General features: G+C 66.6%; 54 protein-coding genes (2 of these 54 only partly in view). 31 read left to right on the forward strand and 23 right to left on the reverse strand.

Annotated features, from left to right (window positions below; translation table 11 throughout):
• The 3 genes from AAYO93_RS04240 to glpK form a co-directional block, all read left to right on the forward strand.
• Window positions 1-168, forward strand: the end of a protein-coding gene (locus AAYO93_RS04240) for a glycerol-3-phosphate dehydrogenase/oxidase (protein ID WP_345764810.1). 1542 nt of this gene lie to the left of the window's left edge; only the last 168 of its 1710 coding nucleotides appear in the window; its start codon lies off the left edge, out of view; the stop codon is at window positions 166-168.
• Between the two features lie 178 nt (window positions 169-346).
• Complete coding sequence (locus AAYO93_RS04245) at window positions 347-1072, forward strand: MIP/aquaporin family protein (protein WP_345764811.1); 726 nt, start codon at window positions 347-349, stop codon at window positions 1070-1072.
• Window positions 1073-1153: 81 nt separating this feature from the next.
• Window positions 1154-2668: a glycerol kinase GlpK gene (gene glpK / locus AAYO93_RS04250; protein WP_345763767.1), complete on the forward strand. Its 1515-nt coding sequence runs from the start codon at window positions 1154-1156 to the stop codon at window positions 2666-2668.
• Window positions 2669-2786: 118 nt separating this feature from the next.
• On the opposite strand, the gene AAYO93_RS04255 is transcribed toward glpK, so the two are convergent.
• From AAYO93_RS04255 to AAYO93_RS04275, 5 genes are all read right to left on the reverse strand, one after another.
• Window positions 2787-3560, reverse strand: a complete 774-nt coding sequence (locus AAYO93_RS04255) for an HAD family hydrolase (RefSeq protein ID WP_345763768.1) — start codon at window positions 3558-3560, stop codon at window positions 2787-2789.
• A complete protein-coding gene (locus AAYO93_RS04260) occupies window positions 3557-4141 on the reverse strand; it encodes a GNAT family N-acetyltransferase (protein WP_345763769.1) in 585 nt (194 codons plus the stop codon). Before AAYO93_RS04260 ends, AAYO93_RS04255 begins: the two co-directional genes overlap by 4 nt.
• 1 nt (window position 4142) lies before the next feature.
• Window positions 4143-5153 (reverse strand): tryptophan--tRNA ligase, encoded by a 1011-nt coding sequence (trpS, locus tag AAYO93_RS04265; RefSeq protein ID WP_345763770.1) that lies wholly within the window; start codon window positions 5151-5153, stop codon window positions 4143-4145.
• A gap of 73 nt (window positions 5154-5226) precedes the next feature.
• On the reverse strand, window positions 5227-6075 hold the full coding sequence (locus tag AAYO93_RS04270) for an exodeoxyribonuclease III (RefSeq protein WP_345763771.1): 849 nt from the start codon (window positions 6073-6075) through the stop codon (window positions 5227-5229).
• 9 nt (window positions 6076-6084) lie between these two features.
• A complete protein-coding gene (locus tag AAYO93_RS04275) occupies window positions 6085-7323 on the reverse strand; it encodes a YihY/virulence factor BrkB family protein (RefSeq protein WP_345763772.1) in 1239 nt (412 codons plus the stop codon).
• A gap of 101 nt (window positions 7324-7424) precedes the next feature.
• Here AAYO93_RS04275 and ptsP point away from each other — a divergent pair, with 101 nt between their 5' ends.
• The gene (ptsP, locus tag AAYO93_RS04280) at window positions 7425-9089 is read left to right on the forward strand and encodes a phosphoenolpyruvate--protein phosphotransferase (protein ID WP_345763773.1); all 1665 of its coding nucleotides are present in this window, start codon (window positions 7425-7427) and stop codon (window positions 9087-9089) included.
• A 103-nt stretch (window positions 9090-9192) separates the two neighbouring features.
• On the opposite strand, the gene AAYO93_RS04285 is transcribed toward ptsP, so the two are convergent.
• From AAYO93_RS04285 to AAYO93_RS04310, 6 genes are all read right to left on the reverse strand, one after another.
• Window positions 9193-9954, reverse strand: coding sequence for a succinate dehydrogenase iron-sulfur subunit (locus AAYO93_RS04285; protein ID WP_345763774.1), 762 nt, complete (start codon window positions 9952-9954; stop codon window positions 9193-9195).
• Complete coding sequence (gene sdhA / locus AAYO93_RS04290) at window positions 9954-11756, reverse strand: succinate dehydrogenase flavoprotein subunit (protein WP_345763775.1); 1803 nt, start codon at window positions 11754-11756, stop codon at window positions 9954-9956. Before sdhA ends, AAYO93_RS04285 begins: the two co-directional genes overlap by 1 nt.
• Window positions 11757-11807: 51 nt before the next feature.
• Window positions 11808-12254 carry a succinate dehydrogenase hydrophobic membrane anchor subunit gene (locus tag AAYO93_RS04295; protein ID WP_345763776.1) on the reverse strand — a complete coding sequence of 149 codons (447 nt, stop codon included), beginning with the start codon at window positions 12252-12254 and terminating at the stop codon, window positions 11808-11810.
• Window positions 12255-12256: 2 nt separating this feature from the next.
• Window positions 12257-12598 (reverse strand): succinate dehydrogenase, cytochrome b556 subunit, encoded by a 342-nt coding sequence (gene sdhC / locus AAYO93_RS04300; protein ID WP_345764812.1) that lies wholly within the window; start codon window positions 12596-12598, stop codon window positions 12257-12259.
• 234 nt (window positions 12599-12832) lie between these two features.
• Window positions 12833-13939, reverse strand: a complete 1107-nt coding sequence (locus tag AAYO93_RS04305; RefSeq protein WP_434056668.1) for a magnesium and cobalt transport protein CorA — start codon at window positions 13937-13939, stop codon at window positions 12833-12835.
• Window positions 13940-14002: 63 nt separating this feature from the next.
• A complete protein-coding gene (locus tag AAYO93_RS04310) occupies window positions 14003-15157 on the reverse strand; it encodes a glycosyltransferase family 4 protein (protein ID WP_345763778.1) in 1155 nt (384 codons plus the stop codon).
• A 114-nt stretch (window positions 15158-15271) separates the two neighbouring features.
• Here AAYO93_RS04310 and AAYO93_RS04315 point away from each other — a divergent pair, with 114 nt between their 5' ends.
• The 7 genes from AAYO93_RS04315 (at window position 15272) to AAYO93_RS04345 (ending at window position 23632) form a co-directional block, all read left to right on the forward strand.
• On the forward strand, window positions 15272-16396 hold the full coding sequence (locus tag AAYO93_RS04315; protein WP_345763779.1) for a mannose-1-phosphate guanylyltransferase: 1125 nt from the start codon (window positions 15272-15274) through the stop codon (window positions 16394-16396).
• 172 nt (window positions 16397-16568) lie between these two features.
• On the forward strand, window positions 16569-17654 hold the full coding sequence (locus AAYO93_RS04320; RefSeq protein WP_345763780.1) for a BMP family lipoprotein: 1086 nt from the start codon (window positions 16569-16571) through the stop codon (window positions 17652-17654).
• Window positions 17655-17830: 176 nt separating this feature from the next.
• Window positions 17831-19351, forward strand: a complete 1521-nt coding sequence (locus AAYO93_RS04325; protein ID WP_345763781.1) for an ABC transporter ATP-binding protein — start codon at window positions 17831-17833, stop codon at window positions 19349-19351.
• A complete protein-coding gene (locus AAYO93_RS04330; RefSeq protein ID WP_345763782.1) occupies window positions 19348-20610 on the forward strand; it encodes an ABC transporter permease in 1263 nt (420 codons plus the stop codon). Before AAYO93_RS04325 ends, AAYO93_RS04330 begins: the two co-directional genes overlap by 4 nt.
• On the forward strand, window positions 20607-21893 hold the full coding sequence (locus tag AAYO93_RS04335; RefSeq protein ID WP_345763783.1) for an ABC transporter permease: 1287 nt from the start codon (window positions 20607-20609) through the stop codon (window positions 21891-21893). The genes AAYO93_RS04330 and AAYO93_RS04335 overlap by 4 nt, the downstream gene beginning before the upstream one ends.
• Before the next feature lie 8 nt (window positions 21894-21901).
• Entirely contained in the window at window positions 21902-22315 is a 414-nt protein-coding gene (locus AAYO93_RS04340; protein ID WP_345763784.1) for a cytidine deaminase, read from the forward strand.
• Window positions 22316-23632, forward strand: coding sequence for a thymidine phosphorylase (locus tag AAYO93_RS04345; protein ID WP_345763785.1), 1317 nt, complete (start codon window positions 22316-22318; stop codon window positions 23630-23632).
• A 216-nt stretch (window positions 23633-23848) separates the two neighbouring features.
• On the opposite strand, the gene AAYO93_RS04350 is transcribed toward AAYO93_RS04345, so the two are convergent.
• Window positions 23849-24178 (reverse strand): hypothetical protein, encoded by a 330-nt coding sequence (locus tag AAYO93_RS04350; protein ID WP_345763786.1) that lies wholly within the window; start codon window positions 24176-24178, stop codon window positions 23849-23851.
• Window positions 24179-24887: 709 nt separating this feature from the next.
• Between AAYO93_RS04350 and AAYO93_RS04355 the strand changes: the two genes are divergently transcribed.
• The 5 genes from AAYO93_RS04355 to AAYO93_RS04375 are packed head-to-tail and all read left to right on the forward strand — an operon-like array spanning window position 24888 to window position 28742.
• On the forward strand, window positions 24888-26075 hold the full coding sequence (locus tag AAYO93_RS04355) for an adenosylhomocysteinase (RefSeq protein WP_345763787.1): 1188 nt from the start codon (window positions 24888-24890) through the stop codon (window positions 26073-26075).
• Window positions 26075-26872: an IclR family transcriptional regulator gene (locus AAYO93_RS04360; protein WP_345763788.1), complete on the forward strand. Its 798-nt coding sequence runs from the start codon at window positions 26075-26077 to the stop codon at window positions 26870-26872. The genes AAYO93_RS04355 and AAYO93_RS04360 overlap by 1 nt, the downstream gene beginning before the upstream one ends.
• Window positions 26869-27987 (forward strand): adenosine deaminase, encoded by a 1119-nt coding sequence (locus AAYO93_RS04365; protein WP_345763789.1) that lies wholly within the window; start codon window positions 26869-26871, stop codon window positions 27985-27987. The genes AAYO93_RS04360 and AAYO93_RS04365 overlap by 4 nt, the downstream gene beginning before the upstream one ends.
• Before the next feature lie 24 nt (window positions 27988-28011).
• Complete coding sequence (locus AAYO93_RS04370; RefSeq protein WP_345763790.1) at window positions 28012-28473, forward strand: PTS sugar transporter subunit IIA; 462 nt, start codon at window positions 28012-28014, stop codon at window positions 28471-28473.
• Window positions 28470-28742 (forward strand): PTS sugar transporter subunit IIB, encoded by a 273-nt coding sequence (locus AAYO93_RS04375; RefSeq protein WP_345763791.1) that lies wholly within the window; start codon window positions 28470-28472, stop codon window positions 28740-28742. Before AAYO93_RS04370 ends, AAYO93_RS04375 begins: the two co-directional genes overlap by 4 nt.
• Window positions 28743-28773: 31 nt before the next feature.
• Here AAYO93_RS04375 and AAYO93_RS04380 read toward each other — a convergent pair whose 3' ends face one another.
• Both AAYO93_RS04380 and AAYO93_RS04385 read right to left on the reverse strand, forming a co-directional pair.
• On the reverse strand, window positions 28774-30471 hold the full coding sequence (locus AAYO93_RS04380; RefSeq protein WP_345763792.1) for a phospho-sugar mutase: 1698 nt from the start codon (window positions 30469-30471) through the stop codon (window positions 28774-28776).
• On the reverse strand, window positions 30468-31301 hold the full coding sequence (locus AAYO93_RS04385) for a purine-nucleoside phosphorylase (RefSeq protein ID WP_345763793.1): 834 nt from the start codon (window positions 31299-31301) through the stop codon (window positions 30468-30470). The genes AAYO93_RS04380 and AAYO93_RS04385 overlap by 4 nt, the downstream gene beginning before the upstream one ends.
• Before the next feature lie 99 nt (window positions 31302-31400).
• On the opposite strand from AAYO93_RS04385, the gene AAYO93_RS04390 reads away from it, so the two are divergent.
• Together AAYO93_RS04390 and AAYO93_RS04395 are read left to right on the forward strand one after the other, a co-directional pair.
• Window positions 31401-32837 carry an NAD(P)H-quinone dehydrogenase gene (locus tag AAYO93_RS04390; RefSeq protein WP_345763794.1) on the forward strand — a complete coding sequence of 479 codons (1437 nt, stop codon included), beginning with the start codon at window positions 31401-31403 and terminating at the stop codon, window positions 32835-32837.
• Window positions 32838-33210: 373 nt separating this feature from the next.
• On the forward strand, window positions 33211-33987 hold the full coding sequence (locus tag AAYO93_RS04395; protein WP_345763795.1) for a DUF559 domain-containing protein: 777 nt from the start codon (window positions 33211-33213) through the stop codon (window positions 33985-33987).
• 132 nt (window positions 33988-34119) lie between these two features.
• On the opposite strand, the gene AAYO93_RS04400 is transcribed toward AAYO93_RS04395, so the two are convergent.
• Both AAYO93_RS04400 and AAYO93_RS04405 read right to left on the reverse strand, forming a co-directional pair.
• Window positions 34120-35889 carry an acetyl/propionyl/methylcrotonyl-CoA carboxylase subunit alpha gene (locus tag AAYO93_RS04400; protein WP_345763796.1) on the reverse strand — a complete coding sequence of 590 codons (1770 nt, stop codon included), beginning with the start codon at window positions 35887-35889 and terminating at the stop codon, window positions 34120-34122.
• Window positions 35890-35968: 79 nt separating this feature from the next.
• Entirely contained in the window at window positions 35969-36613 is a 645-nt protein-coding gene (locus AAYO93_RS04405) for a Maf family protein (protein ID WP_345763797.1), read from the reverse strand.
• Between the two features lie 45 nt (window positions 36614-36658).
• Between AAYO93_RS04405 and AAYO93_RS04410 the strand changes: the two genes are divergently transcribed.
• Genes AAYO93_RS04410 through AAYO93_RS04425 form a run of 4 tightly spaced genes read left to right on the forward strand, consistent with a single transcriptional unit; the run spans window position 36659 to window position 40965 of the window.
• The gene (locus tag AAYO93_RS04410) at window positions 36659-37963 is read left to right on the forward strand and encodes a class I SAM-dependent RNA methyltransferase (protein WP_345763798.1); all 1305 of its coding nucleotides are present in this window, start codon (window positions 36659-36661) and stop codon (window positions 37961-37963) included.
• Between the two features lie 47 nt (window positions 37964-38010).
• A complete protein-coding gene (locus AAYO93_RS04415; RefSeq protein ID WP_345763799.1) occupies window positions 38011-38670 on the forward strand; it encodes a response regulator transcription factor in 660 nt (219 codons plus the stop codon).
• Window positions 38657-39943, forward strand: a complete 1287-nt coding sequence (locus AAYO93_RS04420) for an ATP-binding protein (RefSeq protein WP_345763800.1) — start codon at window positions 38657-38659, stop codon at window positions 39941-39943. Before AAYO93_RS04415 ends, AAYO93_RS04420 begins: the two co-directional genes overlap by 14 nt.
• The gene (locus AAYO93_RS04425; protein ID WP_345763801.1) at window positions 39940-40965 is read left to right on the forward strand and encodes a hypothetical protein; all 1026 of its coding nucleotides are present in this window, start codon (window positions 39940-39942) and stop codon (window positions 40963-40965) included. The genes AAYO93_RS04420 and AAYO93_RS04425 overlap by 4 nt, the downstream gene beginning before the upstream one ends.
• Before the next feature lie 385 nt (window positions 40966-41350).
• Here AAYO93_RS04425 and AAYO93_RS04430 read toward each other — a convergent pair whose 3' ends face one another.
• Both AAYO93_RS04430 and AAYO93_RS04435 read right to left on the reverse strand, forming a co-directional pair.
• Complete coding sequence (locus tag AAYO93_RS04430; RefSeq protein WP_345763802.1) at window positions 41351-41602, reverse strand: acyl-CoA carboxylase epsilon subunit; 252 nt, start codon at window positions 41600-41602, stop codon at window positions 41351-41353.
• Window positions 41602-43209, reverse strand: a complete 1608-nt coding sequence (locus AAYO93_RS04435) for an acyl-CoA carboxylase subunit beta (protein ID WP_345763803.1) — start codon at window positions 43207-43209, stop codon at window positions 41602-41604. Before AAYO93_RS04435 ends, AAYO93_RS04430 begins: the two co-directional genes overlap by 1 nt.
• Window positions 43210-43296: 87 nt before the next feature.
• Between AAYO93_RS04435 and AAYO93_RS04440 the strand changes: the two genes are divergently transcribed.
• Window positions 43297-44088 (forward strand): biotin--[acetyl-CoA-carboxylase] ligase, encoded by a 792-nt coding sequence (locus AAYO93_RS04440; protein WP_345763804.1) that lies wholly within the window; start codon window positions 43297-43299, stop codon window positions 44086-44088.
• Between the two features lie 6 nt (window positions 44089-44094).
• Window positions 44095-44646 carry a PH domain-containing protein gene (locus AAYO93_RS04445; protein ID WP_345763805.1) on the forward strand — a complete coding sequence of 184 codons (552 nt, stop codon included), beginning with the start codon at window positions 44095-44097 and terminating at the stop codon, window positions 44644-44646.
• Here the strand turns inward: AAYO93_RS04445 and AAYO93_RS04450 are convergent.
• The gene (locus AAYO93_RS04450; protein ID WP_345763806.1) at window positions 44605-45153 is read right to left on the reverse strand and encodes a GtrA family protein; all 549 of its coding nucleotides are present in this window, start codon (window positions 45151-45153) and stop codon (window positions 44605-44607) included. The genes AAYO93_RS04445 and AAYO93_RS04450 overlap by 42 nt on opposite strands.
• A gap of 156 nt (window positions 45154-45309) precedes the next feature.
• Here AAYO93_RS04450 and AAYO93_RS04455 point away from each other — a divergent pair, with 156 nt between their 5' ends.
• The 4 genes from AAYO93_RS04455 (at window position 45310) to AAYO93_RS04470 (ending at window position 49781) form a co-directional block, all read left to right on the forward strand.
• Window positions 45310-46449: a 5-(carboxyamino)imidazole ribonucleotide synthase gene (locus AAYO93_RS04455; protein WP_345763807.1), complete on the forward strand. Its 1140-nt coding sequence runs from the start codon at window positions 45310-45312 to the stop codon at window positions 46447-46449.
• Window positions 46450-46553: 104 nt separating this feature from the next.
• A complete protein-coding gene (gene purE, locus AAYO93_RS04460) occupies window positions 46554-47063 on the forward strand; it encodes a 5-(carboxyamino)imidazole ribonucleotide mutase (RefSeq protein ID WP_345763808.1) in 510 nt (169 codons plus the stop codon).
• Window positions 47060-48415 (forward strand): LCP family protein, encoded by a 1356-nt coding sequence (locus AAYO93_RS04465; RefSeq protein WP_345763809.1) that lies wholly within the window; start codon window positions 47060-47062, stop codon window positions 48413-48415. The genes purE and AAYO93_RS04465 overlap by 4 nt, the downstream gene beginning before the upstream one ends.
• A gap of 88 nt (window positions 48416-48503) precedes the next feature.
• On the forward strand, window positions 48504-49781 hold the full coding sequence (locus AAYO93_RS04470; protein ID WP_345763810.1) for an acyltransferase family protein: 1278 nt from the start codon (window positions 48504-48506) through the stop codon (window positions 49779-49781).
• On the opposite strand, the gene AAYO93_RS04475 is transcribed toward AAYO93_RS04470, so the two are convergent.
• The 3 genes from AAYO93_RS04475 to rfbB are packed head-to-tail and all read right to left on the reverse strand — an operon-like array spanning window position 49729 to window position 52723.
• Window positions 49729-50865 carry a glycosyltransferase family 4 protein gene (locus AAYO93_RS04475; protein WP_345763811.1) on the reverse strand — a complete coding sequence of 379 codons (1137 nt, stop codon included), beginning with the start codon at window positions 50863-50865 and terminating at the stop codon, window positions 49729-49731. The genes AAYO93_RS04470 and AAYO93_RS04475 overlap by 53 nt on opposite strands.
• Window positions 50840-51721 (reverse strand): dTDP-4-dehydrorhamnose reductase, encoded by an 882-nt coding sequence (rfbD, locus tag AAYO93_RS04480; RefSeq protein WP_345764813.1) that lies wholly within the window; start codon window positions 51719-51721, stop codon window positions 50840-50842. The genes AAYO93_RS04475 and rfbD overlap by 26 nt, the downstream gene beginning before the upstream one ends.
• 12 nt (window positions 51722-51733) lie before the next feature.
• Window positions 51734-52723 (reverse strand): dTDP-glucose 4,6-dehydratase, encoded by a 990-nt coding sequence (gene rfbB, locus AAYO93_RS04485; RefSeq protein ID WP_345763812.1) that lies wholly within the window; start codon window positions 52721-52723, stop codon window positions 51734-51736.
• A gap of 116 nt (window positions 52724-52839) precedes the next feature.
• On the opposite strand from rfbB, the gene AAYO93_RS04490 reads away from it, so the two are divergent.
• Genes AAYO93_RS04490 through rfbA form a run of 3 tightly spaced genes read left to right on the forward strand, consistent with a single transcriptional unit; the run spans window position 52840 to window position 56225 of the window.
• Window positions 52840-54693 carry a cell wall-binding repeat-containing protein gene (locus AAYO93_RS04490; protein WP_345763813.1) on the forward strand — a complete coding sequence of 618 codons (1854 nt, stop codon included), beginning with the start codon at window positions 52840-52842 and terminating at the stop codon, window positions 54691-54693.
• A gap of 51 nt (window positions 54694-54744) precedes the next feature.
• A complete protein-coding gene (locus AAYO93_RS04495; protein WP_345763814.1) occupies window positions 54745-55356 on the forward strand; it encodes a dTDP-4-dehydrorhamnose 3,5-epimerase family protein in 612 nt (203 codons plus the stop codon).
• 5 nt (window positions 55357-55361) lie between these two features.
• Window positions 55362-56225, forward strand: coding sequence for a glucose-1-phosphate thymidylyltransferase RfbA (rfbA, locus tag AAYO93_RS04500; protein WP_345763815.1), 864 nt, complete (start codon window positions 55362-55364; stop codon window positions 56223-56225).
• Here rfbA and AAYO93_RS04505 read toward each other — a convergent pair.
• A protein-coding gene (locus AAYO93_RS04505; RefSeq protein ID WP_345763816.1) for a glycosyltransferase family 2 protein crosses the window boundary here: on the reverse strand, window positions 56198-56465 show its final stretch. 647 nt of this gene lie beyond the right edge of the window; only the last 268 of its 915 coding nucleotides appear in the window; the start codon falls outside the window, past its right edge; it ends in the stop codon at window positions 56198-56200. The genes rfbA and AAYO93_RS04505 overlap by 28 nt on opposite strands.

Genomic DNA, 56465 nt, shown 5'->3' on the forward strand with positions numbered 1-56465 from the left:
GTGACACGCCCGGTCGTAGCGGAAATCGGCGAAATTGCATCAAGAGAGCTCGGATGGTCGCAATCTAGGCGGGTTGAGGAGGAAGATGCGTTTATAGGTGAACTCTCAGCCGCACACGGGGTACACCTCGTGACCGGAAACGGAAGCGAGGCTCCTGCCCTCCGATAATGCACGAACGTGCATGGCCCGGTCCTTGTCGAGGAGCGGCGGACGCGAATAGCGTTCAGTTGCCACACTCGACAAGCGCCACAGATAGCGCACCGAGGGTGCGATTCAACTGAAAAACTGGAAGGTCAATGTGGACAGTCTCTTGGTAGATTTCTTGTCGGAGATCGCGGGCACAGCGATGCTCGTCCTCCTCGGCACCTCGGTGGTCGCCAACGTAGCCCTCGTCAAGACCAAGGGGTACAACGGCGGCTTCCTGATGGTGACCATCGGCTGGGGCCTCGCGGTGTTCGCTGGTGTGGTCGTCGCGTTCAACTCGGGCGCACACCTGAATCCCGCCGTCACCCTGGGTCTGGTCGCCAACGGCGCCAAGACGTTCGGATCAGCTGCGCTGCATACGGTGGTCCCCGTCAACATCGGAACGATCCTCACGTTCATCGCAGGCGAGTTCATCGGTGCGATCATCGGGGCGGTCATCACCTGGCTCGCGTACAAGCAGCACTTCGACGAGGAGCCCGAGCCCGCCAACAAGCTCGGCGTCTTCTCGACGGGTCCTGCGATCCGCAGCTACGGATGGAACCTGGTCACCGAGATCATCGGCACCTTCGTGCTCGTGTACGTCATCATCGCATTCGGCCACCAGGCACCTCCCGGAATGGTCGCGATGGGCGCACTTCCTGTCGCACTGCTGGTTATCGCGATCGGTGCCTCCCTCGGTGGCCCGACCGGATACGCCATCAACCCAGCCCGTGACCTCGGTCCGCGCATCGCTCACTTCTTCCTTCCCATCAAGGGCAAGGGGTCGAGCGACTGGGCTTACTCGTGGGTGCCGGTGGTCGGTCCGATCATCGGTGGTGTCCTCGCAGGCTGGCTCGCGCTGGTCCTCCCGCCACTCGTCAAAATGTAAGTCACCTAGTAGAGCGGCGCTCCGGTTCCGCGGTGCGGAGCCGGAGCCTGCCCGCCCCATCTCACCACAAAGGAGTTACACATGAGCGACTACGTTGTCGCCATCGACCAGGGGACGACCAGTTCCCGGGCGATCATCTTCGACAAGTCGGGTTCGATCGTTTCGACCGGCCAACTCGAGCATGAGCAGATCTTCCCGCAGGCCGGCTGGGTCGAACACAACCCCGTCGAGATCTGGAACAACGTTCGCGAGGTCATCGGTCAGGCGCTCGCCAAAGCCGATCTCACCCGCCACGACATCGCCGCGGTGGGCATCACCAACCAGCGCGAGACCGCCGTCGTCTGGGACAAGAACACCGGCGAACCCGTCTACAACGCGATCGTCTGGCAGGACACCCGCACGCAGCCCATCGTCGATCGCCTGGCGGCCGACGGCGGCGTCGAGCGTTTCAAGCAGATCGTCGGTCTGCCGCTCGCGACCTACTTCTCGGGCACGAAGATCGTCTGGATCCTCGAGAACGTCGAGGGCGCGCGGGAACGCGCAGAAGCCGGCGACCTGCTCTTCGGCAACACTGACGCCTGGGTTCTGTGGAACCTGACGGGCGGAGTGGACGGCGGCGTGCACGCGACCGATGTGACCAACGCATCGCGCACGATGTTCATGGACCTCGAAACGCTGACCTGGCGTGACGACATCCTCGACATCTTCGGCGTGCCGAAGTCGATGATGCCCGAGATCAAGGCCTCGTCCGAGGTCTACGGAACCGTCGAGCCGTCGAGCCTTCTGCGCGAAGTGCCCGTCGCGGGCATCCTCGGCGACCAGCAGGCCGCGACGTTCGGCCAGGCCGCGTTCGATGCTGGCGAGTCGAAGAACACTTACGGCACCGGCAACTTCCTCATCTTCAACACGGGGGAGGAGATCGTCCACTCGAAGAACGGCCTGCTCACGACGCTCGGCTACAAGCTGGGGGACGCCAAGCCGCACTACGCCCTCGAGGGCTCGATCGCTGTGACGGGCTCGCTCGTCCAGTGGATGCGCGACAACCTGGGCATCATCTCGAGCGCCCCGGAGATCGAAGAGCTCGCCAAGACGGTCGAGGACAACGGTGGGGCCTACTTCGTCCCGGCGTTCTCCGGCCTGTTCGCGCCGTACTGGCGGTCGGATGCGCGTGGTGCGCTGGTCGGCCTCACCAGGTACGTCAACAAGGGACACATCGCTCGCGCCGCCCTGGAGGCCACGGCCTTTCAGACGCGCGAAGTGCTCGACGCGGTCAATGCCGATTCCGGCGTCGACCTGACCGAGCTGAAGGTGGACGGCGGCATGATCGCCAACAACACCCTGATGCAGTTCCAGGCGGACATCCTCGGGGTTCCCGTCGTACGCCCGGTGGTCGCCGAGACGACCGCGCTCGGCGCCGCCTATGCCGCCGGCCTTGCGGTGGGCTTCTGGGAGAACCTGGATGACCTGCGCAAGAACTGGCAGGAGGACAGCCGCTGGACCCCGAAGATGGACGACGCAGAACGCGACCGCCAGCTTCGGCTGTGGAAGAAGGCCGTCACCAAGACCTTCGACTGGGTCGACGGCGACGTCCGCTGACGCGGCCGACGCCGCCGCCCTGGCGCTGTGCTCGTTTGTGCGCCGCCGCTGCTGCGGCGCACAGGCGACGTGAAGTAATCTGCCGCGCGAGCATCGCCGTTCGCGCCGAGATGACCCGTTACTCGGGTGACTCTCGGTGCGGGCGGCGATTCTCGTTGGCCAGTAGGTCGGGCAGTTCGGCGAGTGAGTGGACCTCGAACACTCCGGCTTCGCGGGCGTCCGCCGCGTCGGCCGGCTCGGGCACGAGACCGGTGCGGTTCAGCCAGACCCCGGTGAGACCTGCCCGGGCGGCGCCGACAGCATCGGTGCGCAGCCGGTCGCCCACGTAGGCCGCGTCGGACGGGGCGACACCGAAGGCGGAGCAGGCGTGCTCGAAGATGGCGGCGTCGGGTTTGACGATGCCGAGCGCACCGGATGCGATGATCCGGTCGATGCGCGCGTCCAGACCGACTGTGGTCACCTTGCGGGTCTGGAAGGCGAGGTCGCCGTTGGTGATGAGCCCGAATCCCACGCCAGGGATGCGGGCGGCGAGCTCGTCGAGGCAGGGAATCGCGTCGTCGTGGAGCGCCCAGTTCTCCACGTACCGCTCGAAGTAGGTGGCGAACCAGACGCTGGCCGCTTCGTCATCGAGGGCGACACCGTGCCTTGCTGCGAAATCCCTGGCCCGCGCCCGCCGCTGGCCCTCGAAGTCAAGCTGCCCGGCGAGGTACGAATGGTAGTGGGATTCTTCGAGTTCGTGCCAGAGCGAGACTGTCGTCGCCGCATCCAGTTCGAGATATGGCGCGCCCAGCCGGGCGACATGCGCCTGAATGCCGTTGGCGACGGCCGCGCGGTGGGCGAAGAGCGTGTCGTCGAGGTCGAACAATACAACCTTCACAGGGCGGGTGGTCACGCGAGTGTCTCCATCGGCCAGCCCGGCACAGGCAGGCGCGGGTCCTCGCGCAGGAGCGAGGCAGACCAGTCGTCGAGTCTGTGGCCGCGCTGCACCGCGCCGAGGCGTCGCATGCCCTCGAAAGTGAAGCCTGCCCGCTGCGCGACCGTCGCCGAAGGGATGTTGCCGGCGAATGCGTGCCACGTGATTCGCTGGAGTCCCAGTCCGTCATCGCCGGCAGCGAAGCCATAATCGCAGACCAGCTGCACGGCTTCGGTCATGATTCCCCCGCCCCGTGCCTCGGGTGCGAGCCAGTAGCCGATCTCTGCGGACCTGCCGGCGATGTCGTGGAGTCCGATCATCCCGATCAGGTCGCCGCCGTGCCCCAGTCGGATCGCCCAGGTGAGAGTCGTGCCCGTCGTCCAGCCCGCAGGAACGACCTCGAGGATGAAGTGTACGGCGTCGTCGCGCCTATAAGGGCTGGGCACAGTGGTCCAGCGCTGGACAGCGGGGTCTTGGCAGAGCTCGCTTACGCGATCGATATCGGCCTCGTGCGGAGGTGTCAGAGTGACGCGAGTGCCGGAGAGGGTGTCTCGCGCCATGTCAGCGGGCCGGGCGAAGCAATCCGACGCGGTCGTACGCTTTTGCGAGTGTCACCTCGGCCACAGCGCTCGCGCGATCCGCGTTCGCCGCCAGGATGCGGTCGAGCTCAACCGGATCGTCGAGGAGTTCGAGCGTGCGTTCGCGAATCGGACCGAAGGTCGAGACGAGCACCTCGGCGAGCCCCTTCTTGAAGTCGCCGTACCCGCGACCCGCGTACTCGTCCTCCAGGGATTCGATGGTGCGGCCGGCCAGGACCGAGTAGATGGTGAGCAGGTTGGAGATGCCCGGCTTGTTCTCGCGATCGAACGCCACGTGCCCCTCGGTATCCGTCACAGCGCGCATGACCTTTTTGGCGTTCACGGAAGGCTCGTCGAGCATCCAGATCACGCCGGCGTGCGACTCCGCGGACTTCGACATCTTCGCCGTCGGGTTCTGGAGGTCGAAGATGCGGGCGGTCTCCTTGAGGATCATCGCCTCCGGAATCACGAACGTCTCGCCGAAGCGGCTGTTGAACCGCGCGGCCAGGTCGCGTGTCAGCTCGACGTGCTGGCGCTGGTCGTCGCCGACCGGCACGATCTCGGCATCGTAGAGCAGGATGTCGGCTGCCATCAGCACCGGATAAGCGAACAGACCGACCGAGGTCGCATCCGTTCCCTGCTTCGCGGATTTGTCCTTGAACTGGGTCATACGCGCGGCTTCGCCGAACCCGGTGATCGTATTGAGGATCCAGGCGAGCTGGGCGTGGGCCGGCACATGCGACTGCACGTACAGTGTCGACTGCGACGGATCGATGCCGGCCGCGATGTACTGGGCCGCCGTGCGTCTGGTCTGCTCGCGCAGCGCATCCGGATCCTGCGGAACGGTGATCGCGTGCAGGTCGACGACGGAGAAGAAGGCGTCGTGATCCCGCTGCAGGTCTTTCCACTGGAGGAGAGCGCCGATGTAGTTGCCGATCTGAAGCGAGTCGGCGGAGGGCTGCATGCCCGAGTAGAGCCGGGGAAGGTGTGTCATGTGAACCTCGAGAAGCGAGGATCCGCCGCCTGTCAGGTGTTCAGCGGATCGATGTGATGGTGGAGGGAGTCTTTCAGAGGGCGTAGTCGACGACGACGGGAGTGTGATCGGACCATCGTTCGTCATAGGACGTCGCGCGATCGACCGAGCAGTCGACGACCGTCGCAGCCAGGCTGGGTGTGGCGAGCTGGTAGTCGATGCGCCAGCCGGTGTCGTTGTCGAACGCCTGGCCGCGCCAGGTCCACCACGTGTACGGGCCGTCGACTTCGCCGGCACAACGTCGACCGATGTCGACCCAGCCGAGGCCGCCGCCGGCGTTGTAGTCGTCAGAACCCTCGGCGCCGACGATGCGGTCGAAGTAGGCGCGCTCCTCAGGGAGGAATCCGGCGCGTTTGACGTTGCCCTTCCAGTTTCGGATGTCGAGCGAACGGTGCCCGACGTTCAGGTCGCCCATGACGACGGCGTATTCACTGTGCCGCTGGAGTTCGGGAAGGCGCTCGAGCATCGCATCGAGGAACCGGAATTTCTCGTCCTGCTTCGGAGAACCTGCCTCTCCCGAGTGGACGTATGCGCTGACCACGGTGACGATCTTGCCATCGACCTCGTAGTCGGCTTCGAGCCAGCGGCCGGCGCTGTCGAAGTCGTCGGACCCGAGGACCACGCGGTGGATGCTCGCCTTCGACCGGCTGGCGATGGCGACTCCGGCGCGACCCTTCGCCGTGGCCGGGTCGTGGAGGACGTCCCACTCCGGCCCGAGAAGCTGCTGCACGTCCTCGGTCGAGGCGCGCACCTCCTGGATCGCGAGGATGTCGACGTCGCGGCTGTCGAGCCAGGCGCCCATGCCCTTGCGGTATGCGGCGCGGATGCCGTTCGTGTTGATGGTCGCGATGCGCAGAGGTCTGGCGGTGCGGGACGAAGGCATGCAGCCAGTTTAGTGAGAACCCCCGACGCCCTCGTCGAGCGTGTCGTTCAGCACCCGCTCCGCCTTCTCGACCCTGCGCTGGGCTGCGAGCCGTTCCCACCACCGCGCCCGTGCGAGCTCGGCTCTGGCGTCGTCCAGATCGACCTTTGCGACGAGGACACGGGCCTCGTGCTCTTCGGCGGCCTTCTCGGCGGCTCGCTGCTCGGGAGTCACCTTGCGCGGCGAGATGCCCCGGTCGAACATCCCGACGGCGATCCACGACCCGGACAGCAGCATGACCCGCGAGGTCAGGTTGAACCAGACCAGCAGCCCGACGAACACGGCGAAGGTCGCCAGGAGGGGATTCTTGTTCGCCGTCCCCAGGAGGAGGCCGGCAAGGAAGCTCAGGCCCGCGAGGGCGGCGGCACCGAGCAGGGAGCCGAACAGGAGGTTGCGCCAGGGGATCGTGACTCTCGACAGAACACGGAACATCGACGCCAGGACGACGACGTTGAGCAGCAGCGAGACGGCGACACCGGAGAACTGCGTGATCGTCTGGGTCCAGAACGAGTCCTGATCCAGATCGAGCACACGGAGGACGAAGTTGAGTGCTTCGGTGCTGACGATGGTCAGGATGCCCGAGAGGACAAGTACGAATCCGAAGGCGAGAGCCAATCCGAGGTCGCGGATCTTCTGGAGGACGTAGTTGGTCGTGTCGCGCGACAGGCCGAAGATGGCGCGGACGGCTTGTCGTGTGTAGAACAACCAGCTGATCGCGGTCCAGAGCAGGCTGATCGCGGCTATCACGCCGGTCCATCCGAACGTCGTCGTCGTCGTCGTGAGGTCGGCAGGATCGATCACGCCGCCCGGCCCGATCAGGCCCGGGATCGCGCGATTGATGATGTCGGCGATCGCCAGGAGCAGTTCGTCGTTTCCGACGAGCCAGATACCCGCGACCGAGAAGCCGAGCCAGATGGCGGCGAACACGGCGAACAGCGCCTGGAACCCCATCCCTGCAGCCCGAAGGTTTCCGTCGCTGTGCGAGAAGTTGATGTAGACGCGGTACGGCTTGAAGGCTTTCACCCAGCGCGTGGCCCGCGAGACCTGGGCGGCCGGCTTCTCGAACCGCGCCTTGACGGGCTCGGCCACGGAAGCGAAGGTCTCCTTGACGTGCTCCTCGCTCTCGTGCAGCCGCTCACGCACGTCGTCTGCACGCGACCGCGCACGCTGCGACGAGGGCGGGGCGCCCGTCATCTTCTTCTCGGCCACGGCGCCAGCCTAGCGACCGGGAAGACGGGCGGGGCGGATCATCGGCGTCCGGTCGCCCGAGCCATGGCGTACGGCCATGCCGTCGGCCTAGGCTGGATTAGATGGGAGGCCTAATCATGCAGGTCACGGGCATCGGAGTCGGTCGGGGTGTCGCTGTTGGTCCGGTGCTGAGGATGCCCGAGCCGCTGCCCGACCCCGAGGACATCACCTCGGAGTTCGAACCTCTGGTCGAACTCGAGAGAGCGTCCGACGCGCTCGGAGCCACGACCGACGATCTCAACCTCCTCGGCGCGCGGGCCGGAGGGGATGCGAAGGACGTTCTCGAGGCGCAGGCGCTGATGGCGCAGGACCCCGCGGTGCTCGAGGACATCGAGGAGCGGATCAGCAGCGGAAAGACCGCCGAGCGCGCGGTGTTCGAGGCGTTCCGCGCCTATCAGTACGTTCTCGAGTCGATGGGCGGCTACATGGCGGGCCGCGGTGCAGACCTGAAGGATGTGTCCCAGCGGGTCGTCGCGCACCTCCAGCGCGTCGCACTGCCTGGTGTCCCCGTCTCGGACAGCCCGTTCGTGCTCGTCGCGAAGGACCTCGCTCCCGCCGATACGGCGTTGCTCGATCTCGACAAAGTATTGGCGCTCGTCACCCGCGACGGCGGGCCGACTTCGCACACAGCGATCCTTGCGCGCTCGAAAGGGATCGTCGCCGTCGTCGGCGCCCTCGGTGCAGACGAACTCGCCGATGGCATGACGGTCGTCGTCGATGCGTCCACCGGGAACGTCGTCGTCGACCCGTCCCCCGACGTGATCGCTGCCGTCGCGGCGCGGCGCGCGGCCCACGCCGCCGTTGCGCCGTTGACACCGGGAGCCCTCGCGGACGGCACGCCGGTGTCGCTCCTCGCCAATCTCGGCTCGCCGGCAGAGGCCAGCGCCGCCGCCGAGCTGGGCGCAGAAGGGGTCGGACTGTTCCGTACCGAATTCCTGTTCCTGGGTGCCGCCGAGGCGCCGGGCGTCGACGAGCAGCGGGAGCAGTATCGCGTGCTCTTCGACGCCTTCCCCGGAAAGAAGGTCACGGTCCGGGTGCTCGATGCCGGTGCGGACAAACCACTCGCGTTCCTGCCCGAAGCCCACGAGGAGAACCCGGCCCTCGGGCGAAGAGGCATCCGGGCCCTGCGCGACACGGAGCAGGTGCTCCGGGATCAGCTGCAGGCGCTCGCCGAGGCTTCGGCCGACTCGGAGGCCGACCTGTGGGTGATGGCGCCGATGGTCGCGGATGTGGCCGAGACCGAGTATTTCGTCTCACTGGCGCGCGAATACGGCTTGAAGACTGTCGGAATAACCGCAGAGGTTCCTGCTGCGGCCATCCTTGCGGACCAGATCGCCGAACGCACCGACTTCGTGAGCATCGGCACGAACGACCTGACTCAATACACGATGGCGGCGGACCGGCTGCTCGGTACGGTGGCGTCGTACCAGGACCCCTGGCATCCGGCAGTGCTCCGCATGATCAAGTCCATCGGAGACGCGGGTACGGGCCTGGGCAAGCCGGTCGGGATCTGCGGGGAGGCGGCAGCCGATCCGCTGCTGGCGGTGGTGTTGGTGGGCCTGGGCGCGACCGACCTGTCGATGACGGCGGCAGCGCTCGCGGACGTGCGGGCCGAACTGTTGCGCCACACGCTCGCGGACGCACAGCACCTGGCCGCACTCGCCATCGATGCCACCAGCGCGGCCGACGCCCGGCGCGTCGTCTCAGAGGCGGACTCGTCGCACTAGATTCGCCTCGGCGCACCAGTTCTGACCAGTGCGGTGAGACACAATTAGTGCGGCGACGCCTAGGCCTTCTAGTCGACGCTTCGCGCAGCCTCAGCGAAAGCCGTTACGCCTTTCCCCGCATGATCGCCTGCTTGACCTCTTGGATCGCCTGGGTGACCTGGATACCGCGGGGGCACGCGTCCGTGCAGTTGAACGTGGTGCGGCAGCGCCACACGCCCTCTTTGTCGTTGAGGATGTCGAGCCGCACCTGCGACGCGTCGTCGCGCGAGTCGAAGATGAAGCGGTGCGCGTTCACGATCGCGGCAGGACCGAAGTACTGTCCGTCGGTCCAGAACACCGGGCAGGACGACGTGCACGCAGCGCACAGGATGCACTTGGTCGTGTCGTCGAAGCGGGCGCGATCGGTTACCGACTGGATGCGCTCCTTGCCCTCCGGCGGAGTCGAGCTCGCGATGAGGAACGGCTGCACCTCGCGGTAGGAGGCGAAGAACGGCTCCATGTCGACGATGAGGTCCTTCTCGAGCGGGAGGCCCTTGATCGCTTCGACGTAGATCGGCTTCGAGATGTCGAGGTCCTTGATCAGCGTCTTGCAGGCAAGCCGGTTGCGGCCGTTGATGCGCATCGCATCCGAGCCGCAGATGCCGTGGGCGCACGAGCGGCGGAAAGTCAGCGAACCGTCCTGCTCCCACTTGATCTTGTGGAGGGCGTCGAGGATGCGGTCCGTCGGGTACATCTCGACGTCGAAGTCCTGCCACCGCGGCTCGGTGTCGACGTCGGGGTCGAACCGGCGGATGATCAGCGTGACGGTGAATGACTGGATCGGGGCCTCCGGCGCCGGCGGGGTCTCCAGAACGGCGGTCGACATCAGTACTTCCTCTCCATCGGCTGGTAGCGCGTGACGACGACCGGTTTCCAGTCGAGTCGAATGTGGTCGGCGGCGTCGGACGAGTGCGGGTCACCCGAGAGGTACGCCATCGTGTGCTTCATGTACTTCTCGTCGTCGCGCTTCGGGAAGTCGTCGCGCATGTGGCCGCCGCGGCTCTCCTGGCGGTTGCGAGCCGAGTAGACGACGACCTCGGCGAGGTCGAGCAGGAACCCGAGCTCGACGGCTTCGAGCAGATCGGTGTTGTACCGCTTGCCCTTGTCCTGGACGACGATGTTGCGGTAGCGCTCACGGAGCCTGTGGATGGTCCCGGTCACCTGCTCGAGCGACTCGTCGGTGCGGAAGACCTGGGCGTTCTTGTCCATCTCGTCCTGCAGTTCTTTACGGATGGCGGCGATCCGTTCGGTGCCCGTTCCGGAGCGCAGGCCGTCGATCAGCTCGCGGACGGCGCGCGACGGGTCTTCGGGGAGCGGGACCGCGGTCGCCGTCTTCACGTACTCGACCGCATTGTTGCCGGCGCGCTTTCCGAAGACGTTGATGTCGAGCAGCGAGTTGGTGCCGAGTCGGTTCGAGCCGTGCACGGAGACGCAGGCGCACTCACCCGCGGCGTACAGGCCGGGAACGACGGTGGTGTTGTCGCGCAGGACCTCGGCGTTGTTGTTCGTCGGGATGCCGCCCATCGCATAGTGCGCGGTCGGCATGACGGGAACCGGCTCGACGACCGGGTCGACGCCGAGGTAGGTGCGCGCGAACTCGGTGATGTCAGGAAGCTTCGTCTCCAGCACCTCGGCGCCGAGGTGTGTGCAGTCGAGAAGCACATAGTCCTTGTGCGGCCCGGCCCCGCGGCCTTCCGCGACTTCCTGGACCATGCACCGGGCGACGATGTCGCGGGGGGCGAGGTCTTTGATGGTCGGCGCATAGCGCTCCATGAAGCGCTCGCCGCTCGCGTTGCGGAGGATCGCTCCCTCGCCGCGGGCGCCCTCCGTCAGCAGGATGCCGAGCCCGGCGAGACCGGTCGGGTGGAACTGGAAGAACTCCATGTCCTCGAGCGGCAGACCCTTGCGCCAGATGATGCCGACGCCGTCTCCGGTCAGGGTGTGCGCGTTGGACGTCGTCTTGTAGATCTTGCCGAAGCCGCCGGTCGCGAAGATCATCGCTTTCGAGTGGAAGACGTGGAGCTCACCGGATGCGAGCTCGTAGGCGACGACGCCCGCGGGCTGCTGCACCCCGTCCACTTCGTTCATGATCACGTCGAGCACGTAGAACTCGTTGAAGAAGTTGATGCCGAGCCTGACGCAGTTCTGGAACAGCGTCTGCAGGATCATGTGGCCGGTGCGGTCGGCTGCGTAGCACGCGCGCCGGACCGGGGCCTTGCCGTGGTCGCGGGTGTGGCCGCCGAAACGCCGCTGGTCGATCTTGCCCTCGGGCGTGCGGTTGAACGGCAGACCCATGTTCTCGAGGTCGATGACCGCGTCGATGGCTTCCTTCGCCAGGATCTCGGCTGCATCCTGGTCGACCAGGTAGTCGCCGCCCTTGACCGTGTCGAAGGTGTGCCACTCCCAGCTGTCCTCTTCGACGTTGGCGAGCGCGGCAGCCATGCCGCCCTGCGCCGCTCCCGTGTGCGAGCGCGTGGGATACAGCTTCGAGATCACCGCCGTGCGCGCGTGCGGACCCGCTTCGATCGCGGCCCGCATGCCCGCGCCGCCGGCGCCGACGATGACGATGTCGAACTCGTGGTAGTGGACGCCGTCGATGACGGTCGATTCGGTCGTTTCAGTTGTCACTGCTTTTCCGTATGTCGGTGGGCTGGGTGGCTGGCGTATGCCCTGGGCGGCTTACTTCACCGGGCAGAACGAGGCGACGAGGTCGGCAGGGGCTCCGGCCGGGCACGGGTCGAAGGTGAAGATCACAAGGGTTCCGAGAACGACCAGGATGACGACCGCCGCGAGGATCGCCCATTTCAGGATGCGGTTGACGACGCGGTTGTACGCGTAGTCGTTCACCAGGGTGCGCATCCCGTTGCCACCGTGGATGAGCGCCAGCCACAGCATCAGGAGGTCCCAGACCTGCCAGAACGGTGTGGCGTACTTGCCGCCGATGAAAGCGAAGTCGATCTGCTTCACGCCCTGGCCGAGAACGAGGTTGATGAGCAGGTGGCCGAAGATCAGGACGATCAGCACGAGGCCGGAGGCCCGCATGTAGATCCATCCCCACTTCTCCCAGTTGACACCGCCCTTGCGTGCCGGGCGGGCAGGGGTGCGGGGAGCGTCGACGGTCGTCATGGTCAGTTGCCCCCCTCGGAGAAGATGTGGACGAGCTGCACGGGCAGGAAGCCGGCCATCAGCACGACCCAGATCACAATGACGACCCAGAACATGAGCTTCTGGTACTTGACACCCTTGCTCCAGAAGTCGATCAGGATGATGCGCAGTCCGTTGAACGCGTGGAACACGATCGCGCCGACGAGCGCGACCTCGCCCAGCCCGACGATCGGGTTCTTGTAGGTGCCGATCACGGCGTTGTACGCCTCGGGGCTCACGCGGATGAGCGACGTGTCGAGAACGTGGACCAGCAGGAAGAAGAAGATGGCGACCCCGGTGATGCGGTGAAGCACCCAGGACCACATTCCTTCGCGGCCTCTGTACAGCGTGCCCCCGGGCCGAGTCTTCTTCGGCTTCAGGGTTCCTGCCGCTTGATTCGACACGAACAACCCTCCCTGGTTGTGATCACGGTTGTCCGCGTGGAGAACCGGAAGAAGCGCAGAACGCGCCTGACCAGTCTATGACGCGTCAGAGGTGCGACGCTGCTTAGGCCGCCCTAACTGTCTTGACGTCAAGACAGTTAGGGCGGCGGCGGCGCCTCACATCCAGTTGCGTTTCTTGAAGATCCAGTAGAGGCTGACGCTCAGCGTAACCATGGCGAGGACGGCGATCGGATAGCCGAGCGGCCAGTGCAATTCGGGCATGTTGTCGAAGTTCATGCCGTACACGCCGGCGATGAGCGTCGGAGCGAACAGGATCGCCGCCCAGGACGAGACCTTCTTGACCTCCTCGCCCTGCCGGTGGCTCGAATGCGCGAGCCTGGTCATCTCCTCGTTCTGGCGTTCGGCCACGAGAGTCGAATTGACCGTCAGGATGTCGCGGAGCAGCTGCCTGAAACCGTCGACACGCTCATTGACCTGGATGAGGTGGTCGGAGACGTCACGCAGGCCGCGCTGCAATTCCTGGGTCACCCCGTACTTGGCCGTGCCGTGCTCGAGCGCGATCATCACCGTTGTCAGAGGATGGGTGGCGCGCTGGAAGTCGATGACCTCGCGTGACAGCTCATAGATGCGCCGGGAGACCAGCGCGTCGCCGCCGAACACCTGGGTCTCGATCTCGTCGATGTCGTTGGCCAGGCCGGCTACGACCGGGCCGTACCCGTCGACGACGGCGTCGATGATGGCGTAGAGGATGGCCTGCGTGCCGAAGGCGAGCAGCTCCGGTTCGCTCTCCATGCGGTGGCGGACATGCGAGAGGTCCGGCGACTCGCTGTGCCTGACCGTGATCACGAAGTTGGGACCGACGAACACGTGGAGTTCGCCGAAGTCGACCTCTTCCGGCACATCGAGGTAGCTGGCCGCTTTCAGCACCACGAAGAGCACGTCGTCGTAGCGTTCGAGCTTGGGCCGCTGGTGGGCGATGATCGCGTCTTCCACGGCCAGTTCGTGCAGGCCGAACTCGTCCGCGAGCGAGAGGAGTTCCTGTTCGGTCGGGCGGTACAGCCCGATCCAGGCGACGCCGCCCGGGGTGGCGTCGAGTGCATGGTAGGTCTCGGCAAGCGACATCGGGGATGCGACGCGGCGACCCTTCGAATAGATAGCGCTGTCGACCATGCTCCTGCGCCGCTGCGTCGTCTCCTGGGACGCTTCGATGACCGGATTCGAAGGAGGGTCCACCCGTCGCGCTCGCTGCACGAATGAAGGCATCGGAATGCCTCTCCTGCTCGTGTTGTGGGCCATGGGTCACCTCCGTGTGGTCGATTGGGCACGTCAACCATAGACCTCTCTGCTGGAGGTCCCGCTGAGTGCGAGAGCACGATCGAGGATGACCCGTTCGTAATGTCCGATCAGCTCGTCGCAGACGGATTCCCAGGTGCGGCCGAGCACGGCGCGCCTGCCGGCCTCGCCCATGCGCCGGCGGAGGGGAGCATCCATCACGAGTGCGCGCACAGACGCGCGGAGGGCACGGTCGTCGGCGGGGGAGAAGAGGTAGCCGTCGACGCCGTCGTCGACCAGGTCGATGGGGCCGCCGGCTCCCGGGGCGACCACCGGGAGGCCGCTCGCATGAGCCTCCTGCACTGTCTGTCCGAAGGTCTCCTCCGTGCCCGTGTGCGCGAAGATGTCGAAGCTCGCGTACGCGGCCGCCAGTTCCGGACCACCGAGGCGACCGAGAAACGTCGCGGGCATCCCGCGCAGCTGCCTCTCGACGACGGGGACGTGGGATCCGTCGCCGACGATCGCCAAGTGGATGCCCGGGAGCCCGCGCAGGCTTCCCAGCCGCTCGACCTGCTTCTCGGCGGCGATCCTTCCGACGTAGCCGATGACGACCTCGCCATCGGGCGAAAGGCGTTCCCGCAGCGCCCGCGTCGCCGGAGCGAACCGGTTGTTCGGGTGGTAACGGACGAGGTCGACGCCGCGGCCCCATCGGGCGAGTCGATCGATCCCCGCGCCCTCCAGGTCGGCGTGGGATGCGGAAGAAGGGACCAGAGTGAGGTCGGCTCCGTCATGCACCCACCTCACGAAACGCCACGCGAGCGTCGATGCCAGTCCTACGCCGTGACGCCGGGTGTAGCCGGCCACATCCGTCTGGAACACGGCGACCGAAGGGACGCCGAGGCGATTGGCCGCAGCGATCCCCTGGGCGCCGAGGAGGAAGGGAGAGGCGGCATGGAGTACGTCGGGCGCGAATCGGGCCAGGATGCGCTGGACGAGGGGGTTCGGAAGTCCGACCGGGAACTGGCGGTAGGCGAGTGCGGGAACCGTGTAAACGGTGAAGCCCTTGTATTCGTCCGGCGCCCCGGCATCCGGGCAGATCACGATCGCCTCGTGCCCGGCCGAGGCGAGGTGGTCGAGCACCTTGCACACGCTGTTGGTCACCCCGTTGACCGTGGGGAGGAAACTCTCGGTGACGACCGCGACCCGCATGATGCGACGTTAATCGGGCGGCATTGCGCTCGTATGAATGGTGAGTGAACCCCGGGCGCCCAGTGTGTGGACAGTTCTCGGCGGCGGATCCGGGTCCAGCGCTATCCTGACCAGATGGCTAACAGAAACACCCCGCTTGATCGGTTCTACTGTGTCATTCCGGCCGGCGGCATCGGTTCGAGACTGTGGCCGCTCTCCCGAGCCGATGCGCCGAAATTCCTCCACGACCTCACCGGTTCCGGCCAGACGCTGCTGCGCGACACCTGGGATCGGCTCGTCCCGCTGTCCGGCGAGCAGCGCATCATGGTCGTCACCGGTCGTGCCCACCGCGCAGCGGTCGAGGGCCAGCTGCCGGCGCTCGCCGACCACAACGTCGTCCTCGAGAGCGAACCGCGGGACTCGACGGCGGCCATCGGGCTGGCGGCGGCCATCCTGGAACGGCGGGAGCCCGGCGTGATCATCGGGTCGTTCGCAGCCGACCACGTCATCACCAACCAGCAGCTGTTCCGCCAGGCGGTCACGCAGGCGGTCGCGGTCGCCGATGCCGGGTACATTGCCCTGGTGGGCATCCAGCCGACCGAGCCGGCCATCGGCTTCGGCTACATCCGTTGTGGCGGGGCCATCGAGGTTGAGGGCGCCCCGAGCGCCATGGCCGTCGACTCCTTCAAAGAGAAGCCCGACCTGGGGACCGCGCAGTCCTATCTCTCCACCGGCGGCTTCCTCTGGAACGCGAGCATGTTCATCAGCCGTGCAGACCGGCTTCTGGAAGAGATCGGGCGCTCCGAGCCCGAGCTGCTGGCGGGGCTGCTCGAGCTCGCCGCCGCGTGGGACGATCCGGCGACGCGCGGGCCGGCCGTCGACCGCATCTGGCCGAACCTCAAGAAGATCGCGATCGACTACTCGGTCGCTGAGCCCGCAGCCGCCGCCGGTCGCCTGGCCGTCGTGCCGGGGTACTTCGACTGGGACGACATCGGCGACTTCGCATCGCTGGCCAAGCTCAACTCGGGCGGACGCAAGTCGGATCTCGCGATCCTCGGGGAGAACGCCCGCGTCCTCTCCGACTCGTCGAGCGGAATCGTCGTGAGCCAGTCCAAGCGCGTGATCAGCCTCATCGGGGTGAAGGACATCGTCGTCGTCGACACTCCGGATGCGCTGCTCGTGACGACGAGCGAGCACGCCCAGCGAGTGAAGGCCGTCGTGGACGCTCTCAAACTCTCCGGATCGAGCGACGTCCTCTGATTCCGCCCCACAACAGGGTGCACGCGGTGCTCAGATGAGCACTGCGCGAATAGGCATGTATTTGTAACGCTTACGTCAAGAACCTGTTTTCGATTCTTTGAGCATTCGTAACATTCGGTAACGTGAAATACATTCGGCCGCACCCGCCGGCCGGCATTCCTTGGAGGACATCTTGACAATCACAGCCCGAAAGGCCGGTCTCACCGGTCTTGCGGCGATCGGCGCCCTCGCGCTTCTCGCCGGGTGCGCGTCCGCGCCATCCACCAGCAAAACCACACCCGCAGTGGCGAGCAACTTCCTGCCCTGCATGGTCTCTGACAATGGCGGATTCGACGACCACTCGTTCAACCAGTCCAGCTACGAAGGCCTCACCAGCGCGGCCAAGGACCTCGGCATCGACTACAAGAAGGCAGAGTCGAAGACGGCGAACGACTACGCCCCGAACATCCAGAGCATGGTCGACCAGAACTGCAGCCTGATCATCTCGGTCGGCTTCAACCTGAAGGACGCGACCGAGAAGGCCGCCAAGGCCAACCCGGACATCAACTTCGCCACCGTCGACGACAACGAGATCAACCTGCCCAACGTCCGGCCGATCATCTTCGACACGGCTCAGGCCGCCTTCCTCGGCGGTTACGCGGCTGCGAGCTTCTCGAAGGCCGGCTCCGTCGGAACCTTCGGCGGCATGCAGTTCCCGACGGTCACCATCTTCATGGACGGCTTCGCTGACGGTGTCAAGTACTACAACGACCAGAAGAGCAAGAACGTCAAGGTCGTCGGCTGGAACGTCGACTCCCAGAAGGGGTCCTTCACCGGTGGCTTCGCGGCCAACGACGTCGCCAAGCAGACCGCGCAGGGCATCATCGACCAGGGCGTCGACGTGCTGATGCCGGTCGGCGGACCGATCTACCAGAGCGCTGCGCAGGCCATCCGCGACTCCGGCAAGAGCATCGCTCTCATGGGTGTCGACACGGACGTGTTCGTCTCCGACCCGAGCGTGAAGGACCTGCTCCTCACCTCGGTCATGAAGGGTCTGAACAGTGCGACCGCAGCGGTCGTCAAGGACGCGGCCGGTGGCAAGTTCACCAACACGCCCTACGTCGGAACCTTGAAGAACGACGGCGTCGGCCTGGCCCCGTTCCACAACTTCGAGTCGAAGGTCGACCCCGCCCTGCAGGGTGAGCTCGACAAGATCAAGGCCGGCATCATCGACGGCTCGATCAAGGTCACCTCGCCTTCGTCGCCGAAGCAGGGCTAATACCTCAGCAACACCGGACGGGGAGGTCAGCATGTGCTGGCCTCCCCGCTCCTTTTGTCGATGCTCAATTGAGCGCACACTGACATATGCGCAGTGAGTAGTGTGAAGAGGCGCACTGTGGCGTTTCGACGACGTGCGATTCGCTGCCCGGGCGAGTAGAGAAGGAACCCACCCGTATGAAGCTCGAACTTCGCGGCATCACGAAGAGATTCGGTGCCCTGGTCGCAAACGACCACATCGATCTCACGGTAGAACCCGGTGAGATCCATTGCCTTCTCGGTGAGAACGGCGCAGGCAAGTCCACCCTGATGAACGTGCTCTACGGCCTCTACCAGGCCGAAGAGGGCGACATCCTGCTCGACGACGAAGTCCAGCGCTTCAACGGCCCCGGCGATGCGATGAAGGCGGGAATCGGCATGGTGCACCAGCACTTCATGCTCATCCCCGTGTTCACGGTGGCCGAGAACGTGATGCTCGGTCACGAGCAGACGAAGTTCGGCGGGCGCCTCGACCTCCCGGCGGCCCGCAAGCGCGTCCAGGAGATCTCGGCGCGATTCGGTTTTCACCTCGACCCTGATGCCCTGATCGAGGACCTCCCTGTCGGCGTCCAGCAGCGGGTCGAGATCATCAAGGCGCTCTCCCGCGACGCCAAGGTCCTCGTCTTCGACGAGCCGACCGCGGTCCTCACACCCCAGGAGACGGATGAACTGATGGAGATCATGCGTCAGCTCAAGGCGCAGGGCACCGCCATCGTCTTCATCACCCACAAGCTGCGTGAGGTCCGCGAGGTCGCCGACCGCATCACGGTCATCCGCCTCGGGAAGGTCGTCGGCGAGGTCGCCCCGACCGCGACGAACACCGAGATGGCCTCGATGATGGTGGGCCGCGCGGTCGAGCTCACCGTGCACAAGGAGCCGGCCACGCCAGGGGACGCCGCGCTCGTCGTCAACGAGCTCTCCGTCATCGACCCGATCGGCCAGCTCGTCGTCAACCGGGTGTCGTTCGAGGTGCGCGCAGGGGAGATCCTCGCGATCGCCGGCGTTCAGGGCAACGGCCAGACCGAGCTGACCGAAGCGCTGCTCGGCCTCCAGCCGCGTGTCACCGGCACCATCGAGCTCGACGGAAAGCCGATCACCGGCCTCAGCGTGCGCAAAGTACTCGACACCGGCGTCGGCTTCGTGCCGGAGGACCGCAACGAAGACGGCCTCGTCGGTGAGTTCACCATCGCCGAGAACCTCATGCTCGACCGCTCCACCAGCGCACCGTTCGTCAAGGGCGGGAACCTCCAGCTCGGCTACCGCGCAGAGTTCGCCGAGCAGAAGGTCGAGGAGTTCGACGTGCGCTCGCAGGGCATCGACACGAAAGTCGGACGTCTCTCCGGCGGCAACGCCCAGAAAGTCGTTCTGGCACGCGAGCTGAGCCGCGATCTGCGGCTGTTCGTGGCTGCCCAGCCGACGCGAGGACTCGACGTCGGTTCCATCGAATTCGTCCACAAACGCATCGTCGCGACCCGCGACGCGGGGCTTCCCGTGATCGTGGTCTCGACCGAGCTCGACGAGGTCGCGGCCCTTGCCGACCGCATCGCCGTGATGTACCGCGGCGGCATCGTCGGAATCGTGCCGGGGAACACATCGCGTGACGTCCTCGGCCTCATGATGGCCGGAGAGCACCCGGCGGATGCGGGGGTCGCAGCATGAGCCAGGTGGCAACCGAGCCGGACACGCGCTCTGCACCATCCGTCGAACCGCCGTCGCGCTGGCAGGTGGCGATGCGGGACATCCTCGGCGGCAGCGTCATCATCTCGATCCTCGCCGTAGTGATCGCGCTCGTCATCGGCGCGATCCTCATCGCGATCACCGACCCCGGCGTCCAGAAGGCGTCCGGATACTTCTTCTCGCGGCCCACCGACACGTTCCAGGCGATCTGGAACTCGGTGTCGAGCGCGTACGTCTCCCTCTTCCAGGGTTCGATCTACAACTTCCGGCGGCCGACATTCGCCGGGGGCATCCGCCCGCTGACGGAGAGCCTGACGTTCGCAACGCCGCTCATCGCGGGCGGTCTCGGCGTCGGCCTCGCCTTCCGGGTCGGCATGTTCAACATCGGTGGACGCGGCCAGATCCTGATCGCAGCCGGTGTGGCCGGCTGGGTGGGCTGGTCGTTCAACCTTCCGCCCGTCATCCACCTGGTCGTGGCCATCATCGCCGGGCTCATCGGGGGCGCGCTGTGGGGCGGTATCGCAGGTCTCCTGAAGGCCCGCACCGGTGCCCACGAGGTGATCGTGACGATCATGCTCAACTACGTCGCCTTCTACCTGCTGTCCTACTTCCTGCGCACACCGGGCCTGTTCCAGGCGCCGGGATCGAACAACCCGAAGTCGCCCCCGGTGAAAGCGAACGCCATCCTGCCGCCGATGTTCGGCGACCAATTCAACCTCACCTGGGCGTTCGTGATCGTCATCGCCATGACGGTGTTCGTGTGGTGGCTTCTCAGCCGTTCGTCACTCGGATTCCGGTTCAAGGCGGTTGGCGAGAACCCGAACGCGGCACGCGTAGCTGGTATCGACGTGAAGAACGTCTACTTCGTGGCCATGCTCTTCTCGGGTGCCCTCGTCGGATTCGCCGGCATCAGCCAGGCGCTCGGCACGTTCCCTCAGGGCATCACCGCCGACCTGGATGCGAGCATCGGATTCGATGCGATCACCGTCGCCCTGCTCGGCCGGTCGCGCCCCTGGGGCATCTTCATCGCCGGCCTGCTGTTCGGTGCGCTGAAGGCAGGTAGCTTCACGATGCAGGCGGCCAACAACATCCCGATCGACATCGTGCTCGTCGTACAGTCCCTGATCGTGCTCTTCATCGCGGCGCCGCCGCTGGTGCGCGCGATCTTCCGGTTGCCGACGCCCGGAGAGGAACCGAAGAGACAGCGACCCATCGTCACGAAGGAGGTGGCTGCAAAATGAGCACCGCAACGACCACCGTCCAGCCCGACGCCGGGCCCATCGTCCTCGAGCGCACCCAGATCAAGAGCTGGAAGGCGCCGATCGCGCTCGGCGTGTTCGCGATCATCGGGCTCATCCTCTTCTTCGGGCTGTCCCGCTCGGGTGAAAGCAGCTTCCGCTTCACCGAACCGGGTGACGTGATCAAGCTGAGTGTGCTCACGGTGCCCACGGCCGCGACTTGCATCGTCGTGGCGATCATCCTCGTGCTGCTCGCCGCGCTCAGCTGGTTCCTCGTGTGGCGGGTGGGTAAATCGCCGCTGTGGTTGGCCATCGTGTTCGCCGTCATCTTCATGTTCGGGTTCCTGACCTGGGCCGCGGCAGGCCACACGGTACCGTTCACCGGACTCCTGCTTGGAAGCGTGAGCCTTTCCGTGCCCCTCGTCTTCGGCGCGCTCGGCGGTGTCATCTCCGAGCGAGGCGGCGTCGTGAACGTCGCGATCGAGGGGCAGCTGCTCGCCGGTGCGTTCGCATCGGCCGTGATCGCGTCAGCCACGCACAACGTGTTCGCCGGGCTGGTCGGGGCAATGGTCGCCGGAGTGCTCGTCTCGTTCGTCCTCGGGGCGTTCGCGATCAAATACCTGGTCGACCAGGTGATCGTCGGCGTCGTGCTCAACGTTCTGGTGACCGGACTGACGAGCTTCCTCTTCTCCCAGGTGCTCTCGGCCAACCCGACCGTGCTGAATGCACCGCCGCGTCTGTCGCGGTTCCCCATCCCGTTTCTCAGCGACATCCCGATCGTGGGCCCGGTGCTGTTCAACCAGTCGCTGATCGTGTACCTGATGTACATCGCGATCTTCGCGGTGTGGTTCGGCCTGTTCCACACCCGCTGGGGACTTCGCCTGCGGTCCGTCGGCGAGCACCCGAAGGCCGCTGACACCGTAGGCATCAACGTCACGGGGACGCGGTTCTGGAACGTCTCGCTCGCCGGCGCGGTTGCCGGTCTGGGAGGCGCGTACTTCACGCTCGTGTCGGCTCCCGGCTTCGGCAAAGAGATGACAGCGGGCGCGGGCTTCATCGCTCTCGCAGCGGTGATCTTCGGTCGCTGGGACCCCATCCGGGCCACCCTCGCCGCGCTGCTGTTCGGTTTCGCGTCCTATCTGCAGACCACGCTGAGCATCATCGGCTCGCCGGTACCCAGCGAATTCATGCTGATGCTGCCCTATCTCGTCACGATCTTCGCGGTTGCAGGCCTCGTCGGGCAGTCGAGGGCCCCCGCGGCCGACGGCAAACCGTACATCAAGTAGGGGAGCGCATGACCGACCTCGCGATCGACTGGGATGCGCTGCGCGAAGCCGCGCGCTCGGCGATGAAGAACGCCTACGCGCCCTACTCGGAATTCCCGGTGGGCGCGGCTGCCCTGGTGGACGACGGCCGCATCGTGAGCGGATGCAACGTCGAGAACGCCAGCTATGGTGTGACGCTCTGCGCCGAATGCGGGCTCGTCTCCGCGCTGCACATGAGCGGAGGCGGACAGCTCGTCGCCTTCACCTGCGTCGACGGTCACGGCAACATCCTGATGCCATGCGGCCGCTGTCGGCAGTTGCTCTATGAGCACTCCGCTCACGACATGGTGCTCGAGACCGTCTCGGGCATCCGCACGATCGACGAAGTTCTGCCCGACGCGTTCGGGCCACGACAGCTGACCGACTACAAGGGACAGGACTAGATGAGCACCACCGCCACCACCGGCGGGGTCGAGGCGTTCGACGCCGTCGACCTGATCCACGCCAAGCGCGACAAGGGCGAACTGTCCACCGCACAGATCGACTGGCTGATCGACGCCTACACACGGGGGTACGTCGCCGACGAGCAGATGTCGGCGATGACCATGGCCATCTTCCTGAACGGGATGACCAGGCGCGAGATCCGCGACATGACCATGGCGATGATCGCATCCGGCGAACGGATGTCGTTCGAAGGACTCGGCAAGCCGACCACCGACAAGCATTCGACCGGTGGAGTCGGGGACAAGATCACACTCCCGCTGATGCCCCTGGTCGCCGTGTTCGACGTCGCGGTTCCGCAGCTCTCGGGTCGCGGGCTCGGCCACACGGGAGGAACCCTCGACAAGCTCGAGAGCATCCCGGGCTGGCGAGCCAACCTGACCAACCAGGAGATGTTCGACCAGTTGCGCGATGTGGGTGGCGTGATCTGCGCGGCAGGCAGCGGTCTCGCGCCGGCCGACGGCAAACTGTACGCGCTGCGCGACATCACCGGTACCGTCGAGGCGATCCCCCTGATCGCGTCCTCCATCATGAGCAAGAAGGTCGCCGAGGGCACGGGTGCGCTCGTGCTCGACGTGAAGTTCGGCTCGGGCGCGTTCCTCAAGGACATCGAGCGGTCGCGCGAGCTCGCACGCACGATGGTCGACCTCGGGCGGGATGCTGGGGTCGCCACCTCGGCGCTGCTCACGAACATGAACGTCCCTCTCGGTCTCGCGATCGGTAACGCGAACGAGGTGCGGGAATCGGTCGAGGTCCTCGCCGGCGGCGGACCCTCCGACATCGTCGAACTGACGGTGGCGCTGGCACGCGAGATGCTCGCACTCGTCGGCAAGACCGACGTCGACGTGGAGGCAGCGCTCACGGACGGCCGGGCGATGGACAAGTGGCGTGAGGTCATCCGCGCGCAGGGCGGAGACCCGGATGCGCCGCTTCCGGTTGCGAAGGAGACCCACACCGTCGTCGCGGATCGCGATGGCGTGCTCGTCGAGCAGCAGGCTCTGCCGTTCGGGATCGGGGCGTGGCGACTGGGGGCCGGACGGGCCCGCAAACAGGACCCGGTGCAGCACGCTGCCGGGATCGACCTGCACGCGAAGCCGGGCGACACCGTGCGCGCAGGCCAGCCCCTGTTCACGCTGTCGGCGGACGAGCCGGCGCGTTTCGAGCGCGCGCTGGAGGCTGTCGAAGGCGCATGGCGGATCGGCGGCTCCGGGGACCCCGTCCTCGACGGCGGCCCGCTCATCGCCGACCGTATCTCCTAGCGCTCTCGAGGGCCTCTCGCCCCGTCGCGCGAAAGACGACCTGCACCCCACAGCGGTCGCGAACGCACCAGTTCGAGATTGGTCCCCAATATATTGGCGACCAATCGACTTGTTCGCCAATGTATTGGCAACCAACCTCCCAAGGCCGGTCCAGCCCATGGATTGGTCGCCAAAATCTTGGCAACCAATCGCTCCACGGTCGCATATTTTGGCAACCTATTGGTCGTTGAGCCCACCCCGAGCGATGAGCGCGCGACGGGTTCGTGCGCACGCCTCGTCGAATGTCATATGTCTGTCGACGCGGACGGTGAGCCAGCCTTCGGCAGCGATGTTGTTCAGCCGTACAACGTCGCGACCGTACTGTCGGTCGTCGGTGCGGTGGTGCTCGCCGTCGTACTCCACGAGCACCCTGGCCCGAGCGTAGACAAGATCGCCGATCGCCAATTCGCGGCCGTGAGCGTCGACGATCGCCACATTCACCTGCGGCTCGGGGAGCCCGGCGCGAACCAGCGCAAGGCGGAGCATCGACTCACGTGGCGACTCCACCCGCTCGCGTATCTGTGCCAGGGCCGCCCGGAGGCGTCTCGAGCCAGGGGATTGGCCGTATGCCGACACCGCCGCAGCGATCTCGACGTGTGTGGCGATGGCGCGCGGCCGCCCAAGCAGCCGATCGCCGGCCACTATCAGTTCGTCCAGAGTCAGGACACCGGACAACTGGCACCAGGCCACCGAGGCGCTCACAACCTGGAGCCCATTCCCTTCGACGACCTCCACCCGATCGCGGCGCGCCGAGTGTCCAATTACTCCGACGACACGGGGAGGTCGAACCGGTGCAAACGATGAAACGTGAATTTCGCCTTCCCGTTCCAGTCGGAAGGGCAGCGGCAGGCCGTGGAGGCGCGCCGCCGTCGTGTGGCTGAAGAACTGCTCCGGTTTGAGGCGAGCAGAGAGTGCCTCGCACCGGCCTCGGAAGTTCTCAGAAAGCCGCGCATCGACGCGGACTCCGTGAAATGGTCGCGCGAGATCGGAGGCGAACATTCGATGCGCGGGGACACCCGCCTCCGTCGCCTGCGCGACGGTGAACGGCCGGTTTCTCAGGGCGGAAGGGAGCGGGCTGCGGCTGGGCATGACCGAAGCTTGGCGAGCTCAGCGCGCTCGGGCACCGTGAACTGCGCGAACAGTGGATAACGCTTGCGGCTCCAGTAATTGTGGATACCTATATGAAACTCACTTGCAAATATGAAAGAATGATCCGATGAACAACGCAGACATCGACCTCGCTGCAAAGGGCCGCGCGCGCATCGACTGGATCCGTTCCCGCATGCCCCTTCTCGCTCAGGCCCGAGCGCATTTCGCCGACACGAAGCCGTTCGCCGGGCACCGCATCGGCATGTCCCTCCACCTCGAGCCGAAGACGGCGGTGCTGCTCGAGACCCTCGCCGCCGGCGGTGCCGAGATCGTCGCCACCGGCAACTACGGCTCGACGCAGGACGACACCGTCGCCGCACTCCGCGGTGCAGGGATGACCGTGTTCGGCGCCCGCGACGACACGCTCGAACAGCACGAAGCCAACGTGGGGGCGGTACTCGACAGCGCCCCCGACATCCTTCTCGACAACGGCGCCGACCTCGCGGCGGGAGTCGTCGAGCGCAACGCCCAGGCATCGATCATCGGCGGCACCGAGGAGACGACCTCAGGCGCCGACCGGCTCCGCGGCGAGCTCGCGGGCGCACTACCGTTTCCGGTCGTCGTGATCAACGACAGCCGCCTGAAAGCGATCGGCGAGAACCGGCACGCGGTCGGCCAGTCGATCGTCGAGAGTTTCATGCGCATCACCAATCTCATGGTTCCCGGCCGTCATGTGGTGGTGGTCGGCTACGGCTGGTGCGGCCGCGGCATCGCACAGTATTTCCGTTCCCTGGGCGCTCAGGTCGGCGTGGTCGAGCTCGACGTCATGAAAGCGTTCGAAGCCGCCCTCGACGGATTCCGTGTGGCATCGCTCGCCGAACTGGCCGGGTGGGCGGATGTTCTCATCACCGCGACAGGCCGCGAACGCGTCGTCGGTGCCGACATCTTCGACCTTCTGCGCGACGACGTCGTACTCGGCAATTCCGGCCATTTCCCCTGGGAGATCGATGTCGCGGCCCTGCGAGCGGATGCCACCGTCATCGACCAGGTCGATGACGGTATCGAGCGCATCCATCGGCCGAACGGGAGCCGCGTCGTCCTGCTGGCGGGCGGCCGGATGTTCAACCTCGCCGGTCGCGAACCGAAGGGCAATTCCCTCGAATCGATGGACCTGGGGTTCTTGTTGCAGGCGCTTTCGCTTGAGCGCGTGGCGACGGATGCGGGCAGCCTGCGTCCTGGCGCGCAGCCCGTCCCCGATGACATCGAACGTCTCATCGCGGCGCGGTTCATCGCCGCTCTCGGAGCTTCGCGCTGATGCCCAGCTACGCGGTGCCCGCCCTGGACAAGGGGCTGGACATCCTGGAACTGCTGGCCGACCGCAATGATGGAGTCAGCCAGGCTCAGATCGCGAGCGAGACGGGTCGTTCGGTCGGCGAGATCTTCCGGGTGCTCCAGACGCTGGAGCGGCGCGGCTACCTGGTACGCGATCCCGCATCGGGGCTCTACACCGTGTCGCTGATGATGTTCGGGCTGGCGCATCGCCACCCGCCGTTGCGCGGACTCGTGCAGGCGGCGCTGGGGCCGATGCGAAGGCTGTCCACAGCATCCGGACAGACCTGCAACCTCTCGGTGCTGGACGCCCGCCGAGTGCTCGTCATCGCCCAGGTGGAGAGCCCGGGGCCGTTCGGATTCGCGGTGCGGGTCGGCGCCGAGTTCCCGGTCGAGAGCACCGCGACAGGCGCTGTGCTGCTCGCCTCGGCCGATGTCGAACTGCAGCGCGCCTATCTGGTCGACCTCGCCGCGCGCGAGCCCGGGGTCGCCGACCGCTTCGCCGAAGAAGTGGCGCACGTTGCTGCTGCAGGTTACGCGCGGGAGTCCGGGAGGCAGCTCGTCGGCATCCTCGACATCGTGTTCCCGATCACAGGGACGGACGGATTTCCGGCGGCCGCCCTGACCGTGCCGTGTGCGACGACGACGGATCCGGTGGTCGACCTGGATCAGATCGTCGAGCTCACCAGGGGCACTGCGGCTGAGATCTCCGAAATGCTTCGTCCAGATCCGGAAGCGGGCGGTTCATCGCGGGCCCCGGCCCCGATAGATTTGTCCTCATGAACACTGTGCCTGAGGAATTCCTGCTCGCCGGCGGTACGAGCATCACCGCGCTTCCGAAGGTGTCGCTCCACGATCATCTCGATGGCGGCCTGCGGCCCGCCACCATCATCGAGCTCGGTGACGCGATCGGACTCGACCTTCCCGCCGACGATGCCGCGGCGCTCGGCCAGTGGTTCGCCGAGCAGAGCAACTCGGGCTCACTCGTCGAATACCTCAAGACCTTCGACCTCACCACCGCCGTCATGCAGACGCGTGAAGGCCTGGTGCGCGTGGCGCGCGAGTTCGTCCAGGACCTCGGCGCCGACGGTGTCGTCTACGGCGAGATCCGGTGGGCGCCCGAGCAGCACCTGAGCCGTGGGCTCACCCTCGACCAGGCCGTCGAGGCCGTGCAGGAGGGCATCGAGGAGGGCATCGACGACGTCAACCAGACCGGCCGAGGCATCCGAGTCGGCCAGCTCGTGTCCGCGATGCGCCACACCAACCGCGCCCTCGAGATCGCCGAGCTCGCCGTCCGCCACCGCGACCGCGGAGCCGTCGGTTTCGACATCGCGGGCCCCGAGGCCGGATTCCCGGCGTCGAACCACCGCCGTGCGTTCGACTACCTCGCCGAGAACTATTTCCCTACGACCGTGCATGCGGGCGAGGCCGACGGTCTTGACAGCATCCGCAGCGCGATCCTCGACGGGCGTGCGCTCCGCCTGGGTCACGGCGTGCGCCTCGCCGAAGACATCGTGATCGAACGGCAGGACGACGAGAACACCTACGTCACCCTCGGATCGCTCGCCCAGTGGGTAAAAGACCGCGAGATCGCGCTCGAGACGAGCCCATCGTCGAATCTCCAGACCGGTGCGATCGCGGCCTGGGGCGACGACATCCTCGACCATCCCTTCGACCTGCTCTACCAGCTCGGCTTCCGGGTGACCGTCAATACCGACAACCGCCTGATGAGTGCGACGACGCTGAGCCGGGAGCTCGCACTGCTCGCCGATGCGTTCGACTACGACCTGACCGACCTCGAGGTGTTCCAGCTGAACGCGGCCGCATCGGCGTTCCTCCCGCTCGAAGACCGCGAGGAGCTGGCCGACATCATCACAGCAGGTTTCGAGGGTTCGTAGCCGGCCGGACGATACGCTTGGAGCATGCCGCTACCTCCCCTTCCTGATTCCGCGATCACCGTCGGAGCACACGCCTCCGACTGGCGGGAGGCGGTTGAGCTGGCCGGCGAGGCACTCGTGCGCTCGGGGGCGACGAAGCCCGGCTATGCGGCGCGCATGATCCAGGTCATCGACGAATTCGGTGCCTACATCGTGATCGCCCCCGGGCTGGCACTGGCACACGCGCGCCCGGGTCCGGATGTTCTGGCAGACGGCCTCTCGGTGGTCACGCTCGACGTGCCGGTCGTCTTCGGGCACCCGCACAACGATCCTGTCGGCGTGGTGATCGGGCTCGCCGTCGCAACACCGGATGCGCACGTCACGAGCGTCGCCGAACTGGCGAACATCTTCAACAACCCGGGCGCGATCCCGGCTCTCGCCGCCGCGGCCGATGTCGCCGAGGTGCAGAGCATCATGGCAGCGAGCGGCGAGGGGGCGTCGCGGTGAAGATCGTCGCGATCTGCGGCGCAGGTATCGGAACGTCCGCGATCCTCAAAGTGAACGCGGAACGTGTGCTCGACCGCCTCGAGATCGATGCGGACGTGACGGCATCCGACGTGGCGAATGTGCGCATCGCCGCGGCCGACGCCCAGGTGATCCTGACCTCACCGGAACTCGTCGATGCGATCGGCGACACGAATGCCGACATCGTCGTCATCGACAACTTCTTCGACCTCGACGAGCTCGAGGCGAAGCTCGAGGCGGCGCTCGGCTGACGCTCGCCACCGCAACGGCGGCCGGTACGACTCAGGCGAGGAGCCCGCGCATCCCGTCGGCGAGTTCGCGGACCCGCGTTTCGGCAGCCGCACGGCGTTCTCCTGCAGACCCCTGGTCGCTCGAGGCGTCGATGTAAACCTTGAGCTTCGGTTCCGTGCCGCTCGGGCGTACCATCACACGCGACCCGTCGGCCAGCCAGATCCGCAGCACATCGCTCGGCGGGAGGGCGTCGAACCCGTCCTTCAGGTCGTCGATCCGGCTGACCGTCACCCCTCCGACCGCCGCCGGGGGAGTCGAGCGAAGGCTCGCCATGATGCGGTCGATGTCGGCGAGGTCGGTCACCCGGAGCGAGATCTGATCGGATGCGAAATGTCCGAACCGCTCGCTGAACCGGTCGAGCTGGTCGGCGACCGTCAGACCGTCCGCCGCAAGCGACGACGCCAGGTCGAGGAAAGCGACCACGGCCGAGATGCCGTCTTTGTCGCGCACCACGTCGGGGTCCACGAGGTAGCCGAGGGCCTCCTCGAAGCCGTAGATGAGTCCGGTCGCGCGCGACACCCATTTGAAGCCGGTGAGCGTGTCCTGAAAGTCGAGTCCGTAGGCCGCGGCGACGGTCTTGAGGGCAGGCGACGAAACGATGGAGCACGCCAGCGTTCCGTTCGGTCCGCCATCGGCCGACGCATCCGCCTCGGCCAGTTCAGCGGCCCGCCAGCCGAGCAGAGCGCCCACCTCGTTGCCGCTGAGGCGCCGGTATCCATCTGCTGACGCGGGGTCCGGGATGGCGACGGCCAGGCGGTCGGCATCCGGATCGTTGGCGACGATCAGCTCGACGCCTGCCTTCCGGGCCGTAGCGAATGAGAGATCGAGCGCCCCGGGTTCTTCCGGGTTGGGGAATGCGACGGTCGGAAACCGAGGATCCGGTTCGATCTGCTCCGCGACGACGACGGGGGAGCTGAATCCTGCCCGTTCGAGCACCCGGGCAGCGGTCTCCCACCCGACGCCGTGCATCGCCGTGTAGACGTACGACACTGCCGGGCTCGGAGTCCGGGCGATCGCTGCGGTGGCCTCGACGTACGCGTCCACGACGGATTCGGGGGCGATCTCGTAGGCATCCGATCGCGGCAGCCCGGTGATCGGCGCCGCCGCGACCCGGAGGATCTGAGCGGCGATGTCGGCGTCGGCCGGCGGAACGATCTGGGAGCCCGCGTCGTCCCCGCCCAAGTACACCTTGTAGCCGTTGTCGTTCGGCGGATTGTGGCTGGCGGTGACCATGACGCCGGCGCTCACCCCCAGGTGACGCACCGCGAACGCGAGGACCGGCGTCGGAAGGAGGCGCGGCAGGAGAACAGCGCGCACGCCCGCGCCCGCCATCAGTTCTGCGGTGTCCTGTGCGAAGATCGCCGAGTTCTTGCGCCCGTCGTACCCGATGACGACCGAAGGAGTCGCGCCTTCGGCGTGAGTCAGCAGGTACGCGGCGAGACCCGCTGCAGCCTGCGCGACGAGCACGCGGTTCATCCGGTTGGGTCCGGCCGCGATCTCCCCTCGGAGTCCTGCGGTGCCGAAGGCCAGTCGGGCGTCGAAGCGGGCGTGCAGGTCGTCGAGGGCGACCGTCGAGCCGCTTTCGGCGGCGATCACGAGCGAATCGAGTTCGGCACGGGTCTCAGGATCGGGGTCCTGGGCGAGCCACGCGCGCGCCGCCTCCAGCACGTCCGTCTGCGCCCCGTTCACAGCGCCCCCACGATCTTCGCAAGGAGGGCACTGATCACTGGCTCGGCCTCACGGCCGGCGTCGATGACCTCCTGGTGGCTGAGCGGAGTCTTCTGGATGCCCGCCGCCAGGTTGGTGACCAGCGACATCCCGAGGATCTCCATTCCTGCCTGCCGTGCCGCGATCGCTTCGAGTGCGGTCGACATCCCCACGATGTGGCCGCCGATCGCCTTCGCCATCTGCACCTCAGCCGGGGTCTCGTAGTGCGGTCCACGGAACTGGCAGTAGACGCCGTCGTCGAGAGTCGGATCGATCGACCGTGCGAGCGCCCTGAGCCGGGCCGAATAGAGGTCGGTGAGGTCGATGAACGTCGCGCCCTCGAGCGGTGAGTCCGCGGTGAGGTTGATGTGGTCGCTGATGAGCACCGGTGTGCCCGGCTTCCAGTGCTCTTTGATGCCGCCGGCGCCGTTCGTCAGCACCATCGTCGTCGCACCCGTCGCGGCCGCCGTGCGCACACTGTGAACGACGCGGCGGACGCCGTGGCCTTCGTAATAGTGCGTGCGGGCCCCGATCACCAGCGCGCGCTTGCCGTTCGGGAGGAGGACGGAACGCAGCGTCCCGACATGGCCTTCGAGAGCCGGGGCACCGAAACCGATGATCTCGGTCGCCGGGATGGTCGCTGTGGTCTCGCCGATGAGATCTGCAGCCCTGCCCCATCCGCTCCCGAGCGTGAGAGCGATGTCGTGGCGCTCGACGCCGGTCTTCTCAGCGATGGCCGCAGCGGCGAGACGTGCGACCTCGAACGGGTCTGCAGCGGGGTCGTCGAGCGGGTTCATGGTGGTGTCAGACATGGATCCACTCTATTGCGATACCCGATTCGGCCGCCCGGGCCGATCGCGCTCATCGGCGCGGTTTGGCGGGGCATACCCGGACGCGAGAGAATGGATGCCATGGCCTACGAGTTCGAGCGCAAGCAGAGAATCGCCGTACTCGGAGGCGGTCCCGGCGGGTATGAAGCAGCGCTCGCTGGAGCCCAGCTCGGCGCGGACGTCACCCTGGTCGAACGGGTGGGCGTCGGCGGGTCCGCGGTCATCACCGACGTCGTTCCGTCGAAGACGCTCATCGCGACGGCCGAGGCGACCAACGCCATCGGGGAGGCAGCCGATCTCGGGGTGCAGTTCTTCACCCGCGGGGAGTCCGGCAAACCCGTCCGTCCCGAGATCGCCGTCAACCTCGCCGCCGTCAACAAACGCCTCCTCGGACTTGCGCGGCAGCAGTCCGAAGACATGAAGTCCGAGCTCATCCGCGCGGGCGTCCGGCTGATCACCGGCGAAGGCAGACTCGACGGTGCGGGCGCTGTGATCGTGTCGACGGCCAAGGGCGACACGGGCACCGACTTCGACCGGATCGAAGCCGACACGATCGTCGTGTCGGTCGGCGCGAGCCCGCGCATCCTCCCGTCGGCACAACCGGACGGCGAGCACATCCTCACCTGGACGCAGCTGTACGACCTTCCGCATGTCCCCGAACACCTGATCGTCGTCGGGTCCGGTGTGACCGGTGCGGAGTTCGCCTCCGCCTACACGGCCCTCGGCTCCAAGGTGACACTCATCTCCAGTCGTGACCAGGTGCTGCCAGGCGAAGACGCCGACGCCGCACGGGTGATCGAGAACGTCTTCAAGCGGAACGGCATGACCGTGCTGTCGAAGTCGCGCGCCGAGTCGGTGGTCGCGAACGAGGGCGGTGTCCTCGCGACGCTCTCCGACGGGAGGACCGTGCAAGGCAGCCATTGCCTGATGGCCGTCGGGTCGATCCCGAACACGTCGGGGATCGGACTCGAGGAGGCGGGCGTGCAGTTGACCGCATCCGGCCATATCCGTGTCAATCGCGTCGCGCGCACGTCCATCCCGAACATCTACGCGGCAGGTGACTGCGCGGACCTCATGCCACTCGCATCCGTCGCCTCCATGCAGGGACGCACGGCTGTGTTCCACGCCATGGGAGACGCGGTGAACCCGTTCGAGTTGCGCAACGTCACTTCCAACATCTTCACCCAGCCCGAGATCGCGACGGTCGGCTGGAACCAGAAACAGATCGAAGAAGGCATCGCGCAGGGCGACATCTACAAACTGCCGCTCAAATCGAACCCGCGTGCGAAGATGCTCGGCATCAAGGACGGGTTCGTCAAGCTGTTCGCCCGCACCGGGTCCGGCACTGTCATCGGTGGCGTGATCGTGGCGCCGCGTGCCAGCGAGCTGATCTTCCCGCTCGCGCTCGCCGTCGAGCACCGGCTGACGGTCGACCAGGTCGCCCGTGCGTTCACGGTGTATCCGTCGCTGTCGGGCTCGATCTCCGAGGCCGCGCGCGCGATGCACATCGTCCTGTAGCTGGCGCCGCGGCGGTGCCGCCGCCTCTTCCTCTGCCGTCCGCATCTCGTCGTGTTCACAAAACAGGAGATCGTGTGACAGGAGAGACGGATGGGGCCGAATTGAGGGCATCCGGGCCCCACGAGCAACTTCAGTAACACGATCTCCTGTTTTACGAACAGGTAGTCATCACGCTCCCGCCACGCCGGCGTCCTGCCGGACAGCGGATTATCCACAGATCGTGTGAGCGTGTGCCTTCAGCCGCCTCAGACTGGGCACACTGGATCTGGTGCGATCGCTTTTCGAAACCGTTCATCAGCTCGGCGAGGTCGCCACGCGCTCGGAGCTTCTCCGAGCTGGTCATCGACCGCGCGAACTGACGGAGGCCGTTCGGATGGGCACTCTCATCCGCGTGCGGCGCGGGCACTACGTAACGACGAATGCCGACCCGGCACAACGCGCCGCTGTCGCGATCGGAGGCAGACTCGCCTGCGCGAGCGCAGCGTCGACCTATGGACTGTGGTCCGAGATGCATGCCGGACTTCATGTCGCGGTGCCGCCCTCGGCGTCCCGACTCCAGATGGACGTCGTGGATCACATCGCGGTGCCGTCGTCCGCGTTCCGGTTCGGGGCGGACGCATTCGGCGATGTCCGTATCCATTGGCAGGGCAACCTGGCGCCTTCCGAATGCTGGCGTGTGAGTCTCGCCGACTGCCTCAGGGGGGTCGTGCGGTGCAGCCCGGCGGAGTCGGCCATCGCGACGCTCGACACGGCCATCGGTCTGAGACTCGTGGACCCGGCAATGATCGGTCGCATGTTCGCGGCTGAGCCGACGAGGTCACGACTCATCGCGTCGCGAGCATTCCCTGGGTCCGAGTCGGGGGTCGAATCGCTAGCCAGGCAACGGCTGCAACGCCGCGGACTCGTCGTGAGGCAGCAGGTTGCCGTGCGAGGAGTCGGTCGGGTGGACATGCTCGTAGACGATCGGGTGTTCGTCGAGATCGATGGCTTCGAGTTCCACTCGTCCCAGCACCATTTCGCCCGGGACCGCAGACGCGATGCGGCGTTCGTGCTCGGCGGCTACCGTCGGCTGCGTTTCACCGCCGTCGACGTCCTCCGCGACTGGGCGCTTGTCGAGCAGACAATCATTGATGTGCTCAGGCACACCTAGCGCGTTCACAAAACAGGAGTTCGTGTGACGGGAGTGACGGATGGGGCCGAATTGAGCGCATCCGGGCCCCATTGGCCACTCGGGTAACACGATCGCCTGTTTTATGAACAGGCGAGGACCGCGGAGTCCGTCTCAGCTGATGTTGAGCAGCAGGTGGCCGGACGACACCGTCGCCCCGACCGCCGTGTTGATGCCGGAGACCGTTCCGTCTTTGTGCGCGGTGAGCGGCTGCTCCATCTTCATCGCCTCGAGCACGAGCACGAGATCGCCCTTGACGACCTGGTCGCCGTTGTCGACTGCGAGCTTGACCACGGTCGCCTGCATCGGCGCCGTGATCGAATCGCCTGTGGCGGTGTCGACGGCGTGCGCGCCACCCCGGCGGCGCGGAGCGGGCGCGCTCGCGGTGTCGGCACCCGTGCCGGAGCCGGCGAGCAGCGTGCCGGGCAGGCTCACTTCGATGCGCTTGCCTTCGACCTCGACGACCACCCTGTGACGCTGGTGGCTGGGCGCGACAGCGTCGGTCGAACCGCTCCAGGGCTCGATGTCGTTCTGGAACTCGGTCTCGATCCAGCGGGTGTACACCGAGAACGGCTCGCCGTCCTGTGGTGCGAACGCCGTGTCGCGCACGATCGCGCGGTGGAAGGGGAGCACCGTCGGCAGGCCTGCGACCTCGAACTCGTCGAGCGCGCGACGGGCACGTTCCAACGCATCCTCGCGTGTCGCGCCGGTGACGATCAGCTTGGCGAGCAATGAGTCGAACGAGCCGGAGATCACATCGCCCGCCTGGACGCCGCTGTCGACACGCACGCCGGGTCCGCCGGCGGGCTTGAACACGTGGACCGGTCCAGGCGACGGGATGAACCCGCGGCCGGCGTCTTCGCCGTTGATGCGGAATTCGAACGAGTGGCCGCGTGCGATCGGGTCGTCGTAGTCGAGGGTTCCGCCTTCGGCGAGCCGGAACTGTTCGCGGACGAGGTCGATCCCTGTGATCTCTTCAGAGACCGGATGCTCGACCTGCAGTCGCGTGTTGACCTCGAGGAATGAGACGGTGCCGTCTTTGCCGATGAGGAACTCGCAGGTGCCGGCCCCGAGGTAGCCGACCTCTTTGAGGATCGCCTTGGATGCGCGGTACAGCTCGTCGGTCTGCGCAGCGGTCAGGAACGGCGCCGGTGCCTCTTCGACCAGTTTCTGGTGGCGACGCTGCAGCGAACAGTCGCGGGTGGAGACGACGACGACGTTGCCGTACGCGTCTGCGAGGCACTGGGTTTCGACGTGTCGGGGCTGGTCGAGGTATTTCTCGACGAAGCATTCTCCACGCCCGAACGCCGCGACTGCTTCGCGGGTGGCCGATTCGAAGAGCTCGGCGACCTCGTCCCGGGTGCGGGCGACCTTCAGTCCTCGGCCGCCACCGCCGAAGGCAGCCTTGATCGCGACCGGGAGACCGTATTCGTCGACGAAGTCGAGAACCTCGGAGGCATCGGCGACAGGGTTGAGCGTCCCAGGCGCGAGCGGTGCTCCGACCTTCTCGGCGACGTGGCGTGCGGACACCTTGTCACCGAGTCGTTCGATCGCTTCGGGGGACGGCCCGATCCAGGTGAGTCCTGCTCCGATCACCGCTCGGGCGAAGTCGGCGTTCTCGGCGAGGAACCCGTAGCCGGGGTGCACAGCGTCCGCTCCGGAGCGGCGCGCAACTGAAAGCAGCTTGTCGATGACGAGGTACGTCTCGGCGCTGGTCGTGCCGTCGAGGGCGTACGCTTCGTCGGCGAGGCGCACGTGTACGGCATCGCGATCCTGGTCGGCGTAGACCGCGACCGATCCGATTCCGCTGTCCTTCGCGGCGCGGATGACCCGGACGGCGATTTCGCCCCGGTTGGCGATGAGGACCTTGGTTATGCGTGGCACAGTTCTCTAGCCTATGCCGCGCCAGCATCCCCCTTTTGGGTGAACCCGACAAAAATGGATCGCCCGGCGGTCGGGAAGCCTACAAAGAGCGATTCCAGAGGCTCGGCCAGCTGACGCCCAGTTCGACGAACAGTTCGCGCACGGTCGCGAGCGAAAGGCCGACGACCGTGCTCGGATCGCCGTCCACGCGGGTGATGAACGGGCCGCCCAGACTGTCGACGGTGAACGCCCCAGCCACTTCGAGCGGCTCGCCTGTCGCGATGTAGGCGTCGATCTCGGCGTTGGTGATGTCGGAGGCGAACGTCACGGTCGCGACCGCGGTTGCGCCGGTCGCGGCATTGGTGCGTCCGCCGCGGTGGTCGATCAGCCAGTGGCCGGAGTGGAGCCGGCCGGTGTCACCCCGCTGTGCCAGCCAGCGCTCGCGCGCCACCTCGGGGGTGTGCGGCTTGCCGTAGATCGCTCCTCCGATCTCGAACGCCGAATCCCCGCCGAGGATGAATCCGTCGATCGGCTCGCCGTCGATGAGCGAGTCCACCACGGCTTCGGCTTTCGCCTGCGCGAGAAGCTGAACCATCGCCGACGGCCCGAGCGGGCCGCTTGTGGCTTCCGCCCGCGCAACGGTGGCGGGCTCGTCGACCTGGGAGGGCACGACGGCCGGTTCGATGCCCGCGGCACGAAGGAGGGCGAGCCTGGCGGGGGATGTTGAGGCGAGGTAGAGGCGCATGTCTTCCTTCGTGCACGGCGTCCTGCTGTGTGGGATGCTCGACTGATGCCACGCAATCACGAGGACCGCTCCGGCCGGGGTGATGATGTCGAACTCGAGATTACCAACGTCGCGCACGGGGGTGTCTTCGTCGCCCGTTTCGACGGTCGCGTCGTGTTCGTCCCTGACACGATGCCGGGGGAGCGCATCCGCGCCCGGATCACGGATACGACCCATGACCGGTTCTGGCGTGCGGAGACCGTTTCGGTCATCGAGGCCGCGCCCGAGCGCCAGCCGCACGTGTGGGCGGCGGCCTCGGTGGAGCGGCCGCCGTCGCGTCGGGCGGGCGGTGCGGAGTTCGGACACATCCGACTCGATCACCAGCGCGAGCTGAAGCGCCGTGTGATCGTCGACGCGCTCGAGCGGATGGCGAAGATCGAACGCGACGTCACGGTCGAGGCCGCGGGTGCTGCGATCGCGGGCATCGAGCCCGAGACGCCGGACGGTTCAGGCTGGCGCACGAGAGTCCGCCTGCAGGTAGCGCAGGACGGGTCGTTCGGGCCTTTCGCCGCGCGCTCGCACCACGTCGTCGAGGTCGAAGACCTTCCCCTCGCGACCGAACGGGTCGCCGACTCGGCACCGTTCGGCCAGCGGTTCGCGGGTTCGGAGTCGATCGACGTCGTCGCCACGGCCGGCGGGACCGCGCACGTCCTGGTGAACGACGCTCCTGTGAAGCGGGGGCGGCGCATCGTCCGCCAGCGGCATCGGCCGATGCCGGTGCGCGAAGTCGTCGGCGACCGGGAGTTCCAGCTCGACGCACGCGGGTTCTGGCAGGTGCACCGGCTCGCCGCCGCGACGCTCACCGAGGCCGTGCAATCCGCGGTCGACGAAGCGCTGTTCGACCCGCGTGCGGCGAACCTCGACCTCTACGGCGGCGTCGGTCTGCTCGCGGCCGCCCTCGGCGATCGTTTCGGCAGCACCGTGCGGATCACGTCGGTCGAGGGGGACGAGGCGGCGACCGATCACGCCGCTGAGAATCTCGCCGAGTGGATCGGCGCCAGTGCGGTGACCGAACGCGTCGAGCGTTTCGTGACGACCCTGGCGGCGGATGCTTCGCCGGCCGAACGCTCACGGCTGCGAGCGGCAACGGTCATCCTCGATCCTCCGAGGTCGGGTGCCGGCCGAGCCGTGGTCGACGCGATCGCCGACCTCTCGCCCGCCCAGGTCGTCTACGTCGCCTGCGACCCTGTCGCGCTCGCACGGGACCTCGCCACCTTCGCCGGCCACGGGTACCAGCTCGGTTCCCTGCGGGCGTTCGACCTGTTCCCGAACACGCACCATGTCGAAGCGGTGGCGATGTTGGCGCGGTGACCGCGCCATCCCGAGCGGCCCGGAGTTACCGCACTACGATGAACATCATGGTGAGGGTGGCAATCGTCGATGATCATGAGTCCGTGCGGCTCGGCTTGAAAGCAGCGTGTCAGGATGCGGGTTACGACGTCGTCCTGACAGCTGCGACGGTCGACGAGTTCGTCGCGGAACTCGGCGACCGCGAGTGCGAGGTGGTCGTTCTCGACCTTTCGCTGGGCGACGGCTCCCGCGTCACCGACAACGTCAAGCGCGTGCAGGGCACCGGTGCGGCGGTTCTGGTCCACAGCATCGCCGACCGGGTTGCGAGCGTCCGCGAAGCGCTCGCGGCCGGTGCCGCGGGCGTCATCCCGAAATCATCCCCGACGACGACCGTGATGGCGGCGATCGCCACTGTCGCGGCCGGCGACGTGCTCAACAACCTCGAATGGGCGACGGCCATCGACGCCGACAGCGATTTCGCGAAAGCGCAGCTCGGACGCCGTGAACGCGACGTGTTGCACCTGTATGCCTCCGGACTCCCGCTCAAGGCGGTCGCCGCGCAGCTCGGTATCGCGAACTCGACCGCGCGGGAGTACCTCGACCGCATCCGCGTGAAGTACGTGGAGGTGGGGCGTCCGGCTCCGACGAAGGTCGACCTGCTGAGGAGGGCGGTCGAAGACGGCATCCTGCCGGGACTCGACCCCGATACGGGCAATGAGCGCAACTAGCTCGCCGGCCCGATCGCTGCCGGCGGCGAATCAGCCGCGGAACCCGATCAGCCGGGCGCGGTTCGAACGGATCGCGGGGCGCAGCGTCTCGGCGTTCGGCCTGGTCTTCGGCCTTCAGACCTTCCCGGTCGCGATCGCCCAGCTTCCCGCGCTGAAAGAGCCGTGGGGGATGGTCGGCATCGTCGTCGTCTTCGGCCTGCTGGCGGTGATCCCGATCCTCGCGATCGCCCAGGTCTACGTGAAGATAGCGATGGGCACCCTGGCCGTCGTCTACCTGATCAGCGTCGTGACGTGGCCGCTGCTCGCCGTCAACCCCGATGCGATCGGCCAGAAACCGTGGGTCTGGTTCCTGTGCACGGTCGCCACCGCATATGCCGCTGTGGCCTTTCCGTTGTGGTTGGCCACGGCGTACACGTTCGTCACGCCGATCGCCTATGGGATCATCCGCGCGCTGCCGTCCGGCGGCGGCGTCGGAGCGGAGATAGCCGGTCTCGACTCGGTGTACGCGATCATCCTGGGCGGGGTGATCCTCGTGATCATCGCCATGCTCCGCCAGGCGGCGTCGGCCGTCGATGCGGCACAGAGCGCCGCACTCGCCCGGTACGCGACCGCGGTCCGGCAGCACGCGACGGAGGTCGAACGGGTCCAGGTCGACGCGATCGTGCACGACAGCGTGCTGACGACCCTCTTGTCGGCCGCGAGCGCGCGGACACCGGAGGCCAAGGCGCTCGCAGCACGTATGGCATCCGACGCGATCGGCCATCTCCATGCCGCCGAGGCGGCGGACCCCGAGGACCAGTCGCTCGTCGGCCTGGATCGTCTCAGCGACAGGATCACCGCTGCCGCGGCCGCGTTCTCATCGCCGTTCACGATCGACGTGCGTGACGTGGAGGTCCACACCGTTCCGGTACACGTAGCGGAGGCCGTGTATTCGGCCACGGTGCAGGCGATGGTGAACAGCATGCAGCACGCCGGCGGCCCGGGTGTCCCGCGTTCGCTCGAAATCCTGGGCGGTGGACCGCTCGCGACCGTGCAGATCACCGTGCGCGACGAGGGTACCGGCTTCGACCAGAACGATGTCCCGGCCGAGCGGCTGGGCCTCCGCGTCTCGATCCGGGAACGGCTTTCGAAGGTGGGCGGTCTGGCCCGCATCGCTTCCAGGCCGGGTGAGGGGACCGCGGTCACTATCATGTGGCCCGCATCCGACGACGATCAGGATGCGGCCGGCGACAGCGTAGACGCCCGGGCCGGCGGATCGGAGATCGCCTCGTGATCACCCTCCCTCGTGCGATGTTCCTGGGCCTCGGCGCCCTCTTCTCCGCCTATCACCTGTTCCTCGCACTCTCGTCGCTCTCGATCCCGCAGAACGCGGGTCCGACGATCGCGGCGATGATCCTGTACGGCGTCGCCACCGTGATCAGCCTCTGGCCGACGAGCCCCACCCGGATGCCGGTATGGCTCGCAGCGTTCGACCTCGCCGTGTGCGTTGCGGTGCCCATCCTTGTGACGAGTCAGCTCGACCCGACGAAGGACAACGGCTACGCGACCTGGTATGTGGCTGCGGTCGGAACGCTGATGACGATCGCGGCGGTGCGGCGTCAGCAGCTGGCTGCGTGGGTCGGAGTCGGTTTCCTCGCGGTGCAGACGGTCGTCTGGGCGGGTTTTCCGGCTCTCGCCGGTCTCGGTGTCATCGGCAGCGTCGTCTGGGTCGGCATCGCCGTGGTGATTTCCGGCTCGCTGGCGAAGGCGGGCCGGGATGCACTCCAGTTCGCACGCGCCGAGCGTGAGGCGACCGAGTGGCAGGCCGCCCAGGAGGCGCATGTCATGGAGCGCCAGCTCCGGCTGCGTCAGACGTATCGGGTCGCCGCACCCATGCTCGCTGAGATCGTCCGCAGGAACGGGGACCTGACCGAGGCTGAGCGGCGGGAGTGCCGCTACCTCGAGGGCGCCATCCGCGACGAGATCCGGGGTCGCAAACTCCTCAACGACGACGTCCGACGGCAGGTGATGGATGCGCGCAGGCGGGGCGTCGTCGTCAGCCTCCTCGACGAGGGCGGAATCGACGATCTCGACGAGACAGCACTCGGGGCTGTGCTCGGCCGGCTGGCGGACGCTATCCGGGGTACGACGACCGACAAGTTGATCGTCCGCACGGTGCCGCGTTCGTCGAAGACCGCGGTGACAGTCGTGGGGTTGCGGATGTCCGACGACGACGCAAACGCGCTCGGCTCGGATGCTACGGACGACGAGGTCGATCTCTGGCTGGAGATCCCGAGGCCGTTCGTCGACGCGTGACCTGCGGCCGGGACGCGAGCGGGCCAGGGCGAAGACAAGGATGAATTCCGCGAAAAAGGGCCGGCTGTTCAGCCGGCCCTTTTTCGAAAACCCCGAGTCAGGGCGACAACCCGAATATCGCCCTGACTCGCCCCCAAAACACTCGCCCGCTTACCCTAGTCGGCGAGTGATTGGCGGTGTAACTCACGAGGAGAGACACCTAGCAATAACAATATTGCCGTGTTGCACGGAAGTATCAAAGTCGTCATTTTGGGGGACAGGTGGGGGACACTTCAACTTCCACCTGTCTTCATTGTCCGCGTAATCACGGTTGACCCGCAAGAGGGGGGTCTGAAACCGGGGTCCACATGGGGTACAGACGGCGGGGGGCAGACGCGGCGTCCTGTCAGCCGGTGAAACCCCTCCAGGCACCGTAGCCGGGCGCGAGCGGCGCGCGAAGGGGCCGCTGGCTGCGCTCCCATGCGCTGGGCCCGCGGCGCGACCGGACGGCCCTGTCGGCGGCATGCTCGGCGAGAGCGGCCGTCAGCACCGCGGTCACCGCGGCGACCTCGGCCGGGGTCACGACGCGGGTGAGGAACGTGAGGTCGCTCCCGAGATCGTTCTCGCTCATCGAACCGCCGTTGCTGCCGTCAGCCATCACAGCGGGATGTTCCCGTGCTTCTTGGGCGGGAGGGATGCGCGTTTGGTGCGGAGTGCCCGAAGCGCCTTGATGACGGCGACACGTGTCGCCGCCGGCTCGATGACGCCGTCGAGTTCGCCGCGCTCGGCCGCCAGGAACGGGCTGGCGACGTTGTAAGTGTATTCGTTGGCGAGCTTGGTGCGGACGGCCGCGACATCTTCGCCGGCCTCCTCTGCTCGCTTGATCTCACCGCGGTACAGGATGTTGACTGCGCCCTGGCCGCCCATCACAGCGATCTCCGCCGTGGGCCAGGCGTAGTTGAGGTCTGCGCCGAGCTGCTTCGAGCCCATGACGATGTAGGCGCCGCCGTAGGCCTTGCGGGTGATGATCGTGACCAGCGGCACGGTCGCTTCGGCGTAGGCGTAGAGCAGCTTCGCCCCCCGGCGGATGACACCCGTCCACTCCTGGTCGGTGCCGGGAAGATAGCCGGGGACGTCGACGAGGGTCAGGATCGGAATCGAGAACGCGTCGCAGAAGCGCACGAAGCGCGAGGCCTTCTCGCCCGCGTCGATGTTGAGCGTGCCCGCCATCGCGCTCGGCTGGTTCGCCACGATGCCCACCGAGCGGCCCTCGACACGGGCGAACCCGATCACGATGTTCGGTGCGAAAAGGGGCTGGATCTCGAGGAAGTCGCCGTCGTCGACGATGTGCTCGATGACCGTTTTGACGTCGTACGGCTGGTTGGGCGAGTCGGGGATGATCGTATTCAGCTTGCGATCGGCGTCGGTCACCTCGAGCTCAGCATTCGTCTCGTAGACGGGCAGCTCGGCGAGGTTGTTGTCGGGGAGGAAGCCGAGGAGGGTCCGCGCGTAGTCGAGGGCATCCTCTTCATCGCTTGCGAGGTAATGGCTGACGCCGGAGATCTTGTTGTGGGTGAGCGCGCCGCCCAGCTCCTCGAAACCCACGTCTTCGCCGGTGACGGTCTTGATCACATCCGGACCGGTCACGAACATGTGGCTCGACTTGTCGACCATGATGACGAAGTCGGTGAGCGCGGGAGAGTACACGGCCCCGCCCGCCGCAGGTCCCATCACGATCGAGATCTGTGGGATGACGCCCGACGCGGCGGTGTTGCGCCGGAAGATCTCGCCGTACTTCCCGAGTGCGACCACGCCTTCCTGGATGCGCGCGCCACCCGAGTCGAGGATGCCGATCATCGGCACGCCCGTCTTGAGCGCGTGGTCCATCACCTTGATGATCTTCTCGCCGGCGACCTCGCCGAGCGAGCCTCCGAAGATGGTGAAGTCCTGGCTGAAGACGGCGACGTTGCGACCGTGGATGGTGCCGACACCGGTGACCACGGCATCGCCGTACGGCCGCTTGTTCTCCATGCCGAACGCGTGGGTGCGGTGGCGCACGAACTCATCGAACTCGACGAACGAGCCCTGGTCGAGCAGCAGGTCGATGCGTTCACGGGCGGTCATCTTGCCTTTTGCGTGCTGCTTCTCGATCGCTGAGAGACCGCTCGCGGTCACGGCTTCGTGATAGCGGTCCTTGAGGTCGGCGAGTTTGCCTGCCGTGGTCGAGAGGTCGGAGCGTGGTTCGGTGTCGGTCACGCCGTTCACTCTACCGGCCAGTGGTTGGGCCGTGCCGTTGAGGAATACCTACAAAATCGGCTGGTTTCGCTGGTCGGACTGCAGCAGACTTGAGCCATGGAGTTCCCCCTCAGTCGTGCCGAAGCATCCGTTCTCGAGATCCTCCCCGAGGCGGGCTCCACGAACGACGAGCTCGTCCGTCGCGCTACCGGGGCGGACTCCGACGGCTGGCCCGACTTCTCTGTGGTCGCGACCGCGAACCAGACCCGTGGTCGCGGGCGGCTCGGTCGCAGCTGGGTCTCCCCGGCGGGCAAATCCCTCGCGATCTCCGTGCTGCTGCGCCCGCGCACTCCGGATGGCGACGCGCTCCCGATGGACAGCCTCGGATGGTTCCCTCTGCTCGCCGGCCTCGCGATGACCCGCTCGGTCCGTTCGGTGGTGCCGGCCGGTGCCGATCTGAAGTGGCCCAACGACGTGCTCGTCAACGACCGCAAAGTCTGCGGCATCCTCTCCGAGCTCCTGCCCGATGTCTCGGGCATCGTCATCGGGGCCGGACTCAACCTGACCCTCGAGGCCGACGAGCTCCCGGTGCAGACCGCGACATCCCTCATGCTCGCCGGGGCGAACGACACGGATGCGGACAACCTGCTGTCGTCCTACCTGCGCGAACTGGACGCCCTCTATCGGCCGTTCCTCGCCGCCCGGGGTGACGCCGCGGCCAGCGGTCTGCAGCAGGCTGTCTCGGATGCGTGCGGCACGATCGGTCGTTCCGTCCAGGTGGAGCTGCCCTCCGGTGACCGTCTCACTGGGACGGCGACCGGCATCGACACCGACGGGCGGCTGCTCGTCGATGCGAATGCGCGCATCTCGGCTGTCGCCGCAGGCGATGTGACTCACCTGCGGTATTAATAGCTCATGAGCAACACGGCGGGGACAGCGGCGGCGCCGCCACCCGAACGCATCGTGGCGCGCCTGCGCCCGCATGCGCGGGCACTGTTCTGGCCGAGTCTCGTGCTCATCGCGACCTGCGGAGCTCTGGGGTATTACGGCGGACAGTTCACCGAAGTCTGGGAGAACGTGCTCCTCTACAGCTCGGCCGCCGCGATCGTGCTCCTGCTCTTCCTGCTGCCGCTGGCGTTCTGGCTGAGCAAGCGGTACACGATCACCACGCGCCGCATCATCCTCCGCCACGGCTTCTTCGTGCGTGTGCGCCAGGAACTTCTCCACAGCCGCGGCTACGACATCAGCGTTCGCCGAAGCTGGCTGCAGAGCGCATTCCGTTCGGGGGATGTGCGCATCAATTCAGGTTTGGAGAAGCCGGTCGTCCTGCAGGACGTACCGAAGGCCGATCTGGTGCAGAGCGCACTTCACGACCTGATGGAGCACTCCCAGAACATCGTCTCGACGCGCCGGCAGCAGGACGAGTCAGCTGTCCCCGATCAGACCGCCATCTGGGGATCCCGGTAGCGCCGCGGTCGCGGTGGCCGCGAGTTGCTTCTCGGAAGCGGCCTGTGCGCGGTCGGGGGAGAACACCCACCAGCGGTAGAGCGCGAAACGGAAGAGCATGCCGAGGGCGAGGCCGACGACGTTGATCGCGATGTTGTCTGCGACCAGTGACACATAGCCGAGCACGTAGTGGGAGATCCACACGCAGAGCAGCGGGATGCCCATGCCGGCGAGGCTGACGAGGAAGAACTCGATGCCCTCGCGTACGGGGTTGGACTGGCGCTGCTTGGCGAACGCCCAATAGCGGTTGCCGATCCAGTTCGTCACGATCGCGACGAAGGTCGCGATGATCGTCGCGTAGATCGTTCCGTGATGTACACCGGCGAACACGGTCAGCATGAGACCGTTGAAGACGACGACGTTGACGACGAAGCCCACGGCGCCGACCGCGCCGAACTTCACCAGCTGCGGAATGAGCCGCGCAGCGTGTGGCGTCTCGGTCGGGGCATCGGTTTGCTGTTCAGGCATACGTTCGTTCTTGTTCATGGGCGAAGATAGACATGCGCTCGCGAGCTTACGCGAGTTACAGCATGGGTATCTGGGAGTTTCCCTGCCCGTCACTGAGGGTTCTCAGAGGCGTAATTCGCCGTGCTGAAGCGGAATACGAGTGGGAGAGACCGGCGAATGGTTCGGGACACGGTTGGTGTGATCGGCGGCGGACAGCTTGCGAGGATGATGATCCCTCCCGCGGTCGAGCTCGGGATAACGATCAAGGTTCTAGAGGAGGCTCCCGGCATGTCTGCCGAGCTCGCGGCCACGGGCGTCGGCGATTACCGGGACCTCGACACGGTCCTCGCGTTCGCCGAGACCGTCGATGTCGTCACCTTCGACCACGAGCACGTTCCGCCGGCGATCCTGCGCGAGCTCGTCGCCCGGGGGATCCCGGTGCACCCTGGGCCGGACGCGCTCCTCTACGCGCAGGACAAGCTGCACATGCGCGCCAAACTGACCGAACTCGGGCTTCCCGTCCCGGACTGGGCCGCCGTCGAGTCCGCCGATGACCTCGCCGACTTCCTCGACACCCACGGAGGACGCGCCGTCGTGAAGACCGCGCGGGGCGGTTACGACGGCAAGGGCGTCCGCGTCGTCTCCGAGCCGCACAGCGTCGACGACTGGTTCCTCGCGCTCGCCGAAGACGGGCGGGGTGGTGCGCTGCTCGTAGAAGAACTCGTGTCGTTCCGGCGGGAGCTCGCGCAGTTGGTCGCCCGGCGCCCCTCCGGCGAGGTCTCCGCCTGGCCGGTCGTCGAGACCATCCAGCGTGACGGCGTCTGTGCCGAGGTCATCGCGCCCGCGCCGCAGTCGGCCGGCCGGATCGCCGACCTGGCCTCCGACATCGCGACCGCGGTAGCGACCGGTCTCGGCGTCACCGGTGTGCTCGCTGTGGAGCTCTTCGAGACCACGGACGGCAGGCTCCTCGTCAACGAACTGGCGATGCGACCCCACAACAGCGGCCACTGGTCGATCGAGGGGTCGACCACCAGCCAGTTCGAGCAGCATCTCCGTGCTGTCCTCGATCTTCCGCTCGGAGCGACCGGCAGCCGCGACGCATGGTCGGTGATGGTGAACATCCTCGGGGGCCCGGCCGAGGGCACACTCCAGGACCGCTACCCGGCCGCTCTCGCCGCGCACCCCCTCGTCAAAGTCCACGGCTACGGCAAGGAACCGCGACCGGGGCGCAAGGTGGGTCACGTCACAGCGAGCGGCGACGATCTCGACGAGGTGGCGTACCAGGCGCGGAGTGCAGCGGCGTTCTTCGCGGGCTGACGGGCTTGCGCGCTGACGGGCTCGAGGGATGATCGTGGGCGTCCGTCTCGCCTCAGCGCGTTTCGCAGCGCGTTCTTTCAGGACGGCCGAATAGCATTGAAGCCATGCCCAGCGTCAATTCCCTTCGGCCTCGTGTCGCCGTCGTCATGGGGTCCGATTCGGACTGGACGGTCATGCAGGAGGCCTCGGCGGTGCTCGAGGAGTTCGGCGTCGACCACGAAGTCGAGGTGGTCTCGGCCCATCGCACGCCCGAGAAGATGATCGCGTTCGGCAAGGGCGCGGCCGCTCGCGGCATCAGGGTGATCATCGCCGGAGCCGGCGGAGCGGCGCACCTGCCCGGCATGCTGGCTTCGGTCACCACTCTTCCTGTCGTCGGAGTGCCGGTACCGCTGTCGCGCCTCGACGGACTCGACTCGCTGCTGTCGATCGTGCAGATGCCCGCCGGCGTACCGGTCGCGACCGTCTCGATCGGCGGAGCGAAGAACGCGGGCCTGATCGCGGTCAAGATCCTCGCCGTCTCCGACGATGCCCTCACCGCGAAGCTCACGGCCTATGCCGAAGACCTCGCCGCCCTGGTCGAGCAGAAGAACGCGGACCTCAAAGCGAGACTATGACCGTCGCAAGCCCACTCCGGTACCCGGACGCCGCATCCGCGAAGGTCATGACCAAGCGGGCGTGGTGGCTCGTCGTCCTGAACGTCCTCCTGCCGGGATCAGCGCAGATCCTTGCCGGCAACCGTCGTCTCGGTCGCGTCGGAATCGTCGCGACGCTGACGCTGTGGACCCTCCTGATCGTCGCGGGCGTCACCTACCTGCTCTGGCCGATGGTCATCTACACGCTCTTCACGCAGACACTGAGCCTGTGGATCGTGCAACTGGTGATGTTCGCGTATGTGGTGCTCTGGGTGGTCCTCACGCTCGACACGCTCCGGCTCGTCCGGCTGGTCAAAACCACGCCGAATGCGCGTGCCTGGATCGCCGCCTTCGCCGTCGTGCTGCTCGTCGGAATCGCGGGCACCGCAGGTTACGGTGCGCTGGTCGCGGGGTCCGCACGAGGCGCTCTCGGCGACATCTTCTCCGCCGGTCCGTCGGCGCCGCCGGTCGACGGGCGTTACAACATCATGCTGCTCGGCGGCGATGCGGGTCCCGATCGCCAGGGGATGCGGCCCGACAGCATGTCCGTGGTCAGCGTCGATGCGGCGACAGGCCAGGCCGTGACGATCGGGCTTCCTCGAAACCTCGACCCCGTGCCGTTCCCGGCTGCGTCTCCGCTCCACGCGCTCTACCCTGACGGTTACGGCTACGAGGACCACTGCGATGTCGACGTCTGCCAGCTGAACTCGATCTACACCGAGGTCTCGCTGTACAAACCCGAGCTCTACCCGAACGCGACGAAGCACAACAGCGACCCCGGGATCGAGTCGATGCGCGACGCGCTCGAGGGCGCCCTCGGGATCACCATCCAGTACTACGTCCTCATCGACATGCAGGGCTTCGCCGACCTGGTGGATGCGCTGGGCGGCGTCGACGTCACCGTCACGCAGAAGCTCCCGATCGGCGGCGACGAGAATCTGAACGGTGTCGTCTCCTGGATCGAGCCGGGCAAGCAGCACATGAACGGGTACACAGCGCAGTGGTACGCGCGGTCGCGTCACGGCACGAGCGACTACGACCGGATGGCGCGCCAGCGTCAGCTGCAGGACGCAATTCTCAAGCAGATCAATCCGCTGAACGTCGTGACGAAGTTCCAGGACATTGCGAAGGCCGGCAAGCAGGTGATGAAGACGGATATACCGCAGTCGATGCTGGGCTACTTCGTCGATCTCGGCCTCAAGACCCGCAAATTGCCTGTTCAACAGGTAGAACTGGTTCCTCCGGCGATCGATCCGCAGAACCCGGACTATACCCAGATCCATCAGATGGTGAAGACCGCGCTGGCTCCGAAGACCAGTACTCCTGCTCCGTAGCGGGGTCAACCCCCGCGTCACGATTCCCAGATGACCCCCAAAAGGGTCACAGGGAGCCTCAAGGGCACGTTCGTACACTGAGTCGTCTATGTCGAGCACAGATAGCGGGACTCAGACGAAAAGCAGTGGCCGACTGGCATCGCTGGATGGCCTGAGGGGCCTCGCCGCCCTTGTAGTCGTGATGCACCACACGATGCTGATGGACGCGGACTTTCCGGGGACACCCGGCGCAGTCGACGTGCAGACCGGCACGCCCCTGTGGTGGATGAGCTACACCCCGCTCAAGCTCGCAACGGCGGGCTGGGAGTCGGTGATCGTCTTCTTCGTGCTGTCCGGACTGGTCGTCACGCTCCCGGTCGTCAAGCGTGCCGGCTTCGACTGGATCGCCTACTACCCGCGTCGAGTCATGCGGCTCATGATCCCTGTGATGGGAGCGGTGCTGGTCGCGGCCGCCTTCGTCGTCGCGATCCCTCAGCGTTCGACCCAGCCCTCCGGCACCTGGCTGACCGACTCCAGCACGCCGAACTTCACGTGGGAGTACGTGATCAAGGCCTGGGACCTCGTCGGCGGCAATGGACACATCGACAATCCTCTGTGGTCGCTGCGCTGGGAGATCCTGTTCTCCCTCGCGCTTCCCGTCTTCGTCATCCTCGCGATCTCGCTGCGCAAATGGTGGGCTGCCGGGCTCGCCGCGGCCGTGGTCCTGACCTGGCTCGGCGTGCGCGGCGGATCCGGTGCGCTCAGCTACTTCCCGGCCTTCTTCGTCGGAGCCGTACTGGCCGTGCGACTGGATGCGGTGCGCGTGTTCGCAGGGCACGTGAACCGCTTCGCGGTGCGACATCTGATCTGGCTCGGAATCACTGCGGGCGCTTCCATGCTTCTGATCGCACCATGGCTGTTCGGTCCGGGCAGCAGTACTGAGCTCACCCCGGGGCTGCGCGCGCTCGCGCCGCTCGCCGCGGCCGGCCTCGTGGTCGCCGGCATCGGGTGGAAACCCTTTGGCGGGCTCCTTGCATCGCGGCCGTTCGCGTTCGCGGGGCGCATCTCATTCAGCCTGTACCTGGTGCACGTGCCGATCCTGATCTTCAGCGCCTACCTCTTCGCCGGGCAGCCGATGTTCGTCGCCGCGCTCGTCGGCATCCCTCTCGCGATCCTCGTCGCGGTCGGGTTCACCTGGCTCGTCGAGGCGCGGAGCCACCAGTGGGCACGCGCGGTGGGTGCCTGGGCGTCCGCCCGCTATGCCACGGCCTTCCGCGCACCAGAACCTGCGACGTCAGGCGAGGTGCGTACCGGTGATCAGGACGACGCCGGCTCTACAGGTCGGCGTGAAGCTGCCACAGTCGCTCAGCGGAGTCGCGCCAGCTGAACGCGCGCCCGCGATCCGACGCGTGGACGGCGAGCCGCGCCCGCAGTTCGCCGTCTTCGAGGACCGAGCCGATCGCGGCGGCGAGACGCTCCGCGTAGGTTCCCGAACCGTCACGCTCGACGGTCAGTCCGGCGCCCCCGGAAACCTCGAGGATGGCAGGGTCGTCCGAGTGGATGACGGGCGTTCCGAAGTGGAAGGCCTCGACGATCGGCAGTCCGAACCCTTCCGCTCGGCTCGGAAAGACGAAGATCGTTGCTCGATCCAGGATGACGGCGAGGTCTTCATCACTGAGGTGGCCGAGAACCCGCACCCGGCCCTCGGGAAGGCCCGCAGACGCCGCGACCCCGGTGGCACTTCCTTCCCCGAAGCGGTCCGGGCCCGCGATGAGCAGTGGAAGCTCGTGGAGTTCGGGTAGGGCCATCGCGCGGATGAGGTCGGCGACGCCTTTGCGCGGTGCGATCGAGCCCATCGTGAAGATGAAGTACTCCGGCAGTCCGAGGCGATCGGCGCGTGCATCCGCATCGGCAGGAAGCACGAGTGTGGATGCGGGTGCGCCGCCGATCACCCGGACGCGGTCGCCGAAATCGATGAACTCGGCGAGCTGCTGTGCCACGGCATGGGTGGGGACCACAACAGCATCAGCGTGCTTCCTCGCACGCTTCGCCATCGACTTGTGCCACAACACGCTCGCGGTACTCATCGACTCGGGAGAACTCCAGGGGAGGACGTCGTGGATGGTGACCGTGATCTGATCGCCCTCGTTCAGGCGATCGTGCTTGCCCAGTGGCGCGAACAGGCTCGGTGAGTGGAGCATGCCGCGCCCGCCCGTGAGGGAGATACCGGACTGCCAGGCGAGCGAGAGCTCGCGATGCGGCAACGCCAGGCGCGTGATGCCGGCGATGCCGGTCAGACGGGCGGCGAGGTCGTCCATGGTCTGCTGCGGGAACGCGGATGCGATGCCCTGGACGTCACAGCCCGCGGGCGCGACCGTGATGAGCTGACGGGTCAGTTCTTCGGCGTAACGGCCGATTCCACCGGGAGAGTCGGCGACGAGTTCGTCAACGACCACTCTCAGGGTTGTCATGCTGCTCCAAGACTCCGTGACGGGCGGCATCCGCCAGCGCTTCGTTCCAATCCCGCATCGGTTCGAGTCCGACGACGTTCCAGGCCGCGTGACCGAGAACCGAGAACGAGGGCCGAGGTGCGGGCCGCACGAACCGGGAACTGTCGGTCGGTGTGACCCTATCAGGGTTCAATCCGGCTGCGCTGAAGACGGCCCTCGCGAAGCCGAACCACGTCGTCTCGCCCGAATTCGTGCCATGGTAGATGCCGGCGGGAGCATCGGCGTCGACCAGCGCGACGATCCGTTCGGCGAGGTCGCCGGTCCACGTGGGCTGGCCGAGCTGGTCGTCGACCACCGAGACGGTCTCGTTGGTCGCGGCGAGACGAATCATCGTGCGGGCGAAGTTGGTTCCTCCGGCGCCGTAGAGCCACGCCGTTCGGACGATATAGGTGCCGTCGGGATGAGCCGCGAGGGCGAGTTCTTCGCCTGCGGCCTTGGTCCGCCCGTACGCATTGAGCGGGTCGCGCGGAGCGTCCTCGGGGTACGGCACGGTCGCGGTGCCGTCGAAGACGTAATCGGTGGAGAGCGTCACGAGCCTGGCGCCGGACTCGGCGGCAGCGACGGCAAGATTCTGCGGACCGGTCGCGTTGGCGGCGTACGCCTCGTCCTCATGCGTCTCGGCGTCGTCGACCTTCGTGTACGCCGCAGCGTTGATGATGACGTCATGACCGCGCACGGCGTCGAGGACCGCGGCAAGGTCGGTGACATCCAGCTGCGCGCGTGTCAGCGCCGTGACGTCGCGGCCGGCGAGGGTTCGGAGCAGATCGGCCCCGAGCATCCCTGCGGAACCGGTCACGAGATAGCGGCTCGTGCGCATCGCGGCCACCGGTCAGTTGTCCAGCGCGGCGCGCGCCTTCAGCGGCTCCCACCAGGCACGGTTGTCGCGGTACCACTGCACGACGTCGGCGAGGCCCTGCTGGAAGGGGACGAGCGGCTCATAGCCGAGCTCCGAGCGGATCTTCGAGATGTCGACCGAGTAGCGCAGGTCGTGGCCCAGGCGATCCGCGACCCGGTCGACGTACGACCAGTCCTTGCCGGTCGCATCGAGCAGAAGCTGGGTGAGCTCCTTGTTCGTGAGCTCGGTTCCGCCGCCGATGTTGTAGATCTCGCCGGCGCGGCCGCCGACGAGCACCATTGCGATACCCCGCGTGTGATCGTCGACGTGCAGCCAGTCGCGTATGTTGAGTCCTTCTCCGTAGAGCGGGACGTGCTTGTCGTCGATCAGGTTGGTGACGAACAGCGGGATGACCTTCTCGGGGAAGTGGTACGGCCCGTAATTGTTCGAGCACCGTGTGATCGAGATGTTCAGGCCGTGGGTGCGGAAGTAGCTGCGCGCCAGCAGATCGCTGCCGGCCTTGCTCGCGGAGTACGGCGAGTTGGGTTCGAGTGGGCGGTCCTCTGCCCACGAGCCGTCGGCGATCGAGCCGTAGACCTCATCGGTGGAGACGTGGACGAAACGCTCGAGGTTGTTGCGGAGGGCTGCGTCGAGGAGCTGCTGGGTGCCGAGGACGTTCGTCTCGACGAAGATCGATGCGTCGCGCACCGACCGGTCGACATGGGACTCCGCAGCGAAGTGCACGACGGCGTCGACCGACGGGAACAGCTCGTCGAGGAGCCCGCCGTTGCGGATGTCGCCCTTGATGAAGGTATAGCGCGGTGAGTCCGAGACCGGCGCGAGGTTCTCGAGATTGCCCGAGTAGGTGAGGGCGTCGAGGACGACGACCTCTGCCCCTTCGAGACCCGGGTACGCGTCCTGGAGCGTGCGCCGGACGAAATTGGAGCCGATGAACCCGGCGCCGCCGGTGACGAGAATCTTCATGCGAACGGTGACCTGCCCTCGAATCGTTGTGCCCGCAAGATTCTACCGGGTACGAACGGGCCATCTTCCGGCGAAGATACTTGCGCCGATGCAAGTACCGGTGATTTCATCGTCCGGTGAAACTTTCCAGGGCGCGGCGTAGAAAATCGATTCTGTCCGGACTCGTCGGCGCGGCAGCCGTGGTCTCCCTGCTGCTGGCGGTTGCCACTCCTGCCGAAGCGAACGAGGGCGATCCGCAGGGCGGCGCAACCGCGTACTACTCGAAGCTCGATGCCCGTGCGCAGGCGGAGGGGATGGCGACCACCGATCCCGTCTCTCCGCAACCGATGGCGGCCGCTCGTTCGGCGGCATCCTCCAACACCGTGAACGCATCTGCGTTCGCGGCTGGCGACCTCATCAGCGACGCCGTCTTCTACGCCGGCACGGACATGTCCGCGGCCCAGGTCCAGACTTTCCTCAACGCGCAGGTCGCGACCTGCAGGGCCGGATACGTCTGCCTCAAGAACTACACGGAGCCGACGGACGGTCTGACCCATCCGCTGTGCGGTTACACCGGCAAGCCGAGCGAGACCGCCGCACAGATCATCGCGAACGTGGGAGCGGCATGCGGGATCAACCCGAAGGTCCTCATCGTGCTCCTGCAGAAGGAGCAGGGGCTCGTCACCGATGACTGGCCCTCCCAGACCCAGTACGACCACGCGACCGGCTGGCTCTGTCCGGACTTCTCCGAATGCGATTCGACATCCACCGGCTTCTTCCAGCAGGTCCTCGGTGCCGCATGGCAGTTCAAGCAGTACGGCGAGGACCCGTCGTTCGACTGGTTCCCGGTCGGCAAGGTGACGAACGTCCTCTTCTCACCGAAATGCTCGACGTCGGCGCCGGTGGCGATCTGGAACAAGGCCACAGCCGCGCTCTATTACTACACGCCCTACCAGCCCGATCCTGCGGCACTCGCGAACTTCTTCGGCACGGGCGATGCGTGCTCCGAGTACGGCAACCGGAACTTCTGGGGACTGTTCAGCCAGTGGTTCGGCAGTCCGACGGCCGGGAGCACGCCCGTGGTCACTCGGTCGGCGGGTGCCGACCGCTACGGTACGGCCGTGGGGATCTCGGTGAAGGCGTACCCAGCGGCGCCTGTCGACGCGGTCTACATCGCATCCGGCACCAACTTCCCTGACGCGCTCGGCGCAGCACCGGCCGCGGCGGTGAACGGTCGCAAGGGACCGCTCCTTCTGGTCGCCCCCACGGCGATCCCGTCGTCGGTGGTCACCGAACTCAAGCGACTGAAACCGACGACGATCTACGTGGCCGGAGGCGCGGGTGCGGTCAGTGCCGGGGTCTTCAACCAGCTCAAGTCGTTCGTCGCTTCGCCCGCAGCGGTGGTGCGTCTCGCAGGCGTCGACCGCTTCGCGACGTCCCGGATCATCGCCGCCAGCGCGTTCACGGCCGCCACGACCGCTTACATAGCGACCGGAATGAACTATCCGGACGCTCTCTCCGCAGGCGCTGCCGCGGGCGCGAACGGTTCGCCGGTCATCCTCGTCAACGGCTCGGCGACGAGCGTGGACGCCGCCACCAAGGCTCTGCTGGTCAGCCTTGGAGTGACGACGGTGAAGATCGTCGGGGGAACGGGCGCTGTCTCCGCCTCGTATGCGGCGAGCCTCGCGCAGTTCGTGTCGACGCAACGACTGAGTGGGATCGACCGCTATCAGACGAGCGTCGCGGTGAACCTGGACGCCTTCGGCGGGGCGACGGCGACGACCTACTTCGCGACGGGCCTCACGTTTCCGGATGCGCTGGCGGGAGCTGCGGCGGCCGGGGCAGCGGCGAGCCCGCTCTATGTGGTGAAATCCGGATGCGTCGCCCCCGCGGCAGCAGAGAGTGCGCTTGCCACGCGATCCGGATTCACGCTGCTGGGGGGTACCACCGTGCTCGGGCCCGGGGTCGGCAAACTCTCCGTCTGCCATTAGCGGCAGGTGCCCGGACTGAGCGGTCGGGCTGCTGATTGGTAGACTCCGGGGGTGCAAATTCGTGAGCTCGCCATCCCAGACGCCTACGAGATCACCCCGAAGCTGTTCTCGGACGACCGTGGACTGTTCCTGGAGTGGTACCGGTTCGATCGGCTCGAAGAGGCCGTCGGGCATCCCCTCGAACTCAAGCAGGCGAACACCTCGGTCTCGCGTCGCGGGTCCGTCCGCGGGATCCACTTCGCCGACATCCCGCCGAGCCAGGCCAAGTACGTGACGGCGCCGCGGGGGGCCGTGCTCGACTTCGTGATCGATATCCGTGTCGGCTCGCCGACGTTCGGAAAATGGGACAGCGTGCTTCTCGACGACCGGGACCGCCGCGCGATCTACGTTGCGGAGGGGCTCGGCCACTGCTTCGTCGCGCTGACGGACGACGCGACCGTGAGCTACCTGGTCACGGACGTGTACAACCCGACGCGCGAGCACGGCATCAACCCCCTCGACCCCGATGTGGCTCTCGAGTTCCCGGCCGAAGCCGGCGAGCTCCTCCTGTCGCCCAAGGACACCGACGCTCCGGGGCTGGCCGAGGCCGCCGCATCCGGGCTCCTTCCGACGTGGGAACAGGCACGGGCGTACTATGCGTCACTGAACCGGAGAGGTGCGTAAGGGATATGCGGGGAATCATCCTGGCCGGCGGGTCCGGCACGCGGCTCTGGCCGATCACCAAGGGCATCTCGAAGCAGCTCATGCCGATCTACGACAAACCGATGATCTACTACCCGCTTTCGACCCTGATGGTCGCCGGGATCCGCGAGATCCTGATCATCACGACTCCGGAATACAACGACCAGTTCAAGGCGCTCCTCGGCGACGGGTCCGAGCTCGGCATCCGGCTGGAGTACGCAGTCCAACCCTCGCCCGACGGCCTGGCACAGGCGTTCATCATCGGCGAGCAGTTCATCGGTGACGAGTCGGTGGCGCTCGTTCTCGGTGACAACATCTTCCACGGCGCCGGGCTCGGAACATCCCTTCGCAGCCACAGCGACGTCGACGGAGCTCTGATCTTCGCCTATCACGTGAGCAACCCGCGCTCGTACGGTGTCGTCGAATTCGACGACGACTTCAAGGCGCTCTCGATCGAAGAGAAGCCGGTGACGCCCAAGAGCAACTACGCGGTCCCGGGCCTCTATTTCTACGACAACTCGGTCGTCGGAATCGCGAAGACGATCGTTCCGAGCGCGCGCGGGGAACTCGAGATCTCCACTGTGAACGAGCGTTATCTGGACGCCGGGTCCCTCCAGGTGGAGGTGCTCGATCGAGGCACGGCCTGGCTCGACACCGGCACCTTCGAGTCGATGATGCAGGCGTCGGAGTACGTGCGCGTCATCGAGGACCGGCAGGGGTTCAAGGTCGGCTGCATCGAGGAGATCGCCTGGCGCGCAGGCTGGATCGACGATGTGCGCCTTGCGGAGCTTGCGAAGCCGCTCGTGAAGAGCGGCTACGGCACCTACCTCGAAGGGCTGCTGGGCGCCTGAGCCTGCAGCGAGCGTCTCTGGGCTCGCTCGACGCGCATCGTGACGATGCGCGAGCGGACGGTGAGTCCGACCCGAAGGGACCAGCGCAGCGGAGCGAGGACGGTACCCGGGTACTTCTTCTGGAGATACCGGTACGCGCTGTCGTGGTGAGCCTTCAGCATCCGGGTGGACTCGGTGGCAGTCGAGTGGGCTCCGGTGTGCACGACGCGGGCGCTGGGAACGTAGAGATTCGACCATCCT

Source organism: Diaminobutyricibacter sp. McL0608 (genome assembly GCF_039613825.1).
Lineage (GTDB): Bacteria > Actinomycetota > Actinomycetes > Actinomycetales > Microbacteriaceae > Diaminobutyricibacter.

What these genes read in the sequence shown, in the direction of transcription:
- AAYO93_RS04245 (WP_345764811.1), top strand. Translation starts at nt 347, where the DNA reads ATGCTCGTCCTCCTCGGCACCTCGGTGGTCGCCAACGTAGCCCTCGTC.
- glpK (WP_345763767.1), top strand. Translation starts at nt 1,154, where the DNA reads ATGAGCGACTACGTTGTCGCCATCGACCAGGGGACGACCAGTTCCCGG.
- AAYO93_RS04260 (WP_345763769.1), bottom strand. Translation starts at nt 4,141, where the DNA reads ATGGCGCGAGACACCCTCTCCGGCACTCGCGTCACTCTGACACCTCCG.
- trpS (WP_345763770.1), bottom strand. Translation starts at nt 5,153, where the DNA reads ATGACACACCTTCCCCGGCTCTACTCGGGCATGCAGCCCTCCGCCGAC.
- AAYO93_RS04270 (WP_345763771.1), bottom strand. Translation starts at nt 6,075, where the DNA reads ATGCCTTCGTCCCGCACCGCCAGACCTCTGCGCATCGCGACCATCAAC.
- ptsP (WP_345763773.1), top strand. Translation starts at nt 7,425, where the DNA reads ATGGGAGGCCTAATCATGCAGGTCACGGGCATCGGAGTCGGTCGGGGT.
- AAYO93_RS04285 (WP_345763774.1), bottom strand. Translation starts at nt 9,954, where the DNA reads ATGTCGACCGCCGTTCTGGAGACCCCGCCGGCGCCGGAGGCCCCGATC.
- AAYO93_RS04295 (WP_345763776.1), bottom strand. Translation starts at nt 12,254, where the DNA reads ATGACGACCGTCGACGCTCCCCGCACCCCTGCCCGCCCGGCACGCAAG.
- sdhC (WP_345764812.1), bottom strand. Translation starts at nt 12,598, where the DNA reads ATGTGGTCCTGGGTGCTTCACCGCATCACCGGGGTCGCCATCTTCTTC.
- AAYO93_RS04305 (WP_434056668.1), bottom strand. Translation starts at nt 13,939, where the DNA reads ATGCCTTCATTCGTGCAGCGAGCGCGACGGGTGGACCCTCCTTCGAAT.
- AAYO93_RS04310 (WP_345763778.1), bottom strand. Translation starts at nt 15,157, where the DNA reads ATGCGGGTCGCGGTCGTCACCGAGAGTTTCCTCCCCACGGTCAACGGG.
- AAYO93_RS04315 (WP_345763779.1), top strand. Translation starts at nt 15,272, where the DNA reads ATGGCTAACAGAAACACCCCGCTTGATCGGTTCTACTGTGTCATTCCG.
- AAYO93_RS04325 (WP_345763781.1), top strand. Translation starts at nt 17,831, where the DNA reads ATGAAGCTCGAACTTCGCGGCATCACGAAGAGATTCGGTGCCCTGGTC.
- AAYO93_RS04330 (WP_345763782.1), top strand. Translation starts at nt 19,348, where the DNA reads ATGAGCCAGGTGGCAACCGAGCCGGACACGCGCTCTGCACCATCCGTC.
- AAYO93_RS04335 (WP_345763783.1), top strand. Translation starts at nt 20,607, where the DNA reads ATGAGCACCGCAACGACCACCGTCCAGCCCGACGCCGGGCCCATCGTC.
- AAYO93_RS04340 (WP_345763784.1), top strand. Translation starts at nt 21,902, where the DNA reads ATGACCGACCTCGCGATCGACTGGGATGCGCTGCGCGAAGCCGCGCGC.
- AAYO93_RS04345 (WP_345763785.1), top strand. Translation starts at nt 22,316, where the DNA reads ATGAGCACCACCGCCACCACCGGCGGGGTCGAGGCGTTCGACGCCGTC.
- AAYO93_RS04355 (WP_345763787.1), top strand. Translation starts at nt 24,888, where the DNA reads ATGAACAACGCAGACATCGACCTCGCTGCAAAGGGCCGCGCGCGCATC.
- AAYO93_RS04360 (WP_345763788.1), top strand. Translation starts at nt 26,075, where the DNA reads ATGCCCAGCTACGCGGTGCCCGCCCTGGACAAGGGGCTGGACATCCTG.
- AAYO93_RS04365 (WP_345763789.1), top strand. Translation starts at nt 26,869, where the DNA reads ATGAACACTGTGCCTGAGGAATTCCTGCTCGCCGGCGGTACGAGCATC.
- AAYO93_RS04370 (WP_345763790.1), top strand. Translation starts at nt 28,012, where the DNA reads ATGCCGCTACCTCCCCTTCCTGATTCCGCGATCACCGTCGGAGCACAC.
- AAYO93_RS04385 (WP_345763793.1), bottom strand. Translation starts at nt 31,301, where the DNA reads ATGTCTGACACCACCATGAACCCGCTCGACGACCCCGCTGCAGACCCG.
- AAYO93_RS04390 (WP_345763794.1), top strand. Translation starts at nt 31,401, where the DNA reads ATGGCCTACGAGTTCGAGCGCAAGCAGAGAATCGCCGTACTCGGAGGC.
- AAYO93_RS04395 (WP_345763795.1), top strand. Translation starts at nt 33,211, where the DNA reads ATGGGCACTCTCATCCGCGTGCGGCGCGGGCACTACGTAACGACGAAT.
- AAYO93_RS04405 (WP_345763797.1), bottom strand. Translation starts at nt 36,613, where the DNA reads ATGCGCCTCTACCTCGCCTCAACATCCCCCGCCAGGCTCGCCCTCCTT.
- AAYO93_RS04410 (WP_345763798.1), top strand. Translation starts at nt 36,659, where the DNA reads ATGCCACGCAATCACGAGGACCGCTCCGGCCGGGGTGATGATGTCGAA.
- AAYO93_RS04415 (WP_345763799.1), top strand. Translation starts at nt 38,011, where the DNA reads ATGGTGAGGGTGGCAATCGTCGATGATCATGAGTCCGTGCGGCTCGGC.
- AAYO93_RS04420 (WP_345763800.1), top strand. Translation starts at nt 38,657, where the DNA reads ATGAGCGCAACTAGCTCGCCGGCCCGATCGCTGCCGGCGGCGAATCAG.
- AAYO93_RS04430 (WP_345763802.1), bottom strand. Translation starts at nt 41,602, where the DNA reads ATGGCTGACGGCAGCAACGGCGGTTCGATGAGCGAGAACGATCTCGGG.
- AAYO93_RS04440 (WP_345763804.1), top strand. Translation starts at nt 43,297, where the DNA reads ATGGAGTTCCCCCTCAGTCGTGCCGAAGCATCCGTTCTCGAGATCCTC.
- AAYO93_RS04445 (WP_345763805.1), top strand. Translation starts at nt 44,095, where the DNA reads ATGAGCAACACGGCGGGGACAGCGGCGGCGCCGCCACCCGAACGCATC.
- AAYO93_RS04450 (WP_345763806.1), bottom strand. Translation starts at nt 45,153, where the DNA reads ATGCCTGAACAGCAAACCGATGCCCCGACCGAGACGCCACACGCTGCG.
- AAYO93_RS04455 (WP_345763807.1), top strand. Translation starts at nt 45,310, where the DNA reads ATGGTTCGGGACACGGTTGGTGTGATCGGCGGCGGACAGCTTGCGAGG.
- purE (WP_345763808.1), top strand. Translation starts at nt 46,554, where the DNA reads ATGCCCAGCGTCAATTCCCTTCGGCCTCGTGTCGCCGTCGTCATGGGG.
- AAYO93_RS04465 (WP_345763809.1), top strand. Translation starts at nt 47,060, where the DNA reads ATGACCGTCGCAAGCCCACTCCGGTACCCGGACGCCGCATCCGCGAAG.
- AAYO93_RS04470 (WP_345763810.1), top strand. Translation starts at nt 48,504, where the DNA reads ATGTCGAGCACAGATAGCGGGACTCAGACGAAAAGCAGTGGCCGACTG.
- AAYO93_RS04475 (WP_345763811.1), bottom strand. Translation starts at nt 50,865, where the DNA reads ATGACAACCCTGAGAGTGGTCGTTGACGAACTCGTCGCCGACTCTCCC.
- rfbD (WP_345764813.1), bottom strand. Translation starts at nt 51,721, where the DNA reads ATGCGCACGAGCCGCTATCTCGTGACCGGTTCCGCAGGGATGCTCGGG.
- rfbB (WP_345763812.1), bottom strand. Translation starts at nt 52,723, where the DNA reads ATGAAGATTCTCGTCACCGGCGGCGCCGGGTTCATCGGCTCCAATTTC.
- rfbA (WP_345763815.1), top strand. Translation starts at nt 55,362, where the DNA reads ATGCGGGGAATCATCCTGGCCGGCGGGTCCGGCACGCGGCTCTGGCCG.